General features: G+C 32.4%; 56 protein-coding genes and 1 tRNA gene (2 of these 57 running past the window's edge). 37 read left to right on the forward strand and 20 right to left on the reverse strand.

Translation table 11 applies throughout. The features are described 5' to 3' along the window. Nucleotides 1-368, forward strand: partial view of a THUMP domain-containing class I SAM-dependent RNA methyltransferase gene (locus tag OZP15_RS08325; protein ID WP_269225031.1) — the 3' end only. The gene continues 838 nt to the left of window position 1, outside the view; the window shows 368 of its 1,206 coding nt (coding positions 839-1,206); its start codon lies beyond the left edge, outside the window; its stop codon occupies nucleotides 366-368. Between the two features lie 31 nt (nucleotides 369-399). Then, nucleotides 400-636, forward strand: a complete 237-nt coding sequence (locus OZP15_RS08330; protein WP_281335846.1) for a hypothetical protein — start codon at nucleotides 400-402, stop codon at nucleotides 634-636. 80 nt (nucleotides 637-716) lie between these two features. Here OZP15_RS08330 and OZP15_RS08335 read toward each other — a convergent pair whose 3' ends face one another. The 3 genes from OZP15_RS08335 to OZP15_RS08345 form a co-directional block, all read right to left on the reverse strand. Next, nucleotides 717-1,589, reverse strand: a complete 873-nt coding sequence (locus OZP15_RS08335; protein WP_281335847.1) for a nucleoside phosphorylase — start codon at nucleotides 1,587-1,589, stop codon at nucleotides 717-719. Nucleotides 1,590-1,672: 83 nt separating this feature from the next. Then, nucleotides 1,673-2,002, reverse strand: a complete 330-nt coding sequence (locus OZP15_RS08340) for a translation initiation factor (protein WP_269225032.1) — start codon at nucleotides 2,000-2,002, stop codon at nucleotides 1,673-1,675. Between the two features lie 101 nt (nucleotides 2,003-2,103). Then, entirely contained in the window at nucleotides 2,104-3,054 is a 951-nt protein-coding gene (locus tag OZP15_RS08345; RefSeq protein ID WP_281335848.1) for an isopenicillin N synthase family dioxygenase, read from the reverse strand. Nucleotides 3,055-3,304: 250 nt separating this feature from the next. Between OZP15_RS08345 and OZP15_RS08350 the strand changes: the two genes are divergently transcribed. Beyond that, complete coding sequence (locus OZP15_RS08350; protein WP_269225033.1) at nucleotides 3,305-3,661, forward strand: helix-turn-helix domain-containing protein; 357 nt, start codon at nucleotides 3,305-3,307, stop codon at nucleotides 3,659-3,661. A 54-nt stretch (nucleotides 3,662-3,715) separates the two neighbouring features. Here the strand turns inward: OZP15_RS08350 and OZP15_RS08355 are convergent, their stop codons facing one another. The 4 genes from OZP15_RS08355 to truA all read right to left on the reverse strand — a co-directional run bounded on the left by OZP15_RS08355 (nucleotide 3,716) and on the right by truA (nucleotide 8,972). Next, complete coding sequence (locus OZP15_RS08355) at nucleotides 3,716-4,513, reverse strand: hypothetical protein (protein WP_269225034.1); 798 nt, start codon at nucleotides 4,511-4,513, stop codon at nucleotides 3,716-3,718. Nucleotides 4,514-4,714: 201 nt separating this feature from the next. After that, nucleotides 4,715-6,103, reverse strand: coding sequence for a dihydrolipoyl dehydrogenase (gene lpdA / locus OZP15_RS08360; RefSeq protein ID WP_281335849.1), 1,389 nt, complete (start codon nucleotides 6,101-6,103; stop codon nucleotides 4,715-4,717). Nucleotides 6,104-6,354: 251 nt separating this feature from the next. Further along, the gene (locus OZP15_RS08365; RefSeq protein WP_281335850.1) at nucleotides 6,355-8,109 is read right to left on the reverse strand and encodes an ABC transporter ATP-binding protein; all 1,755 of its coding nucleotides are present in this window, start codon (nucleotides 8,107-8,109) and stop codon (nucleotides 6,355-6,357) included. Between the two features lie 128 nt (nucleotides 8,110-8,237). Next, entirely contained in the window at nucleotides 8,238-8,972 is a 735-nt protein-coding gene (truA, locus tag OZP15_RS08370; RefSeq protein ID WP_281335851.1) for a tRNA pseudouridine(38-40) synthase TruA, read from the reverse strand. Between the two features lie 212 nt (nucleotides 8,973-9,184). Here truA and OZP15_RS08375 point away from each other — a divergent pair, with 212 nt between their 5' ends. Beyond that, entirely contained in the window at nucleotides 9,185-9,679 is a 495-nt protein-coding gene (locus OZP15_RS08375) for a metallophosphoesterase family protein (protein ID WP_269225035.1), read from the forward strand. Nucleotides 9,680-9,747: 68 nt separating this feature from the next. Here the strand turns inward: OZP15_RS08375 and OZP15_RS08380 are convergent, their stop codons facing one another. The 4 genes from OZP15_RS08380 to porX all read right to left on the reverse strand — a co-directional run bounded on the left by OZP15_RS08380 (nucleotide 9,748) and on the right by porX (nucleotide 13,534). Further along, complete coding sequence (locus OZP15_RS08380) at nucleotides 9,748-10,122, reverse strand: DUF4258 domain-containing protein (protein WP_269225036.1); 375 nt, start codon at nucleotides 10,120-10,122, stop codon at nucleotides 9,748-9,750. A gap of 132 nt (nucleotides 10,123-10,254) precedes the next feature. Continuing rightward, complete coding sequence (locus OZP15_RS08385; protein WP_281335852.1) at nucleotides 10,255-11,448, reverse strand: alanine dehydrogenase; 1,194 nt, start codon at nucleotides 11,446-11,448, stop codon at nucleotides 10,255-10,257. A gap of 60 nt (nucleotides 11,449-11,508) precedes the next feature. Further along, nucleotides 11,509-11,916, reverse strand: coding sequence for a tRNA (adenosine(37)-N6)-threonylcarbamoyltransferase complex ATPase subunit type 1 TsaE (gene tsaE, locus OZP15_RS08390; protein ID WP_269225037.1), 408 nt, complete (start codon nucleotides 11,914-11,916; stop codon nucleotides 11,509-11,511). 64 nt (nucleotides 11,917-11,980) lie between these two features. Beyond that, nucleotides 11,981-13,534 (reverse strand): T9SS response regulator signal transducer PorX, encoded by a 1,554-nt coding sequence (porX, locus tag OZP15_RS08395; protein ID WP_281335853.1) that lies wholly within the window; start codon nucleotides 13,532-13,534, stop codon nucleotides 11,981-11,983. Between the two features lie 558 nt (nucleotides 13,535-14,092). Between porX and OZP15_RS08400 the strand changes: the two genes are divergently transcribed. The 3 genes from OZP15_RS08400 to OZP15_RS08410 all read left to right on the forward strand — a co-directional run bounded on the left by OZP15_RS08400 (nucleotide 14,093) and on the right by OZP15_RS08410 (nucleotide 17,189). Continuing rightward, the gene (locus tag OZP15_RS08400) at nucleotides 14,093-14,428 is read left to right on the forward strand and encodes a hypothetical protein (protein WP_269225038.1); all 336 of its coding nucleotides are present in this window, start codon (nucleotides 14,093-14,095) and stop codon (nucleotides 14,426-14,428) included. Between the two features lie 174 nt (nucleotides 14,429-14,602). Further along, nucleotides 14,603-16,060 (forward strand): hypothetical protein, encoded by a 1,458-nt coding sequence (locus OZP15_RS08405; RefSeq protein WP_281335854.1) that lies wholly within the window; start codon nucleotides 14,603-14,605, stop codon nucleotides 16,058-16,060. A 286-nt stretch (nucleotides 16,061-16,346) separates the two neighbouring features. Further along, nucleotides 16,347-17,189: a hypothetical protein gene (locus OZP15_RS08410; RefSeq protein WP_269225041.1), complete on the forward strand. Its 843-nt coding sequence runs from the start codon at nucleotides 16,347-16,349 to the stop codon at nucleotides 17,187-17,189. 198 nt (nucleotides 17,190-17,387) lie between these two features. On the opposite strand, the gene recQ is transcribed toward OZP15_RS08410, so the two are convergent. From recQ to aroB, 6 genes are all read right to left on the reverse strand, one after another. Further along, on the reverse strand, nucleotides 17,388-19,499 hold the full coding sequence (gene recQ / locus OZP15_RS08415) for a DNA helicase RecQ (RefSeq protein ID WP_269225042.1): 2,112 nt from the start codon (nucleotides 19,497-19,499) through the stop codon (nucleotides 17,388-17,390). A 309-nt stretch (nucleotides 19,500-19,808) separates the two neighbouring features. Then, nucleotides 19,809-20,207 (reverse strand): DNA primase, encoded by a 399-nt coding sequence (locus tag OZP15_RS08420; protein WP_269225043.1) that lies wholly within the window; start codon nucleotides 20,205-20,207, stop codon nucleotides 19,809-19,811. A 7-nt stretch (nucleotides 20,208-20,214) separates the two neighbouring features. Beyond that, the gene (locus OZP15_RS08425; protein ID WP_281335855.1) at nucleotides 20,215-21,186 is read right to left on the reverse strand and encodes a deoxyhypusine synthase family protein; all 972 of its coding nucleotides are present in this window, start codon (nucleotides 21,184-21,186) and stop codon (nucleotides 20,215-20,217) included. Between the two features lie 94 nt (nucleotides 21,187-21,280). Continuing rightward, the gene (locus OZP15_RS08430) at nucleotides 21,281-22,681 is read right to left on the reverse strand and encodes a type III PLP-dependent enzyme domain-containing protein (protein WP_269225044.1); all 1,401 of its coding nucleotides are present in this window, start codon (nucleotides 22,679-22,681) and stop codon (nucleotides 21,281-21,283) included. A 53-nt stretch (nucleotides 22,682-22,734) separates the two neighbouring features. Beyond that, complete coding sequence (locus OZP15_RS08435; RefSeq protein WP_269225045.1) at nucleotides 22,735-22,914, reverse strand: hypothetical protein; 180 nt, start codon at nucleotides 22,912-22,914, stop codon at nucleotides 22,735-22,737. Between the two features lie 58 nt (nucleotides 22,915-22,972). After that, a complete protein-coding gene (aroB, locus tag OZP15_RS08440; protein ID WP_269225046.1) occupies nucleotides 22,973-24,040 on the reverse strand; it encodes a 3-dehydroquinate synthase in 1,068 nt (355 codons plus the stop codon). Between the two features lie 92 nt (nucleotides 24,041-24,132). Here aroB and OZP15_RS08445 point away from each other — a divergent pair, with 92 nt between their 5' ends. After that, nucleotides 24,133-25,302: a proline dehydrogenase family protein gene (locus OZP15_RS08445; protein ID WP_281335856.1), complete on the forward strand. Its 1,170-nt coding sequence runs from the start codon at nucleotides 24,133-24,135 to the stop codon at nucleotides 25,300-25,302. A gap of 118 nt (nucleotides 25,303-25,420) precedes the next feature. On the opposite strand, the gene OZP15_RS08450 is transcribed toward OZP15_RS08445, so the two are convergent. Beyond that, the gene (locus OZP15_RS08450) at nucleotides 25,421-27,211 is read right to left on the reverse strand and encodes an ABC transporter ATP-binding protein (protein ID WP_281335857.1); all 1,791 of its coding nucleotides are present in this window, start codon (nucleotides 27,209-27,211) and stop codon (nucleotides 25,421-25,423) included. Between the two features lie 192 nt (nucleotides 27,212-27,403). Between OZP15_RS08450 and OZP15_RS08455 the strand changes: the two genes are divergently transcribed. From OZP15_RS08455 to OZP15_RS08485, 9 genes are all read left to right on the forward strand, one after another. After that, nucleotides 27,404-27,478 (forward strand) — tRNA-Val (locus tag OZP15_RS08455). A gap of 272 nt (nucleotides 27,479-27,750) precedes the next feature. Then, nucleotides 27,751-28,014: an Arm DNA-binding domain-containing protein gene (locus tag OZP15_RS16260; RefSeq protein WP_349293249.1), complete on the forward strand. Its 264-nt coding sequence runs from the start codon at nucleotides 27,751-27,753 to the stop codon at nucleotides 28,012-28,014. A 57-nt stretch (nucleotides 28,015-28,071) separates the two neighbouring features. Then, on the forward strand, nucleotides 28,072-28,992 hold the full coding sequence (locus OZP15_RS08460) for a site-specific integrase (protein ID WP_349293250.1): 921 nt from the start codon (nucleotides 28,072-28,074) through the stop codon (nucleotides 28,990-28,992). A gap of 214 nt (nucleotides 28,993-29,206) precedes the next feature. Further along, nucleotides 29,207-29,971 carry an SDR family NAD(P)-dependent oxidoreductase gene (locus OZP15_RS08465; RefSeq protein WP_269225047.1) on the forward strand — a complete coding sequence of 255 codons (765 nt, stop codon included), beginning with the start codon at nucleotides 29,207-29,209 and terminating at the stop codon, nucleotides 29,969-29,971. Nucleotides 29,972-29,981: 10 nt separating this feature from the next. Beyond that, a complete protein-coding gene (locus OZP15_RS08470) occupies nucleotides 29,982-30,881 on the forward strand; it encodes an NmrA family NAD(P)-binding protein (RefSeq protein ID WP_281335858.1) in 900 nt (299 codons plus the stop codon). A gap of 93 nt (nucleotides 30,882-30,974) precedes the next feature. Next, entirely contained in the window at nucleotides 30,975-31,184 is a 210-nt protein-coding gene (locus OZP15_RS16310; RefSeq protein ID WP_489886131.1) for a hypothetical protein, read from the forward strand. A 13-nt stretch (nucleotides 31,185-31,197) separates the two neighbouring features. Further along, the gene (locus OZP15_RS08475; RefSeq protein WP_281335859.1) at nucleotides 31,198-32,109 is read left to right on the forward strand and encodes a helix-turn-helix domain-containing protein; all 912 of its coding nucleotides are present in this window, start codon (nucleotides 31,198-31,200) and stop codon (nucleotides 32,107-32,109) included. Between the two features lie 190 nt (nucleotides 32,110-32,299). Beyond that, nucleotides 32,300-32,857: a Crp/Fnr family transcriptional regulator gene (locus OZP15_RS08480; protein WP_269225051.1), complete on the forward strand. Its 558-nt coding sequence runs from the start codon at nucleotides 32,300-32,302 to the stop codon at nucleotides 32,855-32,857. 78 nt (nucleotides 32,858-32,935) lie between these two features. Continuing rightward, on the forward strand, nucleotides 32,936-33,904 hold the full coding sequence (locus OZP15_RS08485; RefSeq protein ID WP_281335860.1) for an SDR family NAD(P)-dependent oxidoreductase: 969 nt from the start codon (nucleotides 32,936-32,938) through the stop codon (nucleotides 33,902-33,904). A 127-nt stretch (nucleotides 33,905-34,031) separates the two neighbouring features. Here OZP15_RS08485 and OZP15_RS08490 read toward each other — a convergent pair whose 3' ends face one another. Beyond that, on the reverse strand, nucleotides 34,032-34,370 hold the full coding sequence (locus OZP15_RS08490) for a winged helix-turn-helix transcriptional regulator (RefSeq protein WP_281335861.1): 339 nt from the start codon (nucleotides 34,368-34,370) through the stop codon (nucleotides 34,032-34,034). Between the two features lie 82 nt (nucleotides 34,371-34,452). Between OZP15_RS08490 and OZP15_RS08495 the strand changes: the two genes are divergently transcribed. The 12 genes from OZP15_RS08495 (at nucleotide 34,453) to OZP15_RS08550 (ending at nucleotide 46,999) form a co-directional block, all read left to right on the forward strand. Beyond that, the gene (locus OZP15_RS08495) at nucleotides 34,453-35,211 is read left to right on the forward strand and encodes an SDR family oxidoreductase (protein ID WP_269225054.1); all 759 of its coding nucleotides are present in this window, start codon (nucleotides 34,453-34,455) and stop codon (nucleotides 35,209-35,211) included. 194 nt (nucleotides 35,212-35,405) lie between these two features. After that, nucleotides 35,406-37,811 (forward strand): TonB-dependent receptor, encoded by a 2,406-nt coding sequence (locus tag OZP15_RS08500; RefSeq protein ID WP_269225055.1) that lies wholly within the window; start codon nucleotides 35,406-35,408, stop codon nucleotides 37,809-37,811. Between the two features lie 24 nt (nucleotides 37,812-37,835). Next, nucleotides 37,836-38,762 (forward strand): SDR family oxidoreductase, encoded by a 927-nt coding sequence (locus OZP15_RS08505; RefSeq protein WP_269225056.1) that lies wholly within the window; start codon nucleotides 37,836-37,838, stop codon nucleotides 38,760-38,762. 86 nt (nucleotides 38,763-38,848) lie between these two features. Next, nucleotides 38,849-39,289 carry a DUF2147 domain-containing protein gene (locus tag OZP15_RS08510; RefSeq protein WP_269225057.1) on the forward strand — a complete coding sequence of 147 codons (441 nt, stop codon included), beginning with the start codon at nucleotides 38,849-38,851 and terminating at the stop codon, nucleotides 39,287-39,289. A 433-nt stretch (nucleotides 39,290-39,722) separates the two neighbouring features. Next, a complete protein-coding gene (locus OZP15_RS08515) occupies nucleotides 39,723-39,923 on the forward strand; it encodes a hypothetical protein (RefSeq protein ID WP_269225058.1) in 201 nt (66 codons plus the stop codon). A gap of 18 nt (nucleotides 39,924-39,941) precedes the next feature. Beyond that, nucleotides 39,942-40,979 (forward strand): SDR family oxidoreductase, encoded by a 1,038-nt coding sequence (locus tag OZP15_RS08520; RefSeq protein ID WP_269225059.1) that lies wholly within the window; start codon nucleotides 39,942-39,944, stop codon nucleotides 40,977-40,979. Beyond that, entirely contained in the window at nucleotides 40,980-42,068 is a 1,089-nt protein-coding gene (locus OZP15_RS08525) for an MBL fold metallo-hydrolase (protein ID WP_281335862.1), read from the forward strand. 30 nt (nucleotides 42,069-42,098) lie between these two features. After that, nucleotides 42,099-42,449, forward strand: a complete 351-nt coding sequence (locus OZP15_RS08530) for a hypothetical protein (RefSeq protein WP_269225061.1) — start codon at nucleotides 42,099-42,101, stop codon at nucleotides 42,447-42,449. Nucleotides 42,450-42,462: 13 nt separating this feature from the next. Beyond that, nucleotides 42,463-43,371, forward strand: a complete 909-nt coding sequence (locus OZP15_RS08535) for a helix-turn-helix domain-containing protein (RefSeq protein ID WP_281335863.1) — start codon at nucleotides 42,463-42,465, stop codon at nucleotides 43,369-43,371. A gap of 55 nt (nucleotides 43,372-43,426) precedes the next feature. Beyond that, a complete protein-coding gene (locus OZP15_RS08540; RefSeq protein ID WP_281335864.1) occupies nucleotides 43,427-44,338 on the forward strand; it encodes a helix-turn-helix domain-containing protein in 912 nt (303 codons plus the stop codon). A 211-nt stretch (nucleotides 44,339-44,549) separates the two neighbouring features. After that, a complete protein-coding gene (locus OZP15_RS08545; RefSeq protein ID WP_281335865.1) occupies nucleotides 44,550-45,422 on the forward strand; it encodes a phospholipase A in 873 nt (290 codons plus the stop codon). Nucleotides 45,423-45,511: 89 nt separating this feature from the next. Then, nucleotides 45,512-46,999, forward strand: a complete 1,488-nt coding sequence (locus OZP15_RS08550) for a hypothetical protein (protein WP_281335866.1) — start codon at nucleotides 45,512-45,514, stop codon at nucleotides 46,997-46,999. On the opposite strand, the gene OZP15_RS08555 is transcribed toward OZP15_RS08550, so the two are convergent. Next, on the reverse strand, nucleotides 46,976-47,143 hold the full coding sequence (locus OZP15_RS08555; RefSeq protein WP_269225065.1) for a hypothetical protein: 168 nt from the start codon (nucleotides 47,141-47,143) through the stop codon (nucleotides 46,976-46,978). The two genes, OZP15_RS08550 and OZP15_RS08555, sit on opposite strands and share 24 nt — an antisense overlap. Before the next feature lie 425 nt (nucleotides 47,144-47,568). On the opposite strand from OZP15_RS08555, the gene OZP15_RS08560 reads away from it, so the two are divergent. From OZP15_RS08560 to OZP15_RS08595, 8 genes are all read left to right on the forward strand, one after another. Further along, nucleotides 47,569-47,874 carry a helix-turn-helix domain-containing protein gene (locus OZP15_RS08560; protein WP_269225066.1) on the forward strand — a complete coding sequence of 102 codons (306 nt, stop codon included), beginning with the start codon at nucleotides 47,569-47,571 and terminating at the stop codon, nucleotides 47,872-47,874. Then, the gene (locus tag OZP15_RS08565; RefSeq protein ID WP_281335867.1) at nucleotides 47,871-48,734 is read left to right on the forward strand and encodes a transcriptional regulator; all 864 of its coding nucleotides are present in this window, start codon (nucleotides 47,871-47,873) and stop codon (nucleotides 48,732-48,734) included. Before OZP15_RS08560 ends, OZP15_RS08565 begins: the two co-directional genes overlap by 4 nt. A gap of 144 nt (nucleotides 48,735-48,878) precedes the next feature. Further along, a complete protein-coding gene (locus OZP15_RS08570) occupies nucleotides 48,879-49,505 on the forward strand; it encodes an AAA family ATPase (protein WP_281335868.1) in 627 nt (208 codons plus the stop codon). A gap of 99 nt (nucleotides 49,506-49,604) precedes the next feature. Next, entirely contained in the window at nucleotides 49,605-50,822 is a 1,218-nt protein-coding gene (locus tag OZP15_RS08575) for a DUF4297 family anti-phage-associated protein (protein ID WP_269225069.1), read from the forward strand. Then, complete coding sequence (gene herA, locus OZP15_RS08580; protein WP_269225070.1) at nucleotides 50,822-52,597, forward strand: anti-phage-associated helicase HerA; 1,776 nt, start codon at nucleotides 50,822-50,824, stop codon at nucleotides 52,595-52,597. Before OZP15_RS08575 ends, herA begins: the two co-directional genes overlap by 1 nt. Nucleotides 52,598-52,828: 231 nt before the next feature. Continuing rightward, on the forward strand, nucleotides 52,829-53,827 hold the full coding sequence (locus tag OZP15_RS08585) for a type IV toxin-antitoxin system AbiEi family antitoxin (RefSeq protein ID WP_281335869.1): 999 nt from the start codon (nucleotides 52,829-52,831) through the stop codon (nucleotides 53,825-53,827). Further along, nucleotides 53,802-54,644, forward strand: coding sequence for a nucleotidyl transferase AbiEii/AbiGii toxin family protein (locus tag OZP15_RS08590; RefSeq protein ID WP_281335870.1), 843 nt, complete (start codon nucleotides 53,802-53,804; stop codon nucleotides 54,642-54,644). The genes OZP15_RS08585 and OZP15_RS08590 overlap by 26 nt, the downstream gene beginning before the upstream one ends. 32 nt (nucleotides 54,645-54,676) lie before the next feature. Continuing rightward, nucleotides 54,677-57,671, forward strand: partial view of a DEAD/DEAH box helicase gene (locus OZP15_RS08595; RefSeq protein ID WP_281335871.1) — the 5' portion only. Its footprint extends 5 nt past the window's final position; 2,995 of the gene's 3,000 nt are visible here — the first part of the coding sequence; the start codon lies at nucleotides 54,677-54,679; its stop codon lies beyond the right edge, outside the window.

A 57,671-nucleotide genomic window follows, 5' to 3' on the forward strand; every position in this document is an offset into this window, starting at 1 on the left:
ATGAATACATCACTATCGAAGAAAGAAACTTTTTTGATACCGAAAAAACATCAGAAGGAAAATTACACATTGTATTTAATCCACCTTATGATGAGCGATTGGATATTCACATGGAACAATTCTACAAGAATATTGGCGATACTTTGAAGAAAAATTATCCAGGAACAAATGCCTGGTTTATCACAGGAAATTTGGAAGCTTTGAAGTTTGTAGGCCTAAAACCTTCTCGAAAAATCAAACTTTTCAATGCTAGTATCGAAGCCAGATTAGTGAAATACGAAATGTATGAAGGAAGTAAGAGGACGAAGTTTGCTTCGCCTGTTCGCCTTGAAGGCTCGGGTCAGACTACAGACGATAATGTTCAGTAATCCTATTTCAGAAATTTAAACACATAAAAAAATGACAAAATTACAAACTCGCGCTTTTCTATACCAATTGGGTTGTTTTGCAGTATTATTTATCTCTTTCCGATTTTTAATATATACTTTTACTAACCTCACAGGCTTTTGGGCACCAACAACAGCTTTTGTTATAGGTACCATTTTGTCTCCTATATTTCGGGCAATGAAGACTAAAGAAGGGGAGAAACTTTTTATGTCTTGGCTATTTATAAAGGGAGTTAGAGAAATTGGATAATAGAAAAACGGCTTAAAAAAGTAAATTTTTTAAGCCGTTTTTTTATTCCAATAAATCGATTTATTTCTATTTACTAGATTTTATTCATAGCTGACTAATTTTCCCAAAGCATACGCAATCAATTCATCAACAGCTTTGTATGGATCTTCACTAAAAGTTCCCGAAGCACGATTAGCAATAATGGCATTTAGCGATAAGCAATTATGTCCTAATAATTTTCCTAAACCATAAATGGCCGTGGTTTCCATTTCGAGGTTGGTAATTTTGTTGCTTTCAAAACTGAAGTTATCCATTTTAGAATTCAAGTTTTCATCTTGAATATTCAAACGCAAAACACGTCCTTGTGGGCCATAAAATCCGCCAGTAGTGGCAGTAATTCCTTTGTGAATTTGATTGCTTTCCAATCTTTTTTCTAGTTTTTCGGAACAGGCAATAGCATAAGGTCTACCTTTTCGAATATCCCAATTGGTGTGTTGGACAAAAGCATCTTCCATTGCAACATTCGTAATTTTATCAATCAAATAGGAGCGGAGCATATTGTCTAAACCCAATCCAAATTTTGACATCACAAAACTATCTACAGGAATATCGGCTTGTAAAGAACCCGAAGTTCCAATTCGGATAATATTTAAGGAAGTTAGTTTTTCTTTTGGTGTTCTGGTTTTCAAATCAATATTGACCAAAGCATCCAATTCGTTCATCACAATATCAATATTGTCTGGACCAATTCCAGTTGACATTACGGTAATTCTTTTGCCTTTAAAAATTCCAGTTTGGGTTTTGAATTCTCTTTTTTGAGTCGAAAATTCAATACTGTCAAAGAATTGCGTGATTTTTTCGACACGGTTTTGGTCGCCTACAAAAATAATATCGTGCGCAATATGTTCCGGAAGTAAGTTCAAATGATAGACGCTACCATCGGGATTGAGTATCAGTTCTGATGATTGTATCATTTGAGAATTTGTTTAAAATTGTTTAAGGTTTGAAAATTTAATCTTTTTTTACTCAATACTGCTTCTGAACACTGCCAACTATTTTATCCTCCTACGCGTTTTACTTTAAAGCCTTTGTCTTTCAGTATTTGCATAATCTTATCCCGATAATCGCCTTGAATGATAATCGAATCATCTTTGAAAGTACCGCCAACGCTCAATTTGGTTTTAATTTCTTTGGCAAGAATTTTAAAATCTTCGTCGCTTCCTTCATAACCTTCAATTATGGTGGTGGCTTTTCCTTTTCGTTTTTCGAATTTGCAAATCATCGGCTCTTTTTGAATAAAAAGTACGTGTTCTTCCTCTTGAATTGCTTCGGGTTCTGATGCTATATGATCTGGAAATAAGTTTTTTAGTTGATCTTGTAAGTCCATATATTTTTTATGCTAAAAAATAAATTCCAAAATTTTTAAATAGCAAATTCCAAAATGGGTTATTGGAATTTGGTATTTCAAATTTGGAATTTACCTTGTTTTTATTTTTTAATTAATCCCAATTCCACCAATCGTTCATACAAGAAATCTCCTGCCGTGATGTCATCATATTTCTTTGGATTTTCGGCATCGATGCAATTTTCCAAACAATCTAATTTCATGTCGCTTACTGGATGCATAAAAAACGGAATCGAATAGCGAGAAGTTCCCCATAATTCCCTTGGTGGATTGACTACTTGGTGAATGGTCGATTTCAATTTATTGTTGGTGTGACGTGATAACATATCGCCCACATTAATTACCAATTCGTCTGGTTGAGCAATGGCATCAATCCATTCGCCATCGTGATTTTGAACTTGCAAACCACGCCCTTGAGCACCCATCAAAAGGGTAATCAAATTGATATCACCGTGAGCTGCAGCACGAATGGCATTTTCAGGTTCAGAAGTTATGGGCGGATAATGAATCGGTCTCAAAATAGAGTTTCCATCTTTGGCATATTTATCAAAATAAAATTCATCTAAACCAAGGTGCAATGCCAAAGCTCTCAACACATAAACTCCTGTTTTTTCAAGCATTTGGTAGGCTTCTTTTCCAACACTATTAAAACGGGGTAATTCTTTTACTTCCACATTATCGGGATATTCCGAAGCGTATTTGGAGTCTTTGTCAACGTATTGACCAAAGTGCCAAAACTCTTTCAAATCGCCTTCTTTTCGGCCTTTGGCGTGTTCTTTTCCAAAAGATACATAACCTCTTTGACCGCCAAGTCCAGGAATTTCGTAGCCATGTTTGGTTTCTAATGGCAAAGCGAAAAAGTTTCTGATTTCGCCATACAATTCATCAACTAATTGATTGTCTAAAAAATGCCCTTTTAAGGCTACAAAGCCAATATCTTCAAAGGCACTTCCGATTTCATTTACAAATTTTTGTTTGCGTTTCGGGTCATCCGAAAGGAAATCACGCAAGTCAACACTGGGAATGTTTTGCATAGTATTATTTTTTTAAAACTGGAAAAAGTTATCGCTTCCTTCACAAATGTAGAAAAATAATTCTAATAAAAGGTTGGGATTTTAGGGCATTTGAGTTTAAAATTTTTGACCATAAATTACACTAATTAGCGCAAATTGTTTTTTAGAATAGTAGTTTTCAAAGTCTTTAATTCAAAACTAATAAAGTTTGCAAATTGAAAACTTTATATGCACTTTTGATGTTTCAATATTATGTTAAAAATGTACAACGATGAACTGGAAAGTATTAAAAACCGAAGAAGAATATAATAAAGCTTCTATGCGATTGATGGAAATATTCCACGCTCAACTAAATACTGTTGAAAGCGATGAGTTGGATTTATTATTGGTTTTGGTAAAAGATTATGATGACAAACATTATCAACTTTCTGAATTAGATGCTCTAGAAGTAATTAAATATAAAATGCAGGAAATGGGTATGAAAGCCAAAGACCTTGAACCTATAATTGGTAGCAAAGGACACGTTTCTGCTATTCTTTCTGGCAAGCGTGAAATCACTTTGAAAATGGCACAAAAACTAAAGAATTATTTTAGCATTCCAGCAGAAGTTTTTTTGCATAGTACTTAATAATGGGGTTTGCTTTTGTTGTTAAGGATATTTTTAATAGTTTAAGAGGAATAATTATTTCATTGTAACTGATTTCCATTCTATAACAATTTCTCCATTTGCTCGCCTGTCAGAAATTTCCAAAAATTTGAATTTGTTTTTAGAAATTTTTTTATACATCTTGTTAAAATCTTTAAAGGCATCATATTTACCATTATTGATGAAGAATAAAAAATCATCAACTAATTCCCATTTATCATTTTTCAAAGTCCAAATCTTAAATACTTTGAAATTACTAGCACACGATGAGTTAAATTCTGCAATTTCATTTCCTCCATCTTCATCAATATCTCCAATACTGAAAATGCCTTCAATATGACAACAATTGGATTCAGTTAGTATTCTTGGAATTTTATTATTGGTAAAATAGTAGGATTGACCTTCTTCACACCAGCCTAAACTAGGTAAAATAAAGACAAAATCATTTTTACCATCGCCATTTAAGTCCCCTAAATTTTTAAACTCTTTTTTGGTTTTTTTATCGGCTTCAAGTGTATATTCATAAAAGTCTTCCTTTTTCATTATGGTCGGAAAACATTCTTTTTTTGAATTCTCTAATTCGTATCGTGAAAGATCTAATTTAAATTTTCCTTCAAGAATAGAATCGTTTATGAATTGAATGTCATTTGACAGTATTGAATTTTTAGGTTTATTGATTTTTATTTTTTCGAGTTGTTCCTCATAGGAAAGTTTTTTACTAGAATTAGGTTTGGAAACGATTTTTTTATCAGCTTTTTTTATTTCTGTTTTCTCAACGTCATTTTTACAAGCCCATATACTAAAGAATAGAATTAAAAAGATAAGGTTTCTCATTTTTATTTTTTTATGTAATTAGCCATAAATTGATACAAGTCAGTTTATTTTCCACGGATTTTATGTTATGAAATACTTTAGTATTCATTAAACTAATATATAAAAAAAGCTTTACAAATTATACTTCAAGTTATAAACACAAAAAAAATCCGCTTTGCTTTCACAAAACGGATTTCTATAATAAGTCTAAATATTCAAATGTTACAAGTGAATCACTTCGCCATAAGCATCAGCAACTGCTTCCATAACCGCTTCACTCATTGTTGGGTGAGGGTGGATAGATTTAAGGATTTCGTGACCAGTAGTTTCTAGCTTACGAGCTACAACTGCTTCAGCAATCATATCCGTAACACCAGCACCAATCATGTGGCAACCTAACCATTCTCCGTATTTAGCATCAAAAATTACTTTTACAAAACCATCAGAATTTCCAGAAGCTTGTGCTTTTCCAGAAGCCGAGAACGGAAATTTACCCACTTTAATTTCGTATCCTAATTCTAAAGCTTTCTTTTCAGTCAAACCTACAGAAGCGATTTCAGGAGTAGCATACGTACAACCCGGAACGTTTCCGTAATCGATTGGATCCACATGAAGACCAGCAATTTTCTCTACACAGTTAATTCCTTCAGCAGAAGCAACGTGTGCCAAAGCCTGACCAGGAGTAACATCACCAATAGCGTAATATCCTGGGATATTAGTTTGGTTGTAAGCGTTTACTATGATTTTATCTCTATCAACAACAATTCCTACTTCTTCCAATCCGATGTTTTCGATGTTGGTTTTGATTCCAACCGCCGACAATAAGATGTCAGCTTCCAAAACTTCTTCTCCTTTAGCTGTTTTCACGAAAGCTTTAACGCCATTTCCTGAAGTGTCAATTCTTTCTACAGAAGAATTTACCATTACATTGATTCCTGCTTTTTTCAACGATTTTTCAAATTGTTTTGAAATATCTTCGTCCTCAACAGGCACTACGTTTGGCATAAATTCTACAATAGTAACTTCTGTTCCCATAGAGTTATAGAAATGTGCAAACTCCACTCCAATTGCTCCGGAACCTACAACAATCATCTTTTTAGGTTGAGTAGGCAAAGACATTGCTTGTCTGTATCCAATTACTTTTACACCATCTTGTGGCAAGTTTGGCAACTCACGAGAACGAGCACCAGTAGCAATAATGATGTGGTCAGCAGAATATTCAGTAACTTTTCCGTCCTTATCCGTAACGTCAATTTTTTTACCTGGTTTTACTTTTCCAAAACCATTGATAACGTCAATTTTATTTTTTTTCATCAAGAAAGTAACTCCTTTGCTCATTCCAGCAGCCACATTACGACTACGTTGAATCACAGCAGGAAAATCTTTATCAAACGATGAAACAGTCAATCCATAATCAGAAGCGTGCTTTAAGTAATCAAAAACCTGTGCCGATTTTAACAATGCTTTCGTAGGGATGCAACCCCAGTTTAAACAAATTCCACCAAGGTTTTCTTTTTCGATTACGGCAACTTTAAAGCCTAATTGCGATGCTCTAATGGCAGTTACATATCCACCTGGGCCACTTCCTAAAACTATAATATCGTATTTCATTTTTTTGTATTTATTTTTTTAGTTGTAAAAATGCAGTTGCAAAAGCTCTTGTCATTTTTGTATGTGTTTTCTAATTAATTTCAGTCTGCGAATTTAAGGAATTTATTTTATTAGAAGGAAGATTCCGCTTTAAAAGTTTAATACGTTGTCAATCAAAATTGTTAGAAATTTTACTAAAAGTAATTAGTAATTAGCTGTTAGTTATTGGCATTAAAAGCTAATTACTAATCACTAATGGCTAATTACTACTATTAATACTCCACAGCAAACTGCGAATCATACAGGTTTTTATAATAACCGCCGTCTTTGATAACTAATTCCTGATGCGTTCCTTGCTCTACAATCAGTCCTTTATCCATTACCACAATTTTATCTGCATTGATAATAGTAGCCAATCGGTGTGCAATTACTATAGAAGTTCTTCCTTTCGTAATCGTTTCAGTAGCTTTCTGAATCAATTCTTCCGAATACGTATCGATAGAAGAAGTCGCTTCGTCTAAAATCAAAATACTTGGATTGCTCACATAAGCTCGCAAAAAAGCAATCAATTGACGCTGTCCGGACGAAAGCATTACACCACGTTCTTTCACATCAAAATCATAATTGTCAGGCAAACTCATAATGAATTTGTGAACGCCAATTTTTTTGGCAGCAGCCAAAACTTCCTCACGAGAAATAGTAGGGTTGTTCAGTGTGATGTTGTTGTAAATGGTATCGGCAAAAAGAAAAACGTCCTGCAACACCACTGCAATTTGTTTGCGCAACGAACTCAACGTATAGTTTTCGATATTGTGGTCATCAATAGCAATCGTTCCGCTATTGATTTCATAAAAACGGTTTAGCAAGTTGATAATCGTTGATTTTCCAGCTCCTGTAGAACCTACAATCGCAATGGTTTCGCCTGCCTTTACATCCAAATCAATGCCTTTTATCACATATTCCTCGGCGATATAACCAAAATGAACGTCTTTGAATTGAATATTTCCTTTAAAAATTGGTGCTTCTACTGTTCCTGTATCCTGAATTTGGTCTTGTGTATCTAAAATGTCAAAAACACGATTGGCAGCAATCATCCCCAATTGCATCTCGTTGAATTTATCCGCAATTTGACGCAACGGATTGAACAACATTCCGATAAACATGGTGTAAGCCGTCATTTGACCTAAAGTGGTAAAGGTGTCTCCGTTTATAATTTGCATTCCGCCATAAAACACAATAAAACCAAGTGTTAATGAAGAAATAATATCGGCAATAGGGAAGAAGATGGAGTTGTATAAAATGGTTTTTATCCAAGCTTTGTTGTGTTTTCCGTTAATTTCTTTGAATTTTTCGGCTTCAATATCTTCCCGATTGAACAATTGAACAATCTTCATTCCCGTAACTCGTTCTTGCACGAAAGAATTCATATTAGCAATTTGAGTTCGAACTTCTTCAAAAGCGATTTGCATTTTCTTTTGGAATATTCGGGTAAAGAAAACCAATATTGGCATTGCTAAAACGACAATCAATGAAAGTTCCCAATTCATCCAAAACATGATGATTAGACACACAATCATTTTCATGACATCACTAGCAATCATAAACAAACCTTGGCTAAAAATTTTAGCAATTTGTTCAATGTCTGAAACGGATCTTGTTACTAACTGTCCAACAGGTACGTGGTCAAAATACTTAATTCTAAAACTCAACATGTGTTTGAAGAGTTTCGTTCGAATGTCTTTTACAATATCTTGTCCCAGCCAATTCGCCCAATACACAAAGAAAAATTGGAAAATTACCTCTAACAACAAAGTAATTCCCATTAAGGTTACATATAATAATAAACCGTAATTGTCTTTGGGTTTAATGTAAGTGTCCACAGTTCCTTGTAGGATTAAAGGACGTAAAGCGGCAAATAATGACAAGAAAACAGCGAATGCAATCACGCTATTGAATCGCCATTGGTATGGTTTAGTGTATTTTAATATTCTTTTAAATACTGTTGTGTCAAATACTTTTGCTTTCATAATTCAGATTGCAGATTTTAGATTTTAGATTTCAGATTTTTTAAAATTTGAAATTGAAACTGTTTACTGCTTTATAATCATTTCTATAATCTATTCTCTTGGTTCTTTGCTCTATTTTCTTTTCTCTTCTAAAAATAATCGTAATCAATTTGGGTCAAATACAAACCGTGTGCGGGAACTGAAAATCCAGCTTTTTCTCGATTTTTACTCTTAATAATTTCATTGAAATCGTCTAATGTAATTTTATGTAAACCAACGTTTACCAATGTTCCAACAATAGCTCGAACCATATTTCGCAGAAATCGATTGGCTGAAATGGTGAATATTATTTTATTGTTTTTTTGGATCCAATGTGCCTCAAAAATAGTGCAATCAAAAGTATTAACATCGGTATTTACTTTCGAAAAACATTGAAAATCTATATGGTCGAACAATAATTTTGAAGCTTCATTCATTAAATCCAAATCCAGTTTTTGGTGGAAATACCAGCTTCCGTCTTGTAGAAAAGCATCCTTAAATGGATTAATATGATATTCATACGTTCTTTTTGTAGCATCAAAACGGGCATGAGCTTCGTCATGAACGGGAATAATGTCATAAACCACAATGTCTTTGGGTAAATACGAATTGAGTTTGTGGATAATGTTTTTGCTTTCGAACGGTTTTTCAATATCAAAATGCGCATACATTTCGGTGGCGTGAACACCCGTATCGGTTCGTCCTGCTCCCATGAGATTAATTTCTTTATTCAACACAACCGAAACTGCTTTGTTTAGCGTTTCCTGTACAGACGAAGCGTTGGGTTGGTACTGCCATCCATGATAATTAGTTCCGTTGTATGCTAGTTTTATAAAATACCTCAATTCAGATTTCAGAATTTAGATTTCAGACTTCAGATTATGCTGAATGAAATCGAATTTATACATTTTGAAGGACAAATTTACAAAGATTTAAGTTTACTATACCTTTAAAGTTTTCCCAAAACTGAAATTAAAAAGCGTTAAACTTTGATCTTAAATAATAACTTTGTGAAAAAAAAACTTTGCGCTTTTGCATCATTTCGGTTAAATTAAATATGAAAAAAATCCTCCTGCTTTCTGACACACACAGTCATATTGATGATACGATTCTTAAATATGTGACACAAGCTGATGAAGTTTGGCATGCTGGCGATATTGGTGATTTAGTCGTGACCGATACTATAAAGAAATTGAAACCCTTGCGTTGCGTTTACGGGAATATAGATGATGATAAGGCTCGAATGGAATTCCCATTGCACAATCGTTTTATGTGCGAAGGCGTGGATGTTTGGATTACACATATTGGCGGTTATCCCGGAAAATACAATCCTAATATTAAAGCTGAAATGATAGCAAATCCTCCAAAATTATTCATTTGTGGGCATTCGCATATTCTAAAAGTAATTTTCGATAAGAAACATAATCTGCTGCACATGAATCCAGGAGCGGCAGGAAAAAGCGGATTTCATCAAATGCGAACAATGTTGCGATTTGTAATTGAAGGTGATAAAATCAAAGATTTGGAGATAATAGAAATAGGCAAAAAGTAATTTAGTGGTAGTATTCAGTAAAAAAACTCATCAAGTTCTTGATGAGTTTTTTAGGAGTAAATGAAATTTTATTTCTTGATAATATCTTGTAAAACAGCTTTTTCAGAGTAGTTAACTACTTTGAGTGTGATTTGTTGATTTTTTGTGGTTTTACCATCAATTGTATATAATTTTCCGCTTCCTACTTTTACATTACTTTTGTCAAAATCTACATCGCCAAATTTCAAACAGTTTTTAATATCGCTGGTATCAATCCATTTTTCGGCTAATATTTGTGATGCTTTATCAGAATAATGAAAAGGTTTGTTTCTTAAGTCATTTAAAACTCTGGCATTTGGAAAATAATTGCAACGCGTGTCTTTTCCGCTATATACGGCGGCCACAAAAAAGCAACCCATTACTAATCCAACTAAATAATAAGCAAAACGGTGAGCAAATTTCATAAATGTAAAAATATATTTGTTGTAGGGTATTTATGACATCGCCTTTATCTATTGGTATTTGTTTAAAATAAAACCTTTTTTCTTGGCGATTTCATGAAACGAAATTTTCGGCAAAGATAACGGAAAGTTTCTTTAAAAAACGATTAAATTAATATCACTTGTAGGTAAATTAAACCAATCGCCTATGGCTTTGTTCGTCAAAATTCCGTGGTACAAATAAACACCATTTTTTAAACCATTGTTGCATCTGATAGCACTCTCTAATCCACCATCTTCGGCAATTTGTAACAAGTAAGGAGTGAGGATATTACTGATTGAAAGTGAAGCTGTTTTAGAATATCTTGAAGGAATATTCGGCACGCAATAATGTAAAACGTTATTTTTTATAAAAGTAGGTTTCTCGTGAGTTGTTACTTCTGATGTTTCGAAGCAACCGCCGGTATCAATACTAACATCAACAATTACAGCTCCTTTTTTCATGTGTTCGACCATAGTTTCGGTTACGATAACGGGGCAACGTTCTTTGCCACGCATGGCTCCAATGGCAACATCGCATCTTCGAAGTGCTTTCAATAAAGATTTAGGTTGAATGGTCGAAGTGAAAATGCGCTGTGGCAAATGGTTTTGCAACCGTCTTAATTTAGTGATTGAATTATCAAAAACTTTTACATTGGCCCCCAAGCCAATAGCCGTTTTTGCAGCAAATTCTCCAACAGTTCCTGCACCAAGAATAACCACATCAGTAGGAGGAACCCCAGTGATATTGCCAAATAACAATCCTTTACCAAATTCATTGGTAATCATCAATTCGGCAGCGATTAAAATAGAAGCTGTTCCAGCAATTTCGCTCAAGGATTTTACAGCAGGATAAGTACCGTCTTCGTCTTTTATGTATTCAAATGCTAGAGCAGTGATTTTCTTTTTGGCCAAAGCCAAAAAATAATCTTTACTTCTGGTTTTTATTTGGATAGCTGAAATAATAATTGATTCGGGATTAATCATTTCTATTTCTGCTAAACTGGCTGGTTCTACTTTTAGTATTATGGGACAACTAAAAACTTTTTTGGTATCGTTTGTAATTTCAGCACCCGCATTGGCGTATTCTTTATCCGAATAACTCGAACTTTCTCCCGCTCCAGCCTCGATCATTACTCGATGTCCTTGATAAGTTAATGAATTTACAGCATCAGGAGTAAGACAAATTCGGCGTTCTTGATGACTGGTCTCTTTTGGTAGTCCAATAAAAAGTTCGCTTTTGTGTCTGGCAATTTCAAGTTTTTCTTCTTGAGGAAGTAACTGTTGCTTTGTAAATGGAGTTATCGACATGGATCTGTGAAATTAATGATACAATTTACGGAAAAAGTTTTAGGAGAATAATAGGTTATATTAAATTAATTCTAATGAACGATTTCCGTCAGCAAGCAAAGTTATGGAAATTGTTGAATGTGCTTCAGGAATTAAGCTCGGAATTTTTTCTGCCCATTCGATAAAACACCAATTCCCTGAATACAAATACTCGTCAGCTCCCATATCCAAGGCTTCAATTTCATTTTTTAGTCTATAAAAATCAAAATGATAAACGGTTTGATTATCATTGGTTTGGTATTCGTTAACTAAAGAAAAAGTAGGACTGCTGGTAACATCATTTATTCCTATATTTTTTGCCAAAAATTTTATCAAAGTCGTTTTTCCAACGCCCATTTCTCCGTGAAATAGGATTACTTTATTCGGATTTTGCGCTAAAATTTGTTGCGCAACATCATTAATTTCGTTTAATGAAAAGGTGATTTCCATATTTTTAGTGTTCAGTGTTCAGTCTTCAGTGTTCGTGTTTCTGCAAACTGATCACTGAATACTATTATTTAGGGTTAAATATCAAAAACGGAATAATCATCTCTTCTAATGAAATCCCTCCGTGCTGATAGGTGTTTTTATAATAACTCACATAATGATTGTAGTTGTTGACATAAGCCAAGAACAAATCATTTTTTGCAAAAATATAAGAACTACTCATATTTATGGCTGGTAAACCAATATTTTTTGGTTCTTTCACCGCATAAACATCTTTTTGTTCATAAGTTAAACTACGTCCAGTTTTGTAACGTAAATTCAAACTGGTGTTTTTATCACCAATTACTTTCGACGGATTTTTTACGTTTATGGTTCCGTGGTCTGTGGTCAGAATCAACTTGAAACCCAGTTTTTGAGCCTGCTGAATAATTTCTAAAAGTGGCGAATTTTTGAACCAACTTAAGGTTAAGGAACGATAGGCTTTATCATCTGAAGCGAGTTCTTTGACAACATCCATTTCGGTTTTGGCGTGCGAAAGCATATCTACAAAATTGTAAACTACTGTAACCAAATCATTGGATTTTAAAGATTTGAAATTTTCGGCTAGTTTTTTTCCACCAGCAAGATTGGTTATTTTGAAATAATCTTCTTTAATATTCAATCCTAATCGTTTGATTTGAGCTGTTAAAAATTCAGCTTCAAATAAATTTTTTCCACCTTCTTCAGGATCATTTTTCCAATATTGAGGAAACTGTTTTTCCATATCCAATGGCGTTAAACCAGAGAAAATGGCATTTCTAGCATATTGTGTCGCCGTTGGTAAAATCGAATAATAAGGTACTTCTTTTTCTAATTTGTAGTGATTTCCAACAACGCTTTCAAAAACTTTCCATTGGTCGTAGCGTAAATTATCAATCACAACAAATAAAATAGGCTTGTCTTTTTTCTTCAATTCAGGAACTACTAGTTCTTTGAACAATGTATGTGATTGAATTGGTTTATCTGCTTTTGGTGCGAACCAATCTTCATAATTTCGTTCGATGAATTTTCCGAATTGCGAGTTGGCTTCTACTTTTTGAGATTCTAGAATTTCTATCATTGCTTGATCGTCAATGTTTTCGAGTTCCAATTCCCAGAAAATCAATTTTTTGTACAATTCAACCCAATCTTCATAAGAATTTACCATCGCCATTTCCATCGAAATTTTGCGAAATTCTTTCTGATAATCCAAAGTCGTTTTTTGTGAAATCAATCTGGAATGATCTAGATTTTTCTTCAAACTCAACAAAATCTGATTTGGGTTTACTGGTTTTATCAAATAATCGGCAATTTTAGAACCAATGGCTTCCTCCATGATATATTCTTCCTCGCTTTTGGTAATCATAATCATCGGAATAGACGATTTTTTTTCCTTCATTTCCGAAAGGGTTTCCAAACCGCTCATTCCGGGCATATTTTCGTCCAGAAAAACAATGTCAAAATTGTTTTCTTCAAAAATATCAATGGCGTCACGCCCGTTATTGCAGGTAGTTACGCTATAATTTTTCTTTTCTAGAAATAAAATGTGGGGTTTCAAATAATCGATTTCATCATCAACCCAAAGTATTTTTATCTTGTCCATAATCGCTATATAATGTATTCAAAAATAATCATTCTTGTTGCCAAATTACTTTATTTATAATGAGAATTGATTATTTGTTCGATATTTTAATACTTTTTTAAGGTATTAAGTTAAAATGGAATTTAGATTTTTATTGTGGTATGCCAAATGTTATTAAGTTAATGATTAAGAAGACCTTGGAAAGGTCAAATGTTTATAGCAACAATATTCGATTTTCATATTGACCCCAGCGGGTTTGTATGTTTTCCTAAATAATGCAACCCCGCTGGGGTTGGTGTTGCGTGGTATTTTGGTTGCTATAAATATTGAAATCCGCTGGATTTCCACGCAAAAGAAGATAAACTGTCAAATTTTTAACACCTTTTTATAAGTAGGAAAAATAAATAGTTGTTTTAATGGTTTGTAGGAATTATTTAATATATTTGGGAAGAAAATAAAGCGAAACAAACTTTTGCCAACCTGCACGATTTTGGGTGTATATACGAAGTTTTGTTTTGCCTGCATATAAGTGGTCACCCAACCAAAAAGACCAAAACCAATAAAATATAACCAATAAAAATGAATAAGCACGAAGTTGATTTAAACAGAGTTCAATTTTATTCTATAGAAGATATGGCAGGTAGTCACCAACTTGCAAAAGGAGAAAATATATTAAGAAATGAAATACTCTCAAATTATACCGATATTAACGATATTTTAGAACTTTACAATATAAAAAAATACATTGATAATGAATTATATTTAAAAGGTTGGACACAAGAAGATATTATAAACTTCAAACAGAAAGTTATTGAATATGGTAAAATCATAGGACGATTTATGTCTAATATAAATGATACAAATATTACTAATTTATATAATAGCACTTTAAGAGAATATACTAAATCATTTTAGGAATTAGTTAGTAACCAAACAGTATTCAAGAGAATATCAAAAATTAATTTTAGAGATTTACTCGCAAACGAACCAAACTTAATACACAATATACTAACTCATAAAAGCATAGTAGAACATTACAATGTCGAATTAAAAAACTTCCTATTAACTTATTCTCAATCTGCTGAAATATTGCTTTCTATTTATGAAATCAAGGAAAATTTTAATAAAAAAAATGAGAAGTTTATCCCTAAAAGTTTAACTGTTGAGGATAAAGAAAATATTATCTCAAATTATTTAGATTCTAGTGATGTTAATTATAACTATATTAAATTAATACAAAATGTAAGAAATCGAAACGATTTCAAAATTACAGACAAAACAAGGCTTAAAGCAAAACGCTTACACAAAAGTGAGACAGAAAAATTTTTCGCAGAGAAAAGTGGAATGAAATATGGCGTTTCTATTGTTTTTGAAGAAAACACTACAAAAATAAAAGATGGGTTTATTGATGATAATTTAGTTGCAAACTACAAATATAGTATTGATTACATAAAACAAAACGACAATCCACATTCACTATTTCAGAATTTCAGAATTTTATTTGAATATCTTGATATTCAGCACAGAATAAATCTTGTGAACAAGAAAAATGAGATGGGAGTATTTGAAAGAATTATGGGCGTTCATTCACAAAATGAATACAGAGTTAGCACAGCATTTAACTTATTAGAAATGACCTCACATATTCAAATTGTAGCTTACAACAAAGTAATTAGCGATTTAGAAAACTCTTTAGAAAATATTTTGCACCACGTTTTTACTTCATCGTTTCAAGAAAAATATGAGTTTGCAGACAATGCTCGTTTTTCAATTCCTTCAGCTATATCATATTCTGAAAAAGTACGATTATTAGCCCCTGAATTTGAATCAGTATTAAAACAATTCAAACTCTTTGTTGAAGATGGGATTGTTGATTTTGAGCTTTTACAAATATCATCTTCTCCAACTACGATAAAAGACATTCCAAGCTTAAATCAAAACAAGTACATTTACTTTAATGAAGACAATAAAGAAATGGTTGGATGCTCAAATTTATTTTTCTCTGACCAAACACTTCTTGCTTTTGTTGACCCATTCAAAGAAAAAAAATATCATAATTTTTTTGATTTACTTCAAAACGAAAAAGTAAAATTCAGTAATTATGAAAAACATCAAAAACCTCAATTAAATTATCTTATAGACAGAGGATTTATCTTTATAGACATTGATGATTTTATACAAATAAAAAATCCTGAAAGAGTAATAATATTAAAAGATCTGTACGATAATGAGGTTGCTTCATTATATCGTTACTCATCGAATTTTAGACAAGAAGTTCAACAAATGAAAATTGAAAATATTGTTATCATTGAAAGCTCATTATTTTCAAAACCTGAACAAGCATATTTCAATTATTTTCTCAATAAAAGTGAATTTACCAATGGTTTAGATCTAAGAAATAGTTACTTACATGGCACACAAGCAAACCCAGAGGAATTACAGAAACACGAATATGCTTATTTTACGTACTTAAAATTATTATTTTTAACATTATTAAAAATAGAAGATGACTTGATTATTGCAAAAGCGATAAAAAATAGAGTATAAATGGACTATCGGAATTGCGGAGCCATAAACACCAACAATCCAATGAAATCTCAAACCAAATCTATAACATAAGCTCATCAAAATGAACAAATTTCTAACCCCGCTCCTCAAAGTCTCCGACTTTGAGGAAGTGTTCGTCAGTCTATGACTGACATAAAATTCAATCCAAAACAATGTCGGTTGAAAACCGAAAATCACTACCTCAAAGTCGGAGACTTTGCGGAGCTATAAACACCAATAATACTAATAAAATCTCAAAGCGAATCTATAACATAAGCTCATCAAAATGCACAAATCCCTAACCCTCATTTTTACTCTTTTTACTTTAAGTGTTTTGGCACAAAAAAATCCAACAAAAGAAGCTGAACCCATTGTGGCGGAAGGAAAATTGCTCTACAAATCTGAAATGGCTTCTTGGTATGGAACGGATTTGTTCTTGGAAAAATACAAAGACAGGCAGAATATTGGAGGCTATTTTTCGTATGTTGAAAAGGAGGTTTCTAAATGTATTTTCTTTTCTAAATCTGATAATCCAATGGTGATTGGAACTATTTCTTTTGATGAAACCTACAATGTTAAGACAGCAAAAATAGATTCAACCGAAAGATTCTTTACCAAAAATGAAAACGACATTTACGAAATCAGGAAGTTGGCATTGGATGAAATTAATGCGGACAAAGAGTTGTTCAAACAATATGAAAACTCCAACTTGAACTTGATTCCCTTGATTGTAGGAAAGGAAAAGAAGGTTTACGTTTTGACGGGACCCAATAAAAATGGAGTGGTGCTGTTTGGAAACGACTATTTGCTGACTTTTGATAAAAACAATAAGTTGCTGATTAAAAAGCAACTTCACAAAAATTTGATTCCAATTACTTATGGCGGAAAGGAAGAAGAAGGAATACAAATTGAGGGAGCAATGCACAGTCATTTGCCAGAAACAGGCGATTTTATAACCGCTACGGACATTTGTACATTAATGCTTTATCAGAAATTTGCTAAATGGAAAACGCATCAAGTAATTTCTGAAAAATATGTAAACATTTGGGATTGCAAAACGAATGAATTGGTTGTATTGACAAAAGAAGTAGTTGAAAAGATAACTAAAGATCAAGAAAAAAATAAATAATATAAATCAGAAAATTATTAATTATTTGTAAGAATAATTTATATATTTGAAAAAAAGTTTTCAACTCTTGGTGGTTGTTTTCTTTGTTTAACAAATAAGTGTAATTAATAAAATGCTATGGAAATATTAGATAATTTAGACTAATATTTATTGCCTCGCTTTTTTTAGCGCTTTATTCCTCATATAGAGAGAGTAGTGTTATTTTAATTCTGTATTTCTCTCAATAATAGCTAAACCAATTCTAATTTTATCATACCCCATTTGCTCTTCAAAATAATCGAAGTAGGGTTTTAAAGCATTTGGAGATTCTAATTTAATTTTAGCCGATGCAATTTTTGAAATTTCTTCGGCAGTGATATAGGTATTAAAATCTATAGGATAGCCATCAATGTATAATTTGGCTAAATGTGAAGTTATCGTGCTGAAGCCTAAACTTCTTTTAATAGCAATTTCTTCAGCAGACAATCCACTTTGATACATTTCTAAAGTTGTCACATAAGTACTTCCTTCTTTTTTGGCTCTAACGGTTTTGTTTTTTTGAAATTCGATGATAGCTTTTATAAATGCATCGCCATATTTCTCTAATTTTGCTTTTCCAACTCCGTCAATGTTGAGGAATTCTTCATCACTCATGGGTCTTTCGGCTTCGAGTTGTCTTAAGGTGGCATCATTAAAAATAATGTAGGCAGGAACTTCTTCTTCTTTGGCAATTTCCGAACGCAACTTTCTTAAGGTTTCAAAAAGTGAATTAGCAGCTGTTTTAATGCTTCGTTCTTTAGTTTCGATCTTTTCTTTACTGATTTTTTGTACCGCTGTCAATTGTACTTTTTGACCTTCAAACAAAACTTTCTTGGCAAAAGGAGTTAATTTTATTTTATTTTGCTGATGAAAAGCAATCTCGCAATAGCCTAAATTAATCAGTTGAATAAGGTATTGGTTCCAGTCATACCAAGAAATATCGGCGCCAACAGCGTATGTTTTTAAATTCTGGTAGCTTTTATCAAAAATGGAAGCGTTTTTTGAACCTCTCAAAAAGTCAACAATCACGGGTAATGCTTCCGATTCCTGCAAGCGAATTATAGCCGATAACGCTTTTTGGGCAATGATGGTTCCATCAAAAAAAGCGGGAGGATTTTTGCAAATATCACAATTGCCACAATTTTCGGTAACCAATTCGCCAAAATAAGAAAGCAAAATTTTCCTGCGACAGCTCAACGCATCAGCATATTGTTTCATTCGTTCCAGTTTTGCCAGTTGTACCTCGGCATTCAAACCTTCGGAAGCAAATTTTTGCAACTGAATCATATCGCCATAACTTTCGAATAAAACAGTTTCCGATGGCAAACCATCCCGACCAGCTCGTCCAATTTCTTGGTAATAACCTTCAATATTTTTAGGCAAATTATAATGAATTACCCAGCGAACATTCGATTTGTCAATTCCCATTCCGAAAGCAATCGTGGCACAAACCACTTGGCAATCATCGTTTATAAATTCATCTTGAGTTTTAGAACGAATCTCATTCGATAGACCAGCGTGATAGGCTTTGGCATTAATTCCTATTTTTTGCAATTTTTCAGCAAGCTCTTCTGTAGTTTTACGACTCAAACAATAGACAATACCGCATTCGTTAGGTTTGTCTTTTATGAAATCGATAATTTGTTTTACTCGATCCAAAGCGGGACGAACTTCAAGGCTTAAATTTTTTCTATCGAATGAAGCAACAAATGTTTTTGGGTTGACCAAATTCAATTGTTCCGTAATATCCGTTCGGGTGGCTTTACCGGCAGTTGCCGTCAATGCCAGAATTGGAGTAGAAGGGAAGCGATTTTTTAGATAACCCAAATTGGTGTAAGCCGGTCGAAAATCGTGACCCCAAGCCGAAATGCAATGTGCTTCGTCAATGGCAATTAAACTTACGGTGATTTGACTAAAAGCATTTTCGAGATAGGACAAACTCTCTGGAGCTACATAAACCAACTTAACTTTATTTTCTATCAAGTTTTGAATATGTAATTGTTGTTCTTCGTTAGATTGACTACTGTTTATAAAACAGGCAGCAATTCCGTTGGCTTTCAAACTATCGACCTGATCTTTCATCAACGCAATTAATGGAGAAATCACAATAGTAATTCCAGACAGTACTAAAGCAGGAAGTTGAAAACAAATGGATTTTCCTCCGCCTGTTGGCATGATAGCTAAAGTGTCTTGTCCAGAAAGAACGCAATTAATAATGTCTTCTTGATTGGGTCTGAATTTTTCGAACCCAAAATTCTCTTTGAGTGTGGCGTGTAAATTGGTTGTTGTCATTTGGCGTATATTTTTTGTGAGTTCTAAAAATTAGGATTTACTGGCTTTTGTATGGAAACAAACTTGACATAAATTTAAACCACATAGAATTGATTTTAAAATTATTAAAGAAGAGCGTCATAGAAAATACTTTTTTCACATAGTAACTATGTAAACTATGTAAAATTCAAGATTTCTAAAATTGAATCTATGTTGCTACAATAAAAACTATGTGGTTGAAAACTTTTACAGCATTTCCAGCAAAACCAAAAATAATAAAAAAAGGAACTCCATTAGGAGTTCCTTGTAGTATTTTATCTCGAAAAACTATTATTCTTCGTCTTCATCTTCCTCATCTTCAGGAATCTCGTTTTCATCAGCGTCGTCATCGTCGTCGTCGTCGTCTCCAGAAACATCATCATCTTTGTATTCTGGTTTATCGTCCTCGTCATCAGAAGCCTCATCGTCATCTATAGCAATATCTGCGATTGGTTCGATTTCGATTTCATCATCTTCATCATAATTTTCGATTCTATCAGCCAGTTTAGTACTGATTTTTACTAAATAAATAGTGTCCTCCGTACGAACTTCTACTGCTTCGATTAATTCGTTTTTGGCATTTCTAAAACGAATCACATCTGAATCATCATAACCGTCAGGAAATTTTTCGACAAGAAGGTTTAAAATTTCGTTAGTTAGTTTGGCGTAGTCAACAATTACTCTTTTCATATATATTCTATAAATCTAACAAATAAGCAAAAATTAATGGAGCAACAATAGTAGCATCCGACTCGATAATAAACTTTGGGGTTTTGATATCTAATTTTCCCCAAGTGATTTTTTCATTTGGTACCGCTCCAGAATACGAACCATAACTGGTTGTAGAGTCTGAAATTTGGCAAAAATAACTCCAAAAAGGAATATCGTGCATTTCCATATCTTGGTACAACATTGGCACTACACAAATTGGAAAATCTCCAGCAATTCCTCCACCAATCTGGAAGAAACCGATTCCGTTTGAGCTATTTTTTGGATACCAATCGGCTAGGAAAGTCATATATTCAATACCTGATTTCATAGTAGATGCTTTCAAATCTCCTTTGATAACGTAAGAAGCAAAAATATTTCCCATAGTGCTATCTTCCCAACCTGGTACAATAATAGGTAAATTTTTCTCGGCAGCAGCATACATCCAGCTGTCTTTTAAGTCAATTTCGTAATATTCTTCCAAAACTCCTGAAAGCAACATTTTATACATAAATTCATGCGGAAAATATCTTTCGCCTTTGTTATCGGCATCTTTCCAAATTTTGTAAATGTGTTTTTGCAAACGACGGAATGCTTCGTGCTCTGGAATACAAGTATCGGTCACACGATTTAATCCTCTTTCTAGTAAAGCCCATTCATCTTCCGGAGTCAAATCACGATAATTTGGTACTCTTTCGTAATGCGAATGCGCTACAAGATTCATAATATCTTCTTCAAGATTGGCACCAGTACAAGAAATGATTTGTACTTTATCCTGACGAATTATTTCGGCAAAAATCTTCCCAATTTCGGCGGTACTCATTGCACCAGCCATACTTACCATCATCTTTGCCCCGTTGGCTAACTGTTGTTCGTATGCTTTTGCAGCATCAACTAACGATGCAGAGTTGAAATGCAAGTAATGCTTTTCTATAAACTGACTGATTGGTCCTTTACTCATTTTTTTTAATTTAAAGATTTAAAAACCGAAAGATTGAAAAAAAACATTCTCAAATGTAGCGAATTTTTAAATTGACTATTTATGTGTTAACTATTTATTTTTTGTCGTAACCTAATATTTTTAAAACATCTTCAGCGGTTTGTTGTTCAGAGAAAACTTCTGTTGCTAGAATTCCATTTTCATCTTTATCAATCAAAATGTGTTTTGGTTGTGGAATCAAACAGTGGTGTAATCCGCCGTAACCTCCAATAGTTTCTTGATAAGCTCCTGTGTTGAAAAAGCCTATATATAATGGTTTTTCTTTGTTGTATTTTGGCAAATAAATGGCATTCATATTTTGTTCGGAATTGTAATAATCATCGCTATCACAGGTCATTCCGCCCAATAAAACTCTTTCGTAAGTATCATTCCAGCGGTTTACAGCCAGCATGATAAAACGCTTGTTAATAGCCCAAGTATCAGGTAAAGTTGTGATAAAAGAAGAATCGATCATATTCCATTTTTCTCTATCATTTTGCTGCTTTTGATACAAAACCTGATAAATTGCACCACCACTTTCTCCAACTGTATAGGATCCAAATTCGGTAAAAATGTTAGGAACATCTACTTCGGCTTCATCACAAGCAATTTTGATTTGATTGATGATTTCGTCAATCATGTATTGGTAGTCGTATTCAAATGCCAATGAGTTTTTTATTGGAAAACCACCACCAATGTTCAATCCATCCAATGTTGGGCATTCTTTTTTCAAAGCTACATATACTTTGATACACTTCACCAATTCGTTCCAATAATAGGCATTATCATTAATTCCAGTATTGATAAAAAAGTGTAACATTTTAAGTTCCAATTTCTTATTGTCCTGAATTTGTTTTTTATAAAACTGAACAATGTTTTTGTAACCAATTCCTAAACGAGAAGTGTAAAACTCAAATTTTGGTTCTTCCTCGGCAGCTATACGAATTCCGATTTTGAATTTTCGCTTGATTTGCTCTTGTAAAATATCTAATTCCTCATAATTATCAATAATTGGAATCGTATTTTTATGTCCATGATTAATCAAACGAGCAATGTTTTCGATGTATTGATCTCTTTTGAAACCGTTACAAATCACATAAGTGCTTTTATTGATTTTACCTGATTCCAATAAATTTTCAACAATATTAATATCAAAAGCAGAAGAGGTTTCGATGTGGATATTGTTTTTAAAAGCTTCATTCATAATATATTGAAAATGAGAGCTTTTTGTGCAATAGCAATAATAGTATTTACCTTCGTAGTTGTTTTTTTCCATCGACTTACGAAACCAGTTTTTGGCTTTGTTAATGTTGTTGGAAATTTGAGGTAAATAAGTAAATTTTAATGGTGTACCGTATTTTTCTACTAATTTCATCAAATCGATATTGTGAAATTCGAGGTTGTCTTTACTTAAAGTAAACTCTTCTTGAGGGAAATAATAAGTCTGATTAATTAAATCGAAATATTTTGTATTCATTTGATTTTATGTATTTTAGATTAATGTATTTTATCAATAAATTAAACTAAAATTCAAACTCTAATATTGGCAAAAACAATTTGAAGTTTTTCTTGATGAGCTTTCGAATATTGAAATAAATCAAAACTAAAAATTTCTTCACTACCATAAAAACGTTTCAATATTCTTTGAAAAGAGCTATTGTTTTCGTTTTTGGTGGAATTGTAATTTCTTTGGTTTTGATTTTCTTTCATTGCCTGCAAATGTAAAAAATATAATAGACGTAATGCAACCCTTTTTTATAAAAAAAGATTAAGATTTGTAATCGTGGAAAGCCTTTAGAATCAATTCGTTTTCAACCGATTGATTGATTTTTATTTTTCCGATTGCTTGAATCAAAGCAAACTGAATGTTGCCGTATTCGTTTTTCTTGTCATGAATCAGCAATTCCAGTATAGGTTCGATGTCATTTTCTTCAAAAACTACATCATCATAGATCGATTTTATGGTAGTCTTAATTTGAATATAGTCATCAATAGTTATTAAATTCATTTTCCACGAAATATAACTTTCAAGGATCATTCCAACCGCAATGGCTTCTCCATGTAATAAGTTCTTTTTGTTCTCATTTTCCAAGAAATAGCTTTCGATAGCGTGACCTAAAGTATGTCCAAAGTTTAGTGCTTTTCGAATATTTTTCTCTGTAGGATCTTGTATTACAATTTCATTCTTAATTTCGACAGAACGATAGATTAATTCATCGAAATCAGCAAAATCAACGGCTTTTAAATCCAAGAATTTCTCCCAATAATTTTTGTCATAAATCAATCCGTGTTTTAGCATTTCGGCAAGTCCGGAGCGCATTTCGTCTTTGGAAAGTGTTGTTAAATATTGAGTATCAATGAGTACCATTTTGGGTACATTGATAACGCCAATTTGGTTTTTCAAATTCCCTAAATCAACACCTGTTTTTCCACCAACAGAAGCATCAACCATAGAAAGTAGCGTGGTTGGAATATGGATAAAATCCATTCCCCTTTTGAATGTAGAAGCTACAAAACCTCCTAAATCAGTAACCACCCCGCCACCTAAATTGATAACCAAACTTTTTCTATCGGCTCCCAATTCTGTCAAAACATTCCAAATTTGAATACAAGTTTCGATGTTTTTATTGGGTTCACCAGACTCAAATTCAATGATTTCTATTTTCAAATCTGTTTCTAAATAAGGTAGAAATTTATTCAAACAAGATTCATTCGTATTGTTATCTACAATAATAAATAGAGTTGAATATTTACTTTCCTTTAGGAATGAATTAAGAGCTTCATATCCGTTTTCGTTGAAATAGATTGGATAATTGTTGGCTTGAATCGATTGCATAGTGTTTTATTAAATGAAAGCGCAAAATAAAGGATTTTTTGTCGAATACTATTCAAAACTCTATTTATATTTGTGTTAAAACCCCACAAAAAATGCGAAATATTTTCAATAACACGCAAGTTGCCTTTTCTTTAAAAAGTGATACAGAACTCCATCGAGCTTATTTTCTTTTTAAAATGATTGCCAATGAGCCACTGGTTCGGATAGGAACTGCGGTTACGAATTTTGCTTTAAAAGCGCATCTTCCAGTTGAGGGTTTGATTCGTGCGACTGTTTTTGATCATTTTTGTGGTGGTGTGAATGAAGAAGATTGTTTGGTTGTAGTGGATAAAATGTTTGCTAAAGGCGTTTCGTCTGTTTTAGATTATTCTGTGGAAGGTAAGGAAGAGGAAGATCAATTTGACGTTGTTTTGGAAAAGACCTTGAAACTGATTGCTTTCGCCAAAGAAAAAAAAGCCATTCCGTTTGCAGTTTTTAAGCCAACGGGTTTTGGACGTTTGGAATTGTACCAAAAAATAGGCGAAGGACAAGAATTAAATTCAGATGAAACTGAAGAATGGAGTAGAGTAGTGGCGCGTTTTAATAAAGTCTGCAAAACAGCTTATGAGAATGACGTGGCTTTATTAATTGATGCAGAAGAAAGTTGGATGCAAAATGCTGCCGATGATTTGATTGAAAAAATGATGCAACAATACAATACATCCAAGGTTATTGTTTTCAATACTTTACAGATGTATCGTAAAGATCGATTGGATTATTTGAAAAAATTACACAAAAAAGCAGAAACCAAAGGATTTAAGGTTGGAATAAAACTCGTTCGTGGTGCTTATATGGAAAAAGAAAACGAGCGCGCTGAAGAAAATGGCTATTCATCTCCAATACATGATTCCAAAGAAGCGACGGATCAAAATTATGATGCAGCCCTGAAATATATCGTATATGCAATTGACACTATATCCATTTTTGCAGGAACGCATAATGAATCCAGTGTTTATTTACTCATGGATTTGATGGAAGGAAAAGGAATAAAACCGAATGATTCCAGAATTTGGTTCGGACAATTATACGGAATGAGCGATACTATCAGTTTTAATTTAGCTGAAAAAGGATATAATGTTGCGAAGTATTTGCCTTTTGGTCCCGTAAAAGATGTAATGCCCTATTTGATTCGCCGTGCGGAAGAAAATACTTCGGTGACGGGACAAACCAGTCGGGAATTAACAATGATAAAAATGGAACGAGATAGACGGAAAGGAAGGTGAGTATTCAGGGGTCAGTTTTTAGTAATCAGTTTGAAACTATGTAAAAAATCTGTAAAATCTGCTTGAAAATTTTGTGACGCAGATTTTACAGATTTGTGATATTTTAAAATTTTAAATCTTAAGAATGACTAAACTGCAAATTACTCAAGTTCTTATAAATTCCGTTTTCTAAAGCGATTAATTCTTGGTGTGTTCCTTGTTCGGTAATTACACCTTTATCCAATACTAAAATCTGATCGGCACTACGAATAGTAGAAAGACGGTGCGCAATGATGATGCTTGTTCTTCCTTCCATTAAAATTTCCAAGGCTTCTTGAACCAGTTTTTCGCTTTCACTATCCAATGACGAGGTCGCTTCGTCTAAAATCAAAATACTTGGATTTTTCAGCAATGCTCTGGCAATGGCAATACGCTGTCTTTGTCCACCAGAAAGTTTAATACCTCTTTCACCCACAATAGTTTCGAATTTTTCAGGGAAACTTTCAATAAAACTCAAAGCATTCGCTTGTTTCGAAGCTTTAAGAATTTCCTCTTCGGTGGCATTTGGTTTTCCATAAGCAATGTTTTCTCTGATGGTTCCACCAAATAAAATCACATCTTGAGGAACAATACTCATATTGCCACGAAGGTTTTCTAAATCATATTCATGAATGTTTTTATTATCGATTAAGATTTCTCCGCCTTCAATATCATAAAAACGCAAAAGAAGGGAGGCAATAGTTGATTTTCCTGCACCACTTGGTCCAACGATAGCGATTTTTTGACCAAAACTGGCAGTGAAATTTACGTCTTTCAATACTTTTATTTCTTTTCTAGAAGGATAACTAAAAGCTACATTGTTAAAACTAACATTTCCTTGTATCTTTTGGATTGAAGCAGCATTTGGTGTAGCGTTTATTTTTTCTGGAGTTTCGTCTAATAATTCAAAAACACGTTCTGTAGCACCAACTGCTTTCTGAATTTGTGCATACATTTCGGCAATACCTCCAAAAGAAGCACCTATAAATGTAGTGTATAAAACAAAAGAAATCAAATCACCAACGCCTTCTACTTCTCCTTTAATAGTTAATGTGATTCCGTACCAAACCACAGCAACCACGCATCCAAAGAGACATAAAATGATGAACGAAGCGAAATACCCACGGTATTGACCACCTTTAATAGCAATTTTTACAATTTCTTTGATTTTATTTTTATAACGTTCTAATTCATACCATTCATTGGCAAAAGCTTTTACGTTACTTATTCCTTGTAAAGTTTCTTCAACGATTACCTGACTTTCGGCTACTTTATCCTGTGTTTTTTTTCCGTATTTTCGAATGAATCTTCCAAAAACAACTGCCGCAACAGCAACTACAGGAACTATAGAAAGCATCATCAAAGTTAGTTTTGGACTGATACTTGCCAGGATGATAAAACCACCAATGATTAAAATTAATTGTCTTAAAAATTCTGCGATGGTTGTCGTAAAAGTATCCTGCAATTGCGAAATATCGGCACTAATTCTACTATTCAGCTCACCAACACGCTTTTGAGAGAAAAACGACATCGGCAATTTGATTAAATTCTCATACAATGCAAAGCGAATGTTGGACAATGAATTTTCGGTAAAGTTGACAAAAAGTGAGATTCTGAAAAACGAAAAAATAGCTTGTAGAAATAAAATTCCCATAAGCATTAATGCAATTTCGTTGGCTTTATCTAAATCTTTATTGGTTACACAATCGACTAACATCCCCATTAATTTAGGAAAAGCAAGAGCCGTTGCACTAGTTAGTAGCAGAAAAACAAGACCGACAAAGAATTTCCATTTGTGGTTTTTGGCATATTTGAATATTCGTAACGCTTTATTGAGTGAGTTAGAATCTAATTTAGATTTAGGTAAATCATTTTCTTGGAATCTTGCCATGTGAATTATTTTTGTTTGCAAATATAAGGCTATCTCAATTCATCTTTTAAAAATCATACTCTATTTATATATAGTTTTAACTTTTGTTGAATTGTAAAATAAAATTTAATTTATTTTTTCGATTTTGTTTGCAAATACAATATCTAAATGTATATTTGCACTCGCAATAACGAAAGACGTTGCAACCCTAAAGGGCGATTAGCTCAGCTGGTTCAGAGCACCTCGTTTACACCGAGGGGGTCGGGGGTTCGAACCCCTCATCGCCCACAAGTTTAATAACAAATGGTTTTAAAACCCTATAAATCTTATGATTTATAGGGTTTTTTCTTTTGCGCATATACCAAATTATTCATTCAATCTTAATTGGAAAGGAACAAAATCGAGACCCTAAAAATTTTACAATTTAGGGTCTCGCTAAATCTTCTCAATCCTTGTAAACAGTCGTACTATCAACCAGTTCAATGCTTGTTCAGAATATGTACATCTTGTTTGTTATCAATTAGAAAATTAAATTGAATACTAATTAAAAGGTTACCACTATGAAAGCAAAAATCACTTTACACATTTATGCAAAAACTACAAAAGCTAATGCAGCTGGACAATTACCAATTTATATTCGATTGACTGTTGATGGACAACGCTTCGAATTCAGTTCCAAGAAATTCATTGACAAGTCCAAATGGTCGCCAGAACTATCCAAAATGAAAGGCAGCTCGGAAGAAGCTAGAACAATTAATAACTATCTTGATTTAATGAAATCTAAAGTATTTGATATTCAAATGGAACTAATCCATAAAAATTAAGAATTATCTCTGGAAAATTTCAAATCAAGAATATTAGGAACCCATCAAAGAGAGCGAATGATCATTCCCATTTATCAAAATCACAATGATAAAATCGAAGAACTTATCGGCAATGGGTATGCTTATGGAACATTGGAACGATTTAAAATATCTTTGAAACACTTACAAGAATTCATCCAATGGAAATACAATGTTTCGGACATAAGCATAAACAAAATTGATTACGCTTTTGTAACCGAATTTGAATTCTATTTGCGAAGTATTAAAAAATGCAATAACAATACTGCTGTAAAATATGTTAGGAATTTCAGAAAAATAATTAAAATCTGTTTGGATAACGATTGGTTAGATAAAAATCCTTGTAGTCGCTACGAAGGAAAAATGAAAGAAGTGGAACGAGATTTTCTTACTGAAGAAGAATTAAACAGGATTTACAACAAACGATTTTCATCAGAAAGATTAAATTTAGTAAAGGATATTTTTATTTTTTCCTGTTATACTGGTTTAGCTTATGTTGATGTAAAAGGATTAAAGAAAGACCACATAGCAATAGGCATAGATGGCGAAAAATGGATTTTCAAGAATCGGCAGAAAACAGATACCAAGTCAAAAATACCAGTATTGTCAATTGCACAAGAAATCATTCAAAAATATGCCAATCATCCAAAGTGTTTAAACGAAGATAGTATCCTGCCAATTTTGACTAACCAAAAGATGAATGCCTATCTTAAAGAAGTTGGAGATCTATGTGATATTTCAAAGGAAATCACTTTTCATATGGCTAGACATACTTTTGCAACATCAGTAACACTTACCAATGGAGTTCCTATCGAAACTGTAAGCAAAATGCTTGGTCATAAAAACATTCAAACCACTCAACATTATGCTAAAATTCTAGATCAAAAAGTGAGTGAGGATATGAAGATTTTAAGAAATAAATTTACAGCAACAGATAATAAATTCAATAAAGCCAATTGATTGAATACCAATGTTAAAAATTAATCTCATAACTTTTTTTGTACTATCACTACTTTATAAGTTTGAACCAATAATAAAAACAGTACCATCTTAAATAAATTTCAAAGAGAATATTAAAATCGGTATTTAATTTTTGACTACAACAATCATAGATTTGACTACATACAACTTATAGCATATACCGAATTTTGCTTCATAATCTAAAACATAAATTATGACAACGAAAAGCAAAATAGCACTCGTAACGGGTGGAAGTCGAGGTTTAGGAAAAGATATGGTTCTTTCTCTTGCCAAAAAAGGATTGAATGTAATTTTTACCTACAATAACAATAAAATTGAGGCTGATAAAGTAGTGGCTGAAGTACTCGCTATGGGGCAAAAAGCAATTGCTTACCAATTGGATGTAAGTAAATTGAATACTTTTGATGCTTTTGTTTCACAAATAAACGAGCATTTACAAGAACACGAGGGTAATCCAAATTTCGATTATCTTATCAATAATGCCGGTTTTGGAGCTTATGAAAAAATAACCGAAACTACGGAAGCTACTTTAGATCAAATGTATGCTGTTCACTTAAAAGCACCTTATTTACTCTCACAGAAATTATTTCCGTTTATGAACGAGAATGGAGCAATTGTAAATATTTCTTCTGGATTGACTCGTTTTGCTTATGATGGTTACGCACCTTATGCTAGTATGAAAGGTGCTTTAGAAACACTTACAAAATATATGGCAAAAGAATTTACATCTAAAAAAATAAGGGTAAATGTATTGGCTCCTGGTGCAATCGAAACCGATTTTGGTGGTGGCGCTGTACGAGATAACAAAGATTTGAACGCTATGATTGCAAACCAAACCGCTCTTGGTCGAGTTGGTGTAGTCGATGATATTGGCAGTGTAGTAGCTTTTTTATGTAGTGATGATGCAAAATGGGTCAATGCCCAACGATTAGAAGTTTCTGGAGGAATTCACATATAAAAACAAAACGATGAAAATAGTAGTAACAGGTTCGTTAGGAAACATAAGCAAACCACTCACAATTGAATTAATACAAAAAGGACATTCAGTAACAGTAATTAGTAGTAACGATAAAAAGCGGGCAGAAATTGAAAGTTTAGGAGCAATAGCAGCCATTGGTTCTTTGCAAGATGTTGAATTTGTAACAGCAACATTTACTGGAGCAGATGCAGTATATTCTATGGTTCCACCAGAAAATTACTTTGATCCTAGTTTCGATTTACTATCTTATTATCGTTCTATAGGGCAAAATTATAAAGATGCCATAAAAAATACTGGTGTAAAACGAGTAGTCAACTTAAGTACTATTGGAGGACATTTAGAAGCAGGAAATGGAATTTTAGTAGGTGCTCATAATGTGGAGAGAATTTTAAATACATTAGCAGCGGATGTTTCGATTACCCACATTAGGCCAACAGAGTTTTATTATAATTTATTATCGCAAATATATTCAGCAAAAAACAATGGATTTATAGCCTCTAACATTGGTGGCGATGTAATCAATTCTTGGGTTTCGCCAATAGATATAGCCAATGTTATCACTGAAGAATTGACAACAAAATTAGATGGCAGAAACGTTCGATATGTTGCCAGTGAAGAACTTACGTACAATGAATTAGTAAAAGTTTTAGGCAAAGCAATAGGAAATAATGACTTGAAATGGGTCCAATTGACAAATGAACAAATGGAAAACGGATTACTATCTATTGGAATGAACCCCAAAATAGCCGCAGGTCTTACAGAAATGTATGCCGCCATTGATTCCGGATTATTATACGAAGATTATATAAACAACAAACCAAGCCATTTTGGGACAGTAAAACTCAAAGATTTTGCAGTAAATTTTGCAAAGGCTTACAATGAAATTTAGGTTATGAAATGAGCATCACCAAAAATTGGTCGCAAAAAACTATGATGATGTGCGAATTACATAAGACCGATAAAAAACAATAAAAATCTACTTATGAAAGATAATAACAGACACAAAAGAGCCTTCTTAATATGGTTGGCAATCTATCCACTAATAACCTTTATTTTCTTTTTATTTGGCGATATACTAATCAAAATTCCTTTGCCTATACGAACATTGGTGCTTACATTAGCAGTTCCATTAATGTTTTATGTAATTTTACCGTTATACAATAAACTGTTTCATAATTGGTTAAACAAATAAATACATTCAAAATATGGAAATCAAAAGAATAAAATCCATCACAGAGTATCATCGTTTTGTAGGATTACCCAAACCGCAACATCCGTTGATTAGCCTGATTGATTACTCAAAAGTAGTGCATCAAACCGATGGAAAATCATTGAGTTTTGTGATGGATTTTTATTCTATTGCCCTAAAAAGAGTAGATGGTATCAAAATGTTTTACGGACAGTCGGAATATGATTTTGACGAAGGATTAATGTCGTTTCTTGCTCCTGGACAAGTGCTCCGAATAGAAATTGATCCCAATGCCCCAAACAATCGGTCAGGCTATCTATTACAAATTCATCCTGATTTTTTATGGAAATCATTTTTGGCAAAAACAATTAAACAATATGAATTTTTCAATTATACCATCAACGAAGCTTTGTTTCTTTCGGATAAAGAAGAAACAATAATCACCACCATTTTTGAAGGCATTAAACAAGAGTATCACACCAATATTGATAAATTTAGTAAAGATTTAATTATTGCTCAAATAGAATTGTTACTAAAATATGCGGATCGGTTTTACAATCGTCAATTCATCACTCGTGAAATTAGCAACCATCAGATTTTATCAAAAATAGAAGGATTTTTAAACGACTATTTCAATACCGAAAACCTTTCAAAATCGGGATTACCAAGTGTACAATCAATAGCCGAAAAATTAAACATTTCTCCTAATTATTTGAGTAATCTTTTAAAGTTACATACAGGACAAAGTACACAACAACACATTCACAATAAACTAATCGAAAAAGCAAAAGAGAAACTTTCTACCACAAATTTATCTGTTTCCGAAATAGCTTTTGAATTAGGTTTTGAACATTCGCAAAGTTTTTCAAAATTATTCAAGAACAAAAGCGGAGTAAGTCCTTTAAAATTTAGGGAGAGTTTTAATTAAGGATTGTCAAACCTCATTTTGACTATCAAATTCCTCAATTAGGCTAAATTCTACAAGTTGCATCTGATGACCTTTGTATCATAATAATTTAAAACAATTAAAATGAGAAAAGCATTAATTACCGGAGCCAACCCTGCATTTTTTACCAAATGTGAATTGACCAACTAACTTTGATTGCTAACTTTGAAATATGAAACAGTTTATAGATTTTTTGTTGCAGTTTGGTAACTTAAACAAACAGCAAATTGACTTTATTACAAGCAAGGCGGCAGCATTAGAACTTCCGAAAGACAACTACTTTTGGGAAGCAGGAAAAATACCCAAACACATTGGTTTTATTGTGGATGGCATTATTCGTGTTGCATACTATGACAACAAGGGCAAAGAAATTACCAAGTATTTTTTTGACGAAAATCACTTAATAAAAGATTGGGAAAATTTTGAAGCAACATTTTATTTGGAAGCGGTTACCGACTGCAAATTCATCACGTTTACCAAAAAAGATTGGAAAGAAATTTCAGATACAATTTTGGATTGGGACAAAATGATTGAAAAAATTATGACCAAACATCACACAGAAAAAATGAACAACATCGGTTCTCTAATTTCGCAAGATGCTACGACACGTTACCTTGAATTTTTAAAAAAATTTCCAAATGCAACTAACCGCATACCGCTTTCTTACATTGCTTCTTACTTGGGAATTACGCAACAATCATTAAGCCGAATAAGAAAAAATATCCGCTAAACTTACTATTTACCAAATGTTAAATGTAATCTTGTTTAATCGTTCCAACTTTGCACCATAATTTAAAAATAAAAAAATATGGCAACGATTTTAATAACAGGCGGACATAGCGGATTGGGACTTGAATGTTCTAAATTTTTAGCTTCAAAGTATCATTACAATTTAATTTTAGCAGGGAGAAGCCCCGAAAAAATGCAAGTAGTTGCATCAGAACTGCAACAAACTTATAAAGTAAAAGTAAGTGTCATAAAAATGGACACCTCATCTTTGGTTTCTGTTCGTTCGGGAGTTGCTCAATGCTTGGCATTGATTGACAAAGGCGAAGTTGACAATTTGCAAGCGATTATTTGCAACGCAGGTGTTCGTTTTAACGGAAAAGTTTCTTATACCGCAGACGGTTACGAAGAAACATATGCTACCAACTATTTAGGACACGTTTTATTGACAGAGTTGTTGTTAGACAAAGTTGCAGACAACGGGCGAATTGTGTTTACCGCAAGCGGAACACACGACCCCGACACATCAGACGGAAAAATTATGGGCATTGCCGCAGGAGTTACCGCAACAGAATTGGCAAACACAGGTAAAAATGGTGCGAAGCCAATTTCATTGGGAAAAATGTATGCCACATCAAAATTGGATATGATAGCTTACGTTTACGAGTTGGACAGACGATTATCAAAATCGGGAAGTTCAATTTTATCAATAGCCTATGACCCCGGAGCAACTACGGGAACAGGATTTTTAAGAAATATGCCTAAACCTTTGCAATGGTTAGCAGAAACTTCATTTATGCGTTGGGTAATGAAACGTAACGGTGTAACAATGGGCGAAACTATTTTATCAGGACAGTTTCTTGCAGCAGTTTCGGCAGACAAAGCCTACTCAAATGGTTCGGGAAAATATTTTCAATCAAATAACGGTAAGTTGATTGAAAGGCGTTCTTCTAAATTGTCGTATGACCAGCAACGTGCAAAAAAATTATGGAACGACACGAAAATACTTATCCATTTGCAACCAAACGAAGTGTCTAAAAAAATTCAGTAAGAACTACGACAGAAAAAACGTCAACCTATTTCAGAACAAGAAAATTCGCAGTCTTTTAGTAAATTATTTAAAAACAAAAGTGGGGTAAGTCCAATCGAGTTTAGAAATAGTTTCAACTAAAATACTATTATTTTATTTTTTTTCGATGATTTGCACCCCAATCACCCATCGTGTTTACTACTTCTTTGACACTTAATGCGTATTCTGTGATTTTGTATTCTACAGTAATAGAAGATGTATCACAAACTGTTCTTGTAATTAACTTGTTTGCTTCAAGAGATTTTAATTCTGCAGAAAGTACCCTATTCGTAATTTTAGGAACAAATTCTTTAATATCCTTAAACCGATGATTTCCGTGTTTAATAGCTATGATTATAGGTAGCTTCCACTTACCCCCGAGTACGAATAAAGTGTCTTGAACGTGAGCTATTAAGTTCTTTATTTGCAATGCTACTTCTTCTGTCATTTTGGTATCCTTTTGTATATCGGTTACAAAAGTATACTAAATGCAAATAACTTTGCAGAAGTATTAATTAAAAATGAAAAAAATGAAAACAGCATTAATTACAGGGGCTAATAAAGGTATTGGCTTTGAAGTAGCAAAACAACTTTTACAAAATGACTATTATGTCTTTTTAGGAAGTCGTAATGAAAAATTGGGAAACGAAGCAGTAGAAAAATTGAAATCGGAAGGATTTAACAATGTAGAAGCTATTCAAATTGATGTTACTGATGATACATCGGTAAATAATGCAAGAATTGAGTTAGGAGAAAAAATGGAAACTTTAGATGTTCTTATCAATAATTCCGGGATAAACGGGATAGAATTTAATGTAGAAACTCCCATTATGCACACTTCCACTGATACTGATGTAAATAAATTTAAAGAAGTATTTGAAGTAAATGTATTTGGAGTGATAAGAACAACACAAGCATTTTTAGATTTAATGAAGAAATCAACTGAACCAAGAATTGTAAATGTAAGTTCCAGTCAAGGCTCACTTACCTTGCATAGTGACCCGAATTTTATTCATTACAAACACAAAGGTGTGGTTTATCAATCATCAAAAGCAGCTTTGAATATGTTTACGCTCGTTTTAGCTTATGAATTAAGAGAACTTCCTTTCAAAGTTAATGCTGTAAGTCCAGGCTCAACTAAAACAGATTTCAATAAAATGCTTGGTCAAGGCTCGGTTGCAGATGCGGCAAAAAGAGTCGTTAAATATGCTACAATTAATAATGATGGACCAACAGGGAAATTTTTTGCCGAGGATATGAACCCAGAAACAGGTGAAATTCCGTGGTAGATAATGGATAATACTAGTTCGTAAATCATATTTAATAACCAATAGAAAGTTCAATCTCTTTTTCTATTGGTTTTTTATTTATAAGGATTATTAATTTACTGTTAATAATCCTTTTGACTACATCAAAAGGTATTTTGGCTAAATCTATCTTTTTAATCTTACGCAATTTTGTAATGTTAAAAAAATAGAAAATTATGAAAAAAGGAAAAATAGAATTCACAATTGATTTCAGAAAAATAATAATCCTAATATTATTTTTCATTGGCTACAGTTCTTTTGCTCAAAAAGGAGCTATTAGAGGTAAGATTATCGACAACTTGACCGAACAACCTATCGAGGGAGTTACCGTTATCTTTTTAGCGGATAGTACGGGAACAAATACAAATCCCGAAGGGCTTTATAGATTAGACAATCTTCCTATTGGTCGTGCAAGTGTAAGCTTTTCATTTGTAGGTTACGAAACAGTTACTTTGTCAAACATTGACGTAACGAGCGGAAAAGATGTTCCTCTTGACATTCGGCTTAATGCAACGTACAACACACTCAAAGAAGTTGTTTTAAATTCAAGATCCAAAAAAGACAAACCAATAAACAAACTTGCAGCCGTAAGCGCACGTCAAGTAAGTGTTGACGAAATAACAAAATATGCGGGAGGTCGTAGTGATGTGGCACGTTTGGCTTCTAACTTTGCAGGTGTTTCTGCACCTAATGACAGTAGAAATGATATTGTTGTTAGAGGAAACTCCTCTACGGGTTTACTTTGGAGAATAGACGGAATACCTGTACCTAGTCCGAATCATTTTAGCTCTTTGGGAACTACTGGAAGCCCTGTTAGTGCACTAAATCCAAATGTAATGAGCAATTCTGATTTTATTACTTCGGCTTTCCCTGCAGAATATGGTAACGCTTTGGGTGGCGTATTTGACATCAATTTCCGAAAAGGAAATACAGATAATTATGAATACACTGTCGGTGTTGGTGCTTTAACAGGATTCGAAGGTATGGCTGAAGGACCAATGGGCAAAGATGGTTCGTTTTTAGTAGCTGCCAGATATGGATTGGCTGGTGTAACTGGCGGATTTGGTACTGGTGCAACACCTAATTACTCGGATATTTCTTTTAACTTGGATTTTGGAAAATCTAAATTGGGTAACTTCTCCTTCTTTGGTATTGCTGGAAACTCTAGCATCGAATTTAATGGTGTAGAAGATTATGATGAGGAAGACCTTTTTTCTGCTCCAGATGAAGTAATAGAATTTACTTCTCGATTTGGTATGATGGGACTTCGCCATACAATAGCTTTAAACAATTTTTCTTCCATAAAAACTACTCTTGGCGGATCATTTAGTGGTCAAATTGGTGAAATAGATCGTATTTATGATTTTGATACACCACAAGCCAATCTTCTTCGATTTGCAGATGTTGACAATACAGAAATACGTATGACACTTTCCTCTGTTTACAATGCAAAGTTCACTAATAAATTTAGTTTACGATCTGGGATTATGCTAGAACGCTACAATTTACAGGCAGATGTTGCCAACCGAAACGAACAGCCAGACAACGACGGTGACGGTTACCCTGATTTTACCCAACGAATTAGTGCTGATGATAGCTATACTGTTTTTCAGCCTTATGCTCAAGGACTTTTCCGATTTTCCGAAAGCTTTACTTTAAACGCTGGAATTCACGGGCAATACTTTTCGCTCAACGAAACTTTTGTAGCAGAACCGAGAGCAGCACTTACTTGGAATTTAACTCCGGTTCACAGCTTGACTTTTGGTTATGGTCTTCATCATCAAAATGTGCCTGCTCCATTACTTTTCTTAAATCAAAACATTGGTGGTGTCAATTTACAAGCCAATCGTGATTTAGATTTAGTGAGAAGTAACCATTATGTTTTGGGCTATGACTTACGTCCGGGCAAAGGATGGCGTGCCAAAGTGGAAGCCTATTATCAAGATATTAGCAATGCTGCTGTGGATAATTTTTCGAGTAGTTATTCGTCTTTAACCGAAGGTGCCGATTTTCTTTTTAGTCAAGATAAATTCAATTTAGTAAGCAATGGCAAAGCGCATAATCTTGGTCTTGAATTTACAGTCGAAAAATTCCTTTCCAAAGGTTGGTACACATTAGCAACTGTATCCCTTTTTGAAGCCAAGTACGAAGGAAGTGATGGCATCGAAAGAAACTCACCTTTCAATAACGGTTATGTTTTTAATCTTTTAGGAGGAAAAGAATTTAAAGTGGGTAAAAACGGAAAAAATGTACTTTCATTTGATTCAAAATTCAGTACTTCTGGCGGAAGATATTACACTCCTGTTGATTTAGCGGCAAGTCAAGCTGCAGGTTACGAAATTCTACAAGATGATTTAGCATTTTCAGAACAATACGACCCTTATGTACGATTGGATTTTAAAGTGGGTATGAAAATAAACAGCAGTCGCAAAAAAGTATCACACCAGTTTTATATCGACTTTCAAAACATAACCAATAGCGAAAATGTGTTTGTTCGTCAATACAACCGTTTAACCAATAGTGTGGATCAAATAGACCAAATAGGTTTCTTCCCAGACTTTGGATACAAAATACAATTTTAAAAATCAATAACACAGATATAAAAAATGGAAACCAAAATTAAAAATTGGACAACAGTTGATATTCCAAAAAGAGATAAAGGTCTAGCAATAATTACCGGAAGTACCGAAGGTGTCGGTTTTGAAGATGCACTAGCCTTATCATCAGCTGGATGGAATGTGATAATGATGGGGCGTAATGCTGGAAAAGGTTCTCAATCAATAGCAAAGATTCGTGAGATAAACCCAAAGGCAAAAGTGATTTTTGAAAAAATAGACCTTGCTGATTTATCTTCAATCAAAAACTTTGCTTCGAGAATGACTTCTAGAGGACAAGCTATCGATCTTTTAATAAATAATGCTGGTGTAATGACACCTCCTAAACGGCTCGAAACTAAAGATGGTTTTGAGCTACAATTTGGCACAAACCATATTGGTCACTTTGCACTGACAGCACAATTACTTCCATTATTACGTAAATCAACTAATGCACGTGTTGTTACTGTTTCAAGTATAGCAAATCGTGAAGGAATAATCAATTTTAATGACTTGCAATCAGAATCTTCGTATGCTCCAGGGAAAGCTTATAGTCAATCAAAATTGGCGAATTTGATGTTTGCAATGGAATTACAAAGACAAAGTGATAAGTACGGTTGGGGTATTGTGAGTATGGCTTCCCATCCTGGGGTTTCACGAACTAATTTGCTTATTACTGGTGCGGGGCGATGGAGTGTCGCAGGAATGGCGAGAACTTTTCTTCCGTTCTTGTTTCAACCACAGGCACAAGGAGCATTGCCTACTTTGTATGCAGCGACATCTCCAGAAGCTAAAGGAGGTTTCTATTATGGACCAAACAAAATGAGTGAAACTCGTGGTTTTCCTACGATTGCCAAAATACCTTCACAAGCTGACGATCGGAATGTTGCTGCAAAACTATGGGTGATATCACAAAAATTAGCTAAAGTTGAATTTTAGGACTTATAGTTTCAAGCTACTATCTGAAGTACAGATATATTTTCAAAATCTCAATTCCAATATTTGAATTAAAACATAAAATCAAAATGAAAAAAATATTTTTTGTAGCTACAATGCTATTCATATCGCTCTCATCATTTTCTCAAAAATTATCAGCAGACCAAATAATAGGTAAATGGCAATCGGAAGATTATAAAATTGAAATTTTCAAATCGGGTACTACTTATTCCGCAAAACTATTATGGTCTAAAGAGATGTTTGAAACTGACGGTAAAACGCCAAAGAAGGACAGCAAAAATCCAGATATAAAATTAAGAAATCGTTCTATACAAGGTATTACTCACATAACAGGTTTAAAATATGATGCTGATGAAAACGAATTTGTAAACGGTGAATTATACAGCGCACAAAATGGAATGATATTAAGTTTTAAAGCAGAACTAAAAAGTCTAAACAATCTTGAATCAAGAGTTTACAAAGGTGTTCCGATGATGGGGAAAACAGTAAAATGGACTCGTACAAAATAAAACACTGAAAGTAGATACTTTTTTTTTAATAAATCTCATAAATATAAAATGACTAAAAAAATAATTTCATTGCTATTACTCCTAACGACTGTAGGATTACATTTCAAGCACGGCTGGGACGCATTCCATAAGCCAACATTTCAGCAACTAAATATGGTTTCAAAGCTAGGCTTGGAAGAATCTGCAATACCATACATTGGTATTTGCGTAATTTTATTGGGGGTAATTTTACTGATACCTAAAACCTATTTTATAGGTAATATAGTTAATGCACTAGTTATTATAATGATAATATCGTTTGCAATAAAAGCAGGTAATTACAAAATGGTCTTATTCGAAATGATTTTTTTAACCATACCATTCTTGATGATTTGGTTAAAATATCCATTTATAAATAGTAAAACAGGCATAAGGAATCAACCCCAATAACAAAATGAAAAACGACACTAACGACAGTCTATCCACCTTTTGGTCAATACTTTCTAATGCTTTGCCACCAATTGGATTTTTCTTATATTTCAAACACAGAAATCAATTTCCGAATAAAGCTGGAAAAGCGTTAACAAATGCGTTAATTGGCATACCAATTGGTTTAATTGGAGGTTACATTTTACAAAATTATATACTTAATTAATTTCTATAAACTTTTGAAATGAATAATCTTAAAGATGTATTAGTAACAGGAGGTAATGGTTTTGTAGGAATGCAAATTATTTTACAACTTTTGAAAAAAGGCTATTTTGTAAAAACAACAATTCGTTCTATAAAAAGTAAAGATGCAATTATTGAAACGCTGGAAAAAAATGGCTTTTCAGATTTTTCAAAGTTATCTTTTATTGAGGCGGAGTTAACAAAAGATGATAATTGGTCTATTGCTATGCAAGATTGTAAATACGTATTAAGTGTAGCGTCTCCAGTTTTTTTAGAAAACCCCAAAGATGAAAAAGAAGCTATAAAACCAGCAGTTGAAGGTGTTTTAAGAATCTTAAAACACGCAAATAAAGCGGGTGTTAAAAGAGTAATTATGACTTCTAATTTTGGTGCAGTTGGATTTAGTCAGACTGATAAAAATAGAGTGACTACTGAAGATAACTGGACAGATGTAAATCTCAAGGGCTTGTCTGTTTACGAAAAATCAAAAACGTTGGCTGAAAAAGCAGCTTGGGAATATATTGAAAACAATGGAGGAAATTTAGAATTTGTAACTATTAATCCAGTTGCTATTTTAGGTCCATCTTTAAATTCACACGTATCAGAAAGCTTTGGTATTTTAAGAAATTTATTAGATGGTTCAATGAAAGCTGTACCAAATATCCCATTAAACATTGTTGATGTTAGAGATGTTGCAGATTTACATATTAGAGCAATGTTAGCCCCAGAAGCCAATGGACATCGATTTATTGCTTCAGCTGACGGACAAATTTCGATGCCTGAAATTGCAGCTTTCATTAAAAAGTACAAACCTGAAATTGCAAATAAAGTAACAACGAAAATTATTCCTAATTTTATTTTAAGAGTTGCATCGTTATTTAATTCTAAAGCTAAACAAGGAGTAATGTTTTTAAATATTAACAGGAATGTAAGCAATCAAAAAGCAAAAAATATATTGGGATGGTCACCAATCTCAACAAATGAAAATGCTATTATTGCTTCAATAGAAAGTCTTGTTAAATATGAATTTTCAAAATAAATGAACAGACGGAAATTTATAAAATCAACCATTACTGTAGCCACTATTGCCTTTGTGGGAAAATTAGTTGCAGGTACAAAATCTGAAATACAAGTGATAACATCTCGAATTAAAAATCCAGATTTGAAAACCATTTTACCCTCTTGGGAAGGCAATCCTGTAGATGAAGAGGGTCGTTTTATGAATCTTGAATTTCCTGCAAAAAACAAGTTTAGTAACGCTTTGAAATGGATGTTGCAAAAGAATCCTCAAAAACAAATCAAAGAAAACGACACTTGGAGAATGCTTGTGATTACTGATGATAACTTTCTGAATTCTGATGAAGATGCAATTGTATTTTTAGGACATTCCACATTTTTTATCCGTTTAGGTGGAAAGCAGATTCTTATTGATCCTGTATTCGGAACAATTCCTTTAAATAAACGCTTAACCCAATTTCCAATATCGACAGACAAATTGGTAAATATTGATTATGTTTTAGTATCACACGCACATTACGATCATTGCGATAAGGACAGCTTAAAATTAATTCAAAAACAGAACCCAAAAGCTAAATTCCTCACCGGATTAAAAATGAATTCATTACTAAACAATTGGATAAAAACGGCTGAAATACAAGAAGCGGGATGGTACCAACAATATGATCTTAATGATAAAGTTGAAATATGTTTTCTCCCTTCTCGACATTGGTCAAATCGTACTATTGGCGACGAAAATGAGCGGTTATGGGGTGCATTTGTTATGAAATACAAAGAAAAAACAATCTATTTTGGTGGTGATTCGGGATATGGAAGTCATTTTAAAGAAGTAGGCGAATTGTTTCCAAACATTGACGTAGCCCTAATCGGAGCAGGGGCCTATTCTCCACGTTGGTTTATGTCAGCAAACCATCAAGACCCTGAACACGCCATTCAGGCATTTAACGACACAAAAGCCAAGATGATGATTCCATTTCACTATGGCACTTTTGATTTGTCAGACGAACCGATTTCTGAAGCTTCAACTATTCTAAAAAAATTAGTTGAAGAAAAAAAAGCAATAAATCAATTGAAGATGGTAAACATTGGCGAGGTGGTTTTGCTAGCTTAATACAGCATTATTAATTTAAAAAAACAAAAAATGACAAAGAACATTATCGCAATACTACTTTTATTAGTATCAGCAGGCTTAAGCCTAAAACACGGTTGGGACGCCTTCCAGCCTACAACTCCTGACCAAGTAAAGATAATGACCGAATTAGGAATTGAACAGTCCTTTATGCCTTATTTTGGTGTTTTTTCAATCATTATAGGATTGATGTTGTTTTTTCCGAAGACATATTTCATTAGCAATATACTTCACGCTTTTACTATTGTATTGATAATGGCATTATCGTTAAATGCTGTAAATTACAAAATGGCTTTGATAGAAATCCCATTTTTGGCTATGCCCTTAATTTTGATTTGGTTGAAATATCCGTTTAAATCTTAAGCTACCTTTTAAAATGAAAAATACAACACCCCATAAAATAAAATCAATAACGGAATTACACCGTTTGGCATCAATTCAAAAACCCCATCATCCACTAATTAGTATAATTGATTTAGCTGGGATGGAAAACACTACCGACATAAATACTGTGGTATTTGACTTTTATGTTATAATAATGAAAAGAGGTTGCGATACTATTTTTTATGGTCAACAGAAATATGATTTTGATGAAGGCATAATGGCATTTTTGGCACCAGGACAAATTTTACGTGCAGAAGAAAGTGGAATGCCGAAACATATTAAAGGATGGATGTTATTCATTCATCCGGATTTTTTGTGGAACACTTCACTCGCAAAAAAAATAAAACAGTATGAATATTTTGGTTATTCTACTAACGAAGCTTTATTTCTTTCTGATAAAGAAGAAACGATGATCAATAGCATCACTGATAACATCAAAAATGAATATCATTCTAATATTGATAAGTTTAGTCAGGATGTAATTATTGCTCAATTAGAATTATTGTTTACTTATGCTCAACGGTTTTACGAACGTCAATTTATTACCCGAAAAATAACAAACAGTAAATTATTGAACCGTTTAGAAGATTTGTTAACGGACTACTTCGATACTGCTGATTTAATTTCAAATGGATTGCCATCTGTTCAATATATTGCTGATAATCTGAATATCTCGACCAAATATTTAAGTAGTATGCTTAAACAAATAACAGGATTGACTGCGCAACAACACATTCACGAAAAGTTAATTTTCAAGGCAAAAGAAAAACTGTCAACCACCGAACTTTCAATTAGCGAAATTGCTTATGAATTGGGTTTTGAACATCCGCAATCGTTTAGTAAATTATTTAAAGCCAAGACTCAAAAAAGTCCTTTGGAGTTTCGAGCTTCTTTTAACTAAACGGACAGCTTCGTAAAAAAACGTACTATATCAAAAAACAATCATCTTTCTTAATATGACAAACAAACAGATAATCCGAGTTAAAACAATTACCGAAGGACATCGACTGCAAATGCTACCTAAACCAGCACATCCGTTGATAAGTATTGTAGATTTGAAAGATATGAAACCTCATAATTTTGCAGGTGTAAATGTGGTTATGGATTTTTATATTATATCATTAAAAAAAGATGATCTAAAAATGCCTTATGGTCACCAAGAGTATGATTATAATGAAGGAGTTATGGGGTTTATTGCGCCCAATCAGATTTTAACAGGTCCCCCGACTGCACCTCGTTCTGACCGTGAAGGCTGGATGCTGTTCATACATCCTGATTTCTTATGGAATACTCCATTAGCCAAAAAGATAAAGCAGTACGAATTCTTTGATTATGCAATCAACGAAGCCTTGTTTCTTTCAGACAAAGAAGAAATTATCATCAACGGAATAATAGAAAGCATCAAAAACGAATACAATTCTAATATTGACAAATTCAGTCAAGATATTATTATTTCGCATTTGGAAACTTTACTCAATTATTCAGAAAGGTTTTATCAACGTCAATTCATAACCCGAAAAATAACAAATACGAAACTACTAAATCGTTTAGAAGATATAGTCACCAACTATTTTGCTACTACTGATTTAATTTCAAAAGGACTGCCTACTGTTCAATATATAGCTGAAAATTTGAATATCTCTACCAAATATTTGAGTAGTATGCTGAAACAAACAACAGGCTTAACTACACAACAGCACATTCACGAAAAATTAATCGAGATGGCAAAAGAAAAACTATCAACAACAGAACTTTCCATTAGCGAAATCGCATACAGTTTAGGTTTTGAACATCCACAATCCTTTAGCAAATTATTTAAAGCCAAAACCAATAAAAGCCCGTTAGAATTCAGACAGGCATTTAATTAAAATTTCATATTTGTTTTGTTTAAGTGGGAAATGCTGGATGTTTCTCTTTAACACTCCAGCATTTTTTAAAAATTAAATCCTATTTCCCTTTTACACTTTTAGATTAGAAAATAACTAATCAACCTATCACCCCACCTATTACTTACATAGAGTGGCACATAATATATTGTGTATTTCTAACGAATAAAACAGTATTAAATTAGAAAACTATATGCGGGATAATCCTAAAAATGATATTAAATACAATCCAGCAAGATTTTTCTATAAGAAAAAAACATTTTGTTTGATTCTTATAGTTTTGGTTTTTAAAGCCTATTCACAAAAAACAGAAGCCATAGATAGCACTCGTTTTAGAGACGTTATCAAAGATTTACCCTCCTTTACCATCTACGGAGATAATTATTTCATTACAGGAACATCTACAAACGAATATCCAACGAGTAGTACTAGTGATACAAAAATTCAAATTGGTTTTAAGCAAAGGATAACAAATAATAGATTGCCTTGGGACACACATCTTTTTTTTACATACAAACAAAAAGCATTTTGGGACACTTACAAAGAATCGCTTCCGTTTAGAGAAACAAATTATAATCCTGGACTGGCTATTGCAAAACCTTTTTTTAGAAATGGAAAACTTGGTGAAATAGTAATGCTTCAATATGAACACGAATCCAATGGAAGAGATTTAGAACATTCCAGAAGTTGGAACTATTTATCATTATACTATATGAGATATTTAACTAATAACTTAACAGCTAGTATAAAAATTTGGATGCCAATTGGTAGTTTGATCGAGAACCCAGAAATTATTAACTACAGAGGAAATCAGCAATTAGAATTTGCCTTCAAAATAAACGAAAACATAATAATTGATAGTGAAATAAGAAAAACGTTCAAGCCCGATTGGAAAGGGAGCTTATTAGTAGGTCTTAATTTCAGAATGTCTAAAAAAAGTAATCAATTCATTTATTTACAATACTATCTAGGGTATTCAGAAAGCCTAATGGACTACAATAAAGATGTCCAAAAATTGAGAATTGGAATAGCATTCAAAGATTTGTTTTTAAAATTTAGGAAATAATAATTGATGTTTTTTCAATTTGATAGGAATCTAAAATATTGACCTGCGCATTATTGACAAAATAATCTAGACCTAAAGGAGAACATTATATGAAACCAAAATACATACTAGAAAACTACGATAGAATACTAAAAGAAATCAAAAATCCAAAGATTATTTTTAGTAACGATCTGACTCCATTTCTAGAAAATTTTACTTCCGAAAGTTTCCTTATTTACCAAATAGATTTTATCAAAAAAAATGGCAAAACAAAATACATTGTCAAAAAACCAATCCATAACCTGCATCCAAAAGTTACAAAATTAGATTTCAAAGAAGCTGATATTATCGAAGAATTTGAATCATTTATTCCAAAAATACTTGATGAGTTAAATGTCCCGGAGAACCAAATCAGTTTACGCTGGTGCACTAAAAATGAGAATACTTTATATGTTTTGCAAGAGTGTGAAATCGAAGATTTATCACAAGAAAAACGTTTCTTTTTGTATTGCTACCATTCGCTGAAAAGTGAAAACTCAAAAATCAAGAAAATAAATAAAGAACGTGTCTTCAAATTCAAGTCAAAAGAACGAATTGAACAATACATTCATAGAAAACAATATGCTCTGGAGAATTTAGCACATCGATTAATCAAAGAAATCAATCCTATAAACTCATCCGATTTGTATCAGTTTTCTAACAACTATGATAAAATTGATTGTTTAAAAATTACCTATATCTATCTTGAAAAATTACTCCGATTTATTGAAAAAGAATATCGGAACTACCTGAATGTAAATATTCAAATTCCCTATCGTTCTACTCTAGTCAAAGAATTTGAAATTACAAACAAACTCAAAGAAGTCAAATCACGGCTATTAGAAAGTAACATCAACGATCAGTTATTGAAGATGGCTTACGAACCATTACTAAAAATTGCAACAATAAATATTCAAGAAAAATTGACGTATTATGAGTTCAATTATTGTTCCGAATTTATTATTGCATTTTACAAACAAATCCATTTTGAGAATATTTCTGAAGAATCAATCAAAGAATGCCTTTTCGATTTAAACTTCAATTCTACACAGTTTTTTGATAATTTAACTGATGGCATTTTGATGGAATTATCCAAACACGAAAACAACATTCAAAAAATTGATATCCTTTACAGATTGCTCAAAAATTACAATCAAAAGCAAACCCGGACTTTCATTAAATACAATGAAAATTTGCCATCCATAAAAGAGCAAATCATCAGCTGGATCGAAGAAGAAATTGAATATTTATCCAAAAAAATGAAATTGGATGCCAATCAATTTACTAATATTTCCAATAACGAAGATAAAATCAAATTTCTCACAGGATTATCAGTAGCGCAGTTGAGTTATTTTTTTGCATTACTTATCGAAACAGGAATAATAAAACATAAAAATCAAGCGGATATATTCCGTTTTATTTCAGAAAATTTCAAAACAGTAAATACAGATAAAATATCAACCGATAGCATAAAATCGAAATACTACAATATTGAAATTACAACAAGAAATGTTGTCCGAGAAAAAATAATTGAACTACTCGGATTGACGAAGTTTTAAGACTTCCTTCAACATTCGCCATCCAAAATCATCCATTGCAAGTAAAGTTTCATCGTTAATCAATACCAATTCTGAAATAGTTTGGATTTTGTGTAAATCCATAAAACGTTGCAATTCGGGGCTAATTGTTGTTGCTTCTTTCATAACAAAATCTTTTTTAAGATATACGAAAAAAAAAACATTTAGGGATTGGTACAAACAACAGCGTGGGACATCGATCACCAGCATCAGAGGTACGACCAAGCACCTACAGCCACGATAAACCGAGCCCACGCATAACGTAGGCGAACAGTTTATTCGTAGGCTGATTGTAAGAAGTTTGGTCGTTTTCTGATGCCCTAAATAACTTTCGCAATATATGTAATAGAGACAAAACCTCTATTTTGTATTCATTAGGCAAATTTAGTCAAAATGAAATAAATAAGAGGTCAACATTAGTATTAATAAAAACTTTTTTCTGCTGAATGGTTGATTTTGCTATACTTTGTTGGGGGTTGCGCAACCCCAGTAACTGTTTTGGTATTGGTTTAATATTTCTCTTTGTCCAGAATATTTAAAACCACAACATTATGGCAATCGAAGTTATTACTCGCGAAGATTTAAACGAATTCCGTACACTTCTTCTTTCCGATTTAAGCGAAATACTCAATTCAAAACCACAACAGCAAAAACAATGGCTCAAATCTACAGAGGTTAGAAAGTTGTTAAATATTTCTTCAGGTACTTTGCAAAATCTCCGCATCAACGGAACATTGACCTACACCAAAATTGGCGGAATCATTTATTACGCATACAGTGATTTAATGAAAGTATTAGAAGAAAATAAAGTGGATGCGACAGTTACTTTATTCAATCCAAAATGGTTAGTACGATGAATTACATCAAACACCTAACAGGTTTCTTCGACAGAATTGTTCAGGATAGAAGCCTAAATCCAACACATATCAGTTTGTACATCGCACTTTTTCAATTCTGGAATGTAAACCGTTTCCAGAACCCAATTAGCATAACTCGTGATGAGGTAATGCGCATCAGTAAAATTTGTTCCAAAGCAACCTATCATAAATGTATGCGGGAACTAAATGAAAAAGGATATATCAAATACGAGCCATCATTCAACCCATTCAAAGGCAGTATGGTCATACTTTTTAATTTTTCAGAAGACTTAAAGCCAGTTCAAAAAAGAGTAAGCAACACCGAAAAAATTTTATCAAATGTAGGACAGGTTCTGAACAAGCAACGAACTAGTGATGAAACAAGCACTGAACAAGCGCTAGTACCTTCTATAAACTATATAAACAAAACAAACATTTCAAACGATTTAAACTTGGGTAAGCAAACTCAAAAATTTGAAAATAAAGATGACGTTTTAAAAAATGTTGTTGACGAAAAAAAAGAAATGCTTTTCGCATTCGCCGACACCGAAAAAAAACAAACTGAAGAAAGTCGGCAAAAAAGTTCCGTAAAAAAAGAAAAAGTGCCCACAATTGAAAATGTCAAGAACTTTTTCAACCAAGAAAACTTCCCTGAACTCGAAGCTAATAAATTCTTCAATTACTTTTCCAGCAACGGTTGGCTAGTAGGTGGTAAAACTCCGATGGTGGATTGGCAGTCATCAGCAAAAAATTGGATGCTAAATAGCATAAATTTCAAACACAACGCCGATACAACACCGATTCATCGAGCAAAACACCTCAATACCGGAACAGACAAAGACTATTCAGAACCGCTATAACAAACGTGCTCAAAGTCCCTCTCCTTTGGAGAGGGATTTAGGGTGAGGAAAATCTGCGATAATCCTTCTAATCTGTGGCTAAAAAAAAGCTTTGTGAACTTTGTGCTTACCCTTTGTGCCCTTTGTGGTTAAATTTTTAAACTTATGGAAACAGAAATACAATCCCATTATAACTATCCCGATATAATCCTTTGGCTCGAAAAAAAAGGAGTTGAATTATACGGAAATCATTTCAAAATCCTAGAAACTGATTATACTATAATTTACAAACTCATTGCCTATTTCGTCAAGGATGAAGCAACTTGTTTTCAATACAACATCAATCTCAATAAAGGAATTCTACTTTCTGGCACCGTTGGCTGTGGCAAAACATCGTTAATGAATTTAATGAAACACCTCACTCCTTCTGATCATAAGTTTTTCGTAAAACCGTGCCGAGATATCAGCTTTGAATTTATTCAGGATGGCTACCAAATCATTCATAAATACAGCAAAGGAAAGCTATACGAATCAGAACCCAAAACAATATGTTTCGACGATTTAGGAACAGAAAACAATCTAAAGTATTACGGAAACGAATGTAACGTAATGGCAGAAATTCTATTAAGTCGGTATGATATTTTTACCTCAAAAAAAATCCAAACGCATATTACTACAAACCTTTCGGCAAGTGAAATTGAGAATGCTTATGGGAATCGAGTACGAAGCAGATTAAGAGAAATGATTAATTTGATTGCGTTTGAAAGAAATATTATGGATAAAAGAGTTTGATAAGTAGGTTAATAAGTCAAAGTTGATAAATAATATTAATCAGAATTATTTGCTAATTTGGTAAACTTATACAATTAATCGTAACTCCTTTAAAAAACAATGACAGACAGAACAGCAACTGATACAATTAAAGGATATTTTTATCAATTTGATTTAGCTATACTTAAATTATTGCAATTAGATGATGACTCACACGAAATTATAGTTGAAGGCATTGAGGATGTTGATGTAAAAAATGCAACTGAAGAAATAGCTATACAATGTAAATACCACGCTAAAACTGAATATAATCATTCGGCTATTGCCAAACCAATACAGCTTATGCTTGACCATTTTAAGCAAGTTTTAAATGGAAAAGAGAAGAAAATAAAATATTTATACTTCGGTCATTTTAAATCAGGACACGAAAGATTTCCATCTTCAATAACATTAGATTTTCTAAAGTCTAGCTTACTGACTTATAAAAAAGGTAAGATTGAATATAAACACTATGAAGACTTAAAATTAAGTGATATAGAATTAATGTCGTTTTTAGAAACTTTAGAAATTGAAATTAATGCAAAATCGTATGAAGAACAACTTAAAGAAATTTTCACTTCTTTAAAAAATCAAAACATTTTCAATTGCGACGATTTTGAGGCTGAAAATTTCTACTATAATAACGCATTAAAAATTATTAGCAATCTTGCCAAAGAGAATGATTTAGCCAATCGAAGAATAACAAAAAAAGATTTTTTAGCTCAAATAAATTCTAAACAAGTACTTTTTCATAAATGGTTTATTCAATTTAAAGGTAAAAAGAAATTACTATCGGATGTTAGAGCTAAATATTTCAGTGATTACAATAATTCTCCATTTGAAAGATTCTTTCTAATAGAAGTGAGTTCAAGTAATTATTTGCGAAGTGATTTAAAATCTATAATTCATTTAACCTGTAAAAAATATTCACAACTTTCAAAATTAAATCCAGATTCTTTTTGTCCATACATCCACATATTTGGATTATCAAATTCAGAATTAATTGAATTAAAAACAGAACTTATTAGCGAGAATTTTAAATTTAAAGATGGTTTTGATTTTAACGGTTCAAGTTTCAACCCAAAATCAATTATAGAAAAAGCTACTTTTCATAATGGAATTAAAATTAAAATAATAGATGATTTAAAACACATCGAATCAGTTTTTAATGAAATCTCAAAAACCAAAGAAGTTTATCATTTCTATTTCGAAACTCCTTTCTTTTCGACATCAAATGCAAGTATAAAGCACATACAAATTCAAATACAAGAAATTAACGACATCAAAAATATAATCTAATGGTAGAAGACAAATTAAATGCTGAAGTAATTGCAGTATTCCCAAACAAAGTAAAAATCAAGGTTGACAAACTTGAAGATTTCAGGATAGCCAACGAATCTTTGAGAGTTGGTTCTTATCTCAAAATTTATGGAAATGACAATGCTATATTAATGGCAATTATTGAAAATTTCTCGATTGATGTTTCAGAGAAAAATAATGAAGCTGTTAGAACACATATTGTCGAAGCAAGTCCATTGGGAATAATAAAAAATGGTAAATTTACAAGAGGTGGTGACGATTTAACCATTCCTCCCAAAAAAGTCGAACCAGCAACAGAAGAGGAAATCAAGAAAATCTATATCGAATCTGTAGAGGACAAAGAACAATTTACTTTTTGTTCATTATCTTCAAATGCAAACATTAGAATTCCAGTAAATGGCAATAAATTTTTCAATAAGCATATTGCAATAGTTGGTTCAACAGGTTCAGGTAAATCTCATACATTATCTACTATCATACAAACGGCTGTTAATTCTAAAAGTGGAGATTTTAGTTTAAATAATTCACACGTAATAATTTTTGACATTCATTCCGAATATAAATCAGCTTTTCCTAATGCTAATTTTATTGATATTGAGAATTTAAAATTGCCATATTGGTTACTAAATAGTGATGAACTAGAAGAAGTGCTTCTAGATACTGGAGAGAGAGATAATTATAATCAATCTTCAGTTTTTAGAAAATTGGTTACCGAAAATAAGAAAAAGCATAATCCTGATAAAACAAAGATATTTTACGATTCTCCTTTGTTTTTTGACATAAATGAAGTTCAAAATGCATTATATAACTTAAAGAATGAAACAAAAAATTCTAAAAGTTCAAATCGATATATGATAGTTGATGATTCTTATGCTTGTAATGATAGTAGTACAACTGTTGATACTGGAATATTACTAAATGAAGAACAGCGAATAGATAAATATTTTAATGAAGAGTTTCAATTTCATCCAACTAAAAATCAGAATATAACTAAAGGAGATTATGCGGAAGGTACTTTAGATAAATTTTTTGTAAGATTTCAAGAAAAAATAAATCAAGACCGTTTAACTTTCTTATTTGGTGAAGAATCAAAAAAGATTTCTTTCGAAGATACATTGAAAAATATTTTAGGATATAATTCAAATTCCAATGTTACAGTAATTGATTTAAGCGGAGTGCCTTTTGAAGTATTAAGTATTACAGTTTCTTTAATTTCAAGAATTGTATTTGAGTATGGTTATATCTACAAAAGATTGAGAAATAACATTAATCCAAATGAAAAAATCAATAATGACATTCCAATACTTTTAGTTTATGAGGAAGCACATAAATATGTTCCCAATAGCGATTTAGTAAAATATAGATCTTCAAAAAAATCAATCGAAAGAATTGCCAAAGAGGGTAGAAAATATGGAGTTACTCTGTTATTAGCAAGTCAAAGACCTTCAGAAATATCAGAAACTATATTTTCACAATGTAATAATTTCATTGCGATGAGATTAACTAATCCGGTTGACCAAGGTTATGTTAAAAAATTACTTCCAGATAGTTTAGGTTCATTGATTGAAAAAATGCCTTCTCTAAAACAAGGTGAAGCTTTATTAATTGGTGAATCTGTTATTTTACCCTCAATTGTTCAAATAGACAGATGTACGAACGAACCTTCGTCAAATGATATTCCGTATTGGGAATTATGGAAAGAGGAATGGAAAGATATGGATATTGACAAAATTAAAGAGGAATGGTATAAATGATAAAATAACACAGTAATCAAGAACAATTAACCTTTGGCAAAAAATCAATATTTTGCCAAAGGTTAACAATAGCTTATTTCTTAATATTTAACTCAATACTTTCAATTGTATAGAAAAAACACTTCCCTTTAAATAGTGTCTATTTATATAAAATCTATATATTTGTTCATATTTTTTATTTGTTCACGAATAATGAACATAAACAAATAATGAACATAAAGAATTTTTACAATGAATGAAATAGAAATTTTAAATAATGCAATTCATAATTTAGAGAAAAATGTTCCAATAAATTGGGACTGGAAAACTGTTGATTATAACAAGGATAAAGGAGTTGATGGAGAATTAAGCATTATTCTAAACAATCAAAAAAAAATATTTTTTGTTCAGATAAAGAAAGATGTTAAAAACCATCAATTATTTAATATTCTTAATTATAAAAATAAATTCACCAATTTTTTATTAGTGGCAGAAAAATTATATCCAAAAGTAAAAAAAGAGCTTCGGGAAAATAGAGTAAACTATCTGGAAGGCAATGGGAATGTATATATTAATACAGATGATTTGTTTCTATATATTGATACGAATGAAGTTGCTAAAACCCAAAAGGAAAAAGGAAATAGAGCATTTACTAAAACGGGATTAAAAGTAATTTTTCAGTTTCTAATAAAACCAAAATTAATCAATCAAACACAACGTGAAATTGCAGAAATAACGAATGTCGCATTGGGTAACATTCCTTTAATTATAAATGGATTATTGGAAACTAATTTAATAGTAAGGCTAAATAAAAATGAATATGTAATCAATAATTATGAAGAATTATTAAACAAATGGATTACTGAATTCGAACAAACGTTGAAACCTACCCTTTTCAAACAACGATTTAGATTTCAAAACAAAGATAAAGATTGGAAAACCGTACCGTTAAATACCGATAAAACAGTTTGGGGAGGAGAACCTGCTGGGGATATAATAACCAACCATTTACGTCCAGAAAAATTTACTCTTTATACAAAAGAAACAACAAAAGACCTAATACTAAATTATAAACTATTGCCAGATGATAATGGAGAAATAACAGTCTATGATATGTTTTGGAATAATGAGTACAACACTAATACGGCACCAAAAGAATTAGTATATACCGATTTAATGATTACAGATGACAAAAGGTGTAAAGAAACTGCAAAATTAATTTTCAATGAACATATCCAACCAAACCTATAAAGAACTAGCCATACCATACTTCAAAGAAATTTTTGATTGCATTGATGAAATAATGATCAAACTAAATGTACCTTATTATTTAATCGGGGCAAGTGCAGTAGCCTTAAACCTTTTACGAAAAGGTATTAAACCAAGTAGAGGTACAAAAGATATCGATTTTGCAATAATGATTTCTTATATTCAAGAGTTCGAATCAATTGTGGAAGAGCTTGTCAAATTTGGATTCAACAAAGTGCAAGCACCTTGGACACTTTACCATCCCAAATTTAATACCGTCATTGACTTAATGCCATTTGGAGAAATTGAAGAAAAATTCACAGTAAATTTCAATCAGCGTCACACCTATTTACACGTATTAGGACTTACTGAAGTGTTACAAGAACCGGAAACAATTAAGATAGAAGAAAAATCTTTGCAAATTCCATCATTACCAGGAATGGTTATTTTAAAACTAATTGCTTGGAGCGATAGACCTGAAGATCGTGGTAATGATTTGTATGATATTTTAAGAATTATAGAACATTATTTCGACTTAAATTTTGATGAAATAGTAGAACACCATTTTGATACTTTTCCAAACGATGATAAACTAGACCAGTTTAAAATTGCAGCAAGAGTATTAGGACGAAAAGCGAGCCATTTTTTAAATGTTTCCAAAGCAATAAACGACAGAATCCTAAAAACCATTAATGAAAACATTGTGAATGTAGAGAAGTCAGCAATCGCAAAACAATGGATTAGAGATAAAGACTGGGACTTAAAATATGCTGTTGAAATACTGGAGGAATTAAAAAAAGGGTTGACAGAAATAAAATAGTTTTAGAGTTTTACAATAGCTGATAATGAATTATGCCATCAAGTCAAATAAATAAAATCCAACTTTTCAAATCTGTGTTTTCAGGAAGAGAAGATGTGTTTGCGGTTCGTTGGGAGAAAGGGAATAAAAGTGGCTATATGCCTGCTTACTTTTATGACCCATATCGGTATCGAGCTCATAAAATAAATGGGGGAACTTTTCAAAATTATGCAGAAAAAGAATATTTACCATTCACTGAAAAAGAAATTGAAAAACATCTTAACGGCGAACAACATATTGGAATTTATCCTTTGCTCAAAGACAATACCTCGTGGTTTATTGTTGCAGATTTTGACAAAGTGGAATGGATTGATGACTGTAAAAAGTTTATAAATGCTTGCAATGAAAAAGGAATTTCTGCCTATTTGGAACGTTCTCGTTCAGGTAAAGGCGGGCACGTTTGGATATTTTTTGAACAACCCTATCAAGCTATAAAAAGTAGAAAGATTTTTATTTCAATTTTAGAGCAAACAGGTGTTTTTTCTTTATTTGACAAAAGTTCTAGTTTTGACCGAATGTTTCCCAATCAGGATTTTTTGTCTGGAAAAGGATTTGGAAATTTGATAGCACTTCCGTTGTATAAGAAAACTTATGAACAAAGAAACAGTTGTTTTATTGATGTTGAAAGTTTTGAACCAATTCCAAATCAATGGGATTTCATAAAAAATATTCAAAGAATTTCGATAATAAAATTAGATGAATTATACCAAATTCATAATACACTACAAAATATTCCTGTTTCGATTATACCCAAATTATACAATGAAAAATTAACGATAAGATTAGCAAATGTTGTAAAAATCAATCGCAATGCTATTTCAACACAACTAATAAATTTTCTAAAAGAAGAATTGAATTTTCTGAACACCGAATTTTTAATAAAAAAGAAGATTGGGAAAAATACTTTTGGAACAGAACGGTATTTCAAATTGGTTGAAGAAACGGAAAACAAAATCTTAATTCCTAGAGGTTTTATTGGTAAAATAATTCGCTTTTGTAGAGAAAATAATATTGAATATGATTTCAAGGATGAAAGAAAAAAGTTAAAAGAGGTTTCTTTCTTATTCAATGCACAACTCCTAGAACACCAGCAAACTGTGATTGATGCAATTGCCAAGAAAGATTTAGGAGTAATTGTTGCGCCTCCAAGTTATGGAAAAACTATCGTTGGACTAAAAATTATTGCAGAGAAAAAGCAACCAGCATTAATCATCACTCATCGAAAACAAATTGCCGACCAATGGATGGAAAGAATTGAAACTTTTCTTGGAATTCCCAAAAATGAGATTGAAAAAATTGGTCAAGGAAAAATCAAAATCGGTAAGCAAATAACGGTTGCAATGATTCAAAGTTTGTCAAAAGAATTGGAGAAACCCGATGGCGATAAACTTTTAAATGCTTTTGGGACGATTATTCTGGACGAATGCCATCATATTCCGGCGGAAACATTCAGAAATACAATTTCGAAATTACAAACCTATTATTTGTTTGGGTTGACCGCAACACCATTCCGAAAATATAATGACAGTAAATTGATTTTTATACATTTAGGCGAAGTGATTTCCGAAATAAAATCTAACGAAATAAGCACCTCAAAAAAACCGAAAATCATTATTAGAAACACAGAACTAGATGTTCCTTTTAATTCAAAAACGGACAAATTTGAAACGTTATCAAAAATTCTAGTTCACGATTCTACTCGAAACAAAGTAATCCTTGAGGATGTTACCAATGAATTAAAATCGGACAAAAAAATCATTATTATTACGGAACGCAAAGAACATATTGACTCGCTTTATCAATATTTAAAGCAATCTTACGAAGTGATTACCTTGAGTGGAGAAGATTCTGAAAGCAGTAAAAACTCAAAATGGAAATTGCTAAAAGAAGGAAATTATCAAGTGCTAATTACCACAGGACAATTCTTTGGAGAAGGAACCGATTTGCAAAATGCTAATTGTCTTTTTTTAGTTTATCCGTTTTCTTTTGAAGGAAAATTGATTCAATACATCGGTAGAGTACAACGTTCAGAAATAACGCCAACTATTTATGATTATCGTGATGGTAAGATTGATTATTTAAACAAAATGTTTCTAAAAAGAAATGTCTATTACAGGAAAATTGACAAACAAGCTACTTTATTTGATGAACCCGAAGAAGAAATTATTGTTTCCAAAAATACTTTTATTCTTGATAAAAAAGTAAAGATTCCATTTGAACTACTTGAATTCCGTTACGGAAGTATAGCTTTTAAATATGAGGTTTCAGAAATGAAAACCGAGCTTGAATTTGATATTGAAAATTTTGAAATAAGACCCGAATTTGAAGTTTTAAAAGTTTATTTTTCCAAAACACTCAAACTGAAAAACATCTCAATTTCTATTCACGCTGAATTCGAAGACGGAAAACTCATTTCACAATTGGCATTATCCAATGATATAGAAAAGATAACCAAAGAATTGATTGAAAGTGTAAAGTTTAAATTTGTAGCCAAGACTTTCTTGGGTAAACAAAATCCAGTTGGTCAAGAAAATTTACTCAATATAAATCAATTACAAAATGAAAATAACATCAAATTATATGATTCTGGAGATGAATTATTAAATGATTTTTTACAGAATCAAAATTACAAACACCAAACTCATTTACAATATTTAGCCGAACATCACGAAAGAAGTATTCTTAAAATCCGATTTGTATTGAATCCATTTTCATTTGTTTTTCTTCTAGCAGGAAAGACAGGATTTCATATTGTTTTAGAAACCTTAAATACTGAAGAAGCAACTTATATTTGGCATTTTGATAATGAGAAAAAATCGCTTCCGGATAAATTAAAACAAGTGGATAGCTACTTAAATACCATTAGAAATGATGGAAGACAATCTTTTATAGAAAATCCTCCTAATAATTTTAGTAGAATACTTCACGATTATTCAGCTGACAGAAAAGGTTTTGTAATTTGGAAAGATTTGATTGAGGAAAGACTTA

This window comes from Flavobacterium eburneipallidum (assembly GCF_027111355.2).
Lineage (GTDB): Bacteria > Bacteroidota > Bacteroidia > Flavobacteriales > Flavobacteriaceae > Flavobacterium > Flavobacterium eburneipallidum.

What these genes read in the sequence shown, in the direction of transcription:
- OZP15_RS08330 (WP_281335846.1), top strand. Translation starts at nt 400, where the DNA reads ATGACAAAATTACAAACTCGCGCTTTTCTATACCAATTGGGTTGTTTT.
- OZP15_RS08335 (WP_281335847.1), bottom strand. Translation starts at nt 1,589, where the DNA reads ATGATACAATCATCAGAACTGATACTCAATCCCGATGGTAGCGTCTAT.
- OZP15_RS08340 (WP_269225032.1), bottom strand. Translation starts at nt 2,002, where the DNA reads ATGGACTTACAAGATCAACTAAAAAACTTATTTCCAGATCATATAGCA.
- OZP15_RS08345 (WP_281335848.1), bottom strand. Translation starts at nt 3,054, where the DNA reads ATGCAAAACATTCCCAGTGTTGACTTGCGTGATTTCCTTTCGGATGAC.
- OZP15_RS08350 (WP_269225033.1), top strand. Translation starts at nt 3,305, where the DNA reads ATGAACTGGAAAGTATTAAAAACCGAAGAAGAATATAATAAAGCTTCT.
- OZP15_RS08355 (WP_269225034.1), bottom strand. Translation starts at nt 4,513, where the DNA reads ATGAGAAACCTTATCTTTTTAATTCTATTCTTTAGTATATGGGCTTGT.
- lpdA (WP_281335849.1), bottom strand. Translation starts at nt 6,103, where the DNA reads ATGAAATACGATATTATAGTTTTAGGAAGTGGCCCAGGTGGATATGTA.
- OZP15_RS08365 (WP_281335850.1), bottom strand. Translation starts at nt 8,109, where the DNA reads ATGAAAGCAAAAGTATTTGACACAACAGTATTTAAAAGAATATTAAAA.
- OZP15_RS08375 (WP_269225035.1), top strand. Translation starts at nt 9,185, where the DNA reads ATGAAAAAAATCCTCCTGCTTTCTGACACACACAGTCATATTGATGAT.
- OZP15_RS08380 (WP_269225036.1), bottom strand. Translation starts at nt 10,122, where the DNA reads ATGAAATTTGCTCACCGTTTTGCTTATTATTTAGTTGGATTAGTAATG.
- OZP15_RS08385 (WP_281335852.1), bottom strand. Translation starts at nt 11,448, where the DNA reads ATGTCGATAACTCCATTTACAAAGCAACAGTTACTTCCTCAAGAAGAA.
- tsaE (WP_269225037.1), bottom strand. Translation starts at nt 11,916, where the DNA reads ATGGAAATCACCTTTTCATTAAACGAAATTAATGATGTTGCGCAACAA.
- porX (WP_281335853.1), bottom strand. Translation starts at nt 13,534, where the DNA reads ATGGACAAGATAAAAATACTTTGGGTTGATGATGAAATCGATTATTTG.
- OZP15_RS08400 (WP_269225038.1), top strand. Translation starts at nt 14,093, where the DNA reads ATGAATAAGCACGAAGTTGATTTAAACAGAGTTCAATTTTATTCTATA.
- OZP15_RS08410 (WP_269225041.1), top strand. Translation starts at nt 16,347, where the DNA reads ATGCACAAATCCCTAACCCTCATTTTTACTCTTTTTACTTTAAGTGTT.
- recQ (WP_269225042.1), bottom strand. Translation starts at nt 19,499, where the DNA reads ATGACAACAACCAATTTACACGCCACACTCAAAGAGAATTTTGGGTTC.
- OZP15_RS08420 (WP_269225043.1), bottom strand. Translation starts at nt 20,207, where the DNA reads ATGAAAAGAGTAATTGTTGACTACGCCAAACTAACTAACGAAATTTTA.
- OZP15_RS08425 (WP_281335855.1), bottom strand. Translation starts at nt 21,186, where the DNA reads ATGAGTAAAGGACCAATCAGTCAGTTTATAGAAAAGCATTACTTGCAT.
- OZP15_RS08430 (WP_269225044.1), bottom strand. Translation starts at nt 22,681, where the DNA reads ATGAATACAAAATATTTCGATTTAATTAATCAGACTTATTATTTCCCT.
- OZP15_RS08435 (WP_269225045.1), bottom strand. Translation starts at nt 22,914, where the DNA reads ATGAAAGAAAATCAAAACCAAAGAAATTACAATTCCACCAAAAACGAA.
- aroB (WP_269225046.1), bottom strand. Translation starts at nt 24,040, where the DNA reads ATGCAATCGATTCAAGCCAACAATTATCCAATCTATTTCAACGAAAAC.
- OZP15_RS08445 (WP_281335856.1), top strand. Translation starts at nt 24,133, where the DNA reads ATGCGAAATATTTTCAATAACACGCAAGTTGCCTTTTCTTTAAAAAGT.
- OZP15_RS08450 (WP_281335857.1), bottom strand. Translation starts at nt 27,211, where the DNA reads ATGGCAAGATTCCAAGAAAATGATTTACCTAAATCTAAATTAGATTCT.
- OZP15_RS16260 (WP_349293249.1), top strand. Translation starts at nt 27,751, where the DNA reads ATGAAAGCAAAAATCACTTTACACATTTATGCAAAAACTACAAAAGCT.
- OZP15_RS08460 (WP_349293250.1), top strand. Translation starts at nt 28,072, where the DNA reads ATGATCATTCCCATTTATCAAAATCACAATGATAAAATCGAAGAACTT.
- OZP15_RS08465 (WP_269225047.1), top strand. Translation starts at nt 29,207, where the DNA reads ATGACAACGAAAAGCAAAATAGCACTCGTAACGGGTGGAAGTCGAGGT.
- OZP15_RS08470 (WP_281335858.1), top strand. Translation starts at nt 29,982, where the DNA reads ATGAAAATAGTAGTAACAGGTTCGTTAGGAAACATAAGCAAACCACTC.
- OZP15_RS16310 (WP_489886131.1), top strand. Translation starts at nt 30,975, where the DNA reads ATGAAAGATAATAACAGACACAAAAGAGCCTTCTTAATATGGTTGGCA.
- OZP15_RS08475 (WP_281335859.1), top strand. Translation starts at nt 31,198, where the DNA reads ATGGAAATCAAAAGAATAAAATCCATCACAGAGTATCATCGTTTTGTA.
- OZP15_RS08480 (WP_269225051.1), top strand. Translation starts at nt 32,300, where the DNA reads ATGAAACAGTTTATAGATTTTTTGTTGCAGTTTGGTAACTTAAACAAA.
- OZP15_RS08485 (WP_281335860.1), top strand. Translation starts at nt 32,936, where the DNA reads ATGGCAACGATTTTAATAACAGGCGGACATAGCGGATTGGGACTTGAA.
- OZP15_RS08490 (WP_281335861.1), bottom strand. Translation starts at nt 34,370, where the DNA reads ATGACAGAAGAAGTAGCATTGCAAATAAAGAACTTAATAGCTCACGTT.
- OZP15_RS08495 (WP_269225054.1), top strand. Translation starts at nt 34,453, where the DNA reads ATGAAAACAGCATTAATTACAGGGGCTAATAAAGGTATTGGCTTTGAA.
- OZP15_RS08500 (WP_269225055.1), top strand. Translation starts at nt 35,406, where the DNA reads ATGAAAAAAGGAAAAATAGAATTCACAATTGATTTCAGAAAAATAATA.
- OZP15_RS08505 (WP_269225056.1), top strand. Translation starts at nt 37,836, where the DNA reads ATGGAAACCAAAATTAAAAATTGGACAACAGTTGATATTCCAAAAAGA.
- OZP15_RS08510 (WP_269225057.1), top strand. Translation starts at nt 38,849, where the DNA reads ATGAAAAAAATATTTTTTGTAGCTACAATGCTATTCATATCGCTCTCA.
- OZP15_RS08515 (WP_269225058.1), top strand. Translation starts at nt 39,723, where the DNA reads ATGAAAAACGACACTAACGACAGTCTATCCACCTTTTGGTCAATACTT.
- OZP15_RS08520 (WP_269225059.1), top strand. Translation starts at nt 39,942, where the DNA reads ATGAATAATCTTAAAGATGTATTAGTAACAGGAGGTAATGGTTTTGTA.
- OZP15_RS08525 (WP_281335862.1), top strand. Translation starts at nt 40,980, where the DNA reads ATGAACAGACGGAAATTTATAAAATCAACCATTACTGTAGCCACTATT.
- OZP15_RS08530 (WP_269225061.1), top strand. Translation starts at nt 42,099, where the DNA reads ATGACAAAGAACATTATCGCAATACTACTTTTATTAGTATCAGCAGGC.
- OZP15_RS08535 (WP_281335863.1), top strand. Translation starts at nt 42,463, where the DNA reads ATGAAAAATACAACACCCCATAAAATAAAATCAATAACGGAATTACAC.
- OZP15_RS08540 (WP_281335864.1), top strand. Translation starts at nt 43,427, where the DNA reads ATGACAAACAAACAGATAATCCGAGTTAAAACAATTACCGAAGGACAT.
- OZP15_RS08545 (WP_281335865.1), top strand. Translation starts at nt 44,550, where the DNA reads ATGCGGGATAATCCTAAAAATGATATTAAATACAATCCAGCAAGATTT.
- OZP15_RS08550 (WP_281335866.1), top strand. Translation starts at nt 45,512, where the DNA reads ATGAAACCAAAATACATACTAGAAAACTACGATAGAATACTAAAAGAA.
- OZP15_RS08555 (WP_269225065.1), bottom strand. Translation starts at nt 47,143, where the DNA reads ATGAAAGAAGCAACAACAATTAGCCCCGAATTGCAACGTTTTATGGAT.
- OZP15_RS08560 (WP_269225066.1), top strand. Translation starts at nt 47,569, where the DNA reads ATGGCAATCGAAGTTATTACTCGCGAAGATTTAAACGAATTCCGTACA.
- OZP15_RS08565 (WP_281335867.1), top strand. Translation starts at nt 47,871, where the DNA reads ATGAATTACATCAAACACCTAACAGGTTTCTTCGACAGAATTGTTCAG.
- OZP15_RS08570 (WP_281335868.1), top strand. Translation starts at nt 48,879, where the DNA reads ATGGAAACAGAAATACAATCCCATTATAACTATCCCGATATAATCCTT.
- OZP15_RS08575 (WP_269225069.1), top strand. Translation starts at nt 49,605, where the DNA reads ATGACAGACAGAACAGCAACTGATACAATTAAAGGATATTTTTATCAA.
- herA (WP_269225070.1), top strand. Translation starts at nt 50,822, where the DNA reads ATGGTAGAAGACAAATTAAATGCTGAAGTAATTGCAGTATTCCCAAAC.
- OZP15_RS08585 (WP_281335869.1), top strand. Translation starts at nt 52,829, where the DNA reads ATGAATGAAATAGAAATTTTAAATAATGCAATTCATAATTTAGAGAAA.
- OZP15_RS08590 (WP_281335870.1), top strand. Translation starts at nt 53,802, where the DNA reads ATGAACATATCCAACCAAACCTATAAAGAACTAGCCATACCATACTTC.